Origin of the sequence: Pseudomonas sp. NFACC14 (genome assembly GCF_900106885.1) — a bacterium.
Taxonomy (GTDB): domain Bacteria; phylum Pseudomonadota; class Gammaproteobacteria; order Pseudomonadales; family Pseudomonadaceae; genus Aquipseudomonas; species Aquipseudomonas fluorescens_AA.
Map to the genome: position 1 here is coordinate 1 of NZ_FNOA01000032.1, position 55593 is coordinate 55593.

Below are 55593 nucleotides of genomic sequence, written 5' to 3' on the forward strand. Positions count from 1 at the left end.
ACATGGGTTTTGGGTCGTTTACAAGATCAGCGTCCACCGCCAATTCCTGTGGGAGCCGAGCTTGCTCGCGATGGCGGTGGGTTTGCTTGCATCAATACTGAATGTGCCGCCGCCTTCGCGAGCAGGCTCGCTCCCACAGATCTCCCACAGATCTGATGGGTGTACGACCGGGAGAATCAGGTCGGCTATAAGGCCGCCTCGCCCTGGCTTTTGATCTGGGGGCCCCGTTAACCACGCTGGCCGAACGCAGGCATTGTGGAGTGGGCATCCCGGCATGGATGCCGGGATAGCCGCGCTGGGCCATGGATGGCCCTTCGCGGCGGCCCACGGAGCAATGCCTGCGTTCGGGCACACCGAGCCTAGGCGAGGTGCCGAGTGGTGGGGCTAAGACCTTTTGGTTACTTTTGGGGCGTTTGCCAAAAGTGACCCGCCGTAAGGGCGGAACCCTAAGTGGCCGTTACCGCAGCAATGGATATGTACTCGGTCAAAAGGCTATAGACCGCTTCGCCAGCAAGCCTCACCCCCACCGCCGAGGCTCCCCAACCAACTGCCCCTGCACCCCAAACAACCCCATCTCCCGAATCACCATCAATTCCCCCTCGGTCTCCACCCGCTCGGCAATCAACGGCAAATCGATACTGTGGGCCGCGCGCTGGATCGCCTCGATGAACAAACGCTTGTCACTTTCCTGATCAATGGCACGAATGTAACTGCCGTCGATTTTCAAGTAAGCCAACCCCAGTCGCGACAGGTTGCCGATCATGCTGAACCGCCCACCAAAACGCTGCAGGCTCAGGGAAAAGCCCAGCTCGCGCAGTTGCCGGGTCAACTGCTCCAGCACGACCTGCTCCGGCAATTGCTCTTCACCAATCTCCAGGGTCAAGCGCGGCCCGAGGTTGGAATGGGCCCGCAGGATCTCAAAGATCTTGTTCAGCGCCTGAGGATCGGCCAAGGTCGCCGAAGACAGGTTCAACGCCAGGGACTGTTCATGCCCGGCCATTTGCCTGAGCACTTGTTCGAGCATCAAACGGTCCAGGCGCGCAGTCCAGCCGAAACGCTCCAACCAGGGCAGGAAACGCCCGGCGGGGATGGTCTGGCCCTGCTCATCCAGCAGTCGCGACAGCACTTTGTAATGCAGCACCACCTGGGTGTCCCGGGCGGCCACCACCGGCTGGAAGTACAGCTCGAAGCGCTGATGACTCAAGGCCTGGTCGAGCAACGTGTGCCAGGCATGGTGATCATCGCCGACACTGGCCGCCAGGCTGTGGTCCAGGCAGGCCCAACCCGGTTCACCCTGGCTTTCGGCCTGGGCCAGGGCCTGGTCGGCAAGCTGGAGCACCGCTTGCGGCGAGTCGCCGTGGACAAACGGCGCCAGCCCGATGGAGGCCACCGAAGCCACGTCCGTCGCGCCAGTGGCATGCAGGCTCGCCAGGGCGGCTTCGAGGTGTTGCGCCAGTTGCAGGGCTTCCTCACGCACCAGCCCGGGAGCCAGCACCGCGAACTCGCCGCCGCGAATACGCGTGACCAGATTGAGGGTTTCCGGGTAGCGGGCGCACTCACGCTGCAATTGCTCACCCACCGCGATCAACAGCTGGTCAGTGCGCTGCCCGCCCAACCGCTGGTTCAAACCGGCCAGGTCCTTGACCCGCAGCAACAGCAGATAACCGGAGCTGGCCTGCTCCGGGTTACTCACCCGGGCATTGAGCTGCATTTCGAAATAGCGCCGGTTGGCCAGGCCCGTGAGGGTGTCCTGGTAGGACTCGACCCGCAGCTTCTCGCTGCGCTCGGCCTGCTCCTGGAACAGCGCCTTGAGTTTCTCGACCATCTGGTTCATCGCCTGCACCACGCGCCGCAGCTCGGGAGTGCGTGGCAGCTCCGGCAGGCTCAGGAACTCGCGACGAGCAATGGCATGGGACTGATGCACCATGTAGTCCAATGGCTTGAGCTGGCGACGCAGCAGCAAGGCCCCCAGCACCGCGCTCACGGCGCCGCACAACAGCAACCAGCCCAGGCTGCCCAGGGCGCTCTGCCAGAGCTTGGCGAGGGCGAACATCGGGTGGCTGATCACTTCGACCCGCGCCGCCTGCTCCCAGCCGCGACTGACGATGGCGTCGCCACCAGCCGGTTCCAGGCCGATCAGCTTGACGAACCATTGCGGCACGCTGCCAGCGTCCGGCGTGCCGGTGCGCTCGACCAGGGTCTTGTCGGTGGCCACGTCGACCACGCGGATGCTGGCGTAGTAGCCGCTGTCGAAGATCGAGCTGACCATCAACTCCACCATCGCCGGGTCGTCGATGTTCGGCGTCAGCGAGAGCGCCAGCGCCGTGGCCGCATCCTGGGCGTGGGAGCGCAACTGGTTGACGTACTGGGCCCGCGAGCTCTCCAGGCTGACCATGAAGCTGCCACTGAAGGCAACCACCAGGAACAGACAGATAGCGATCAACAGCTGTTTGAACAAGGACATCTGAGCGCGCGCTCCTAGTTAGTCGTCTCGACCGGAAAACCTTCGGCCTGCATTTTTTTCAACACATCCTGCCACCGGGACAGGCGCTTGGTGTCACCCACTTTCTTGTTGCCCTTGGCGCCCGGCAGCCACAGCCCTTCGGCATTGAAAGAGTAGACCGGGAGCAAGTCGGTTCGCTGGCTGGCCGGCAGGATCCCGTCGATCAGGCTGTCGAGTACCAGCGGCATCGCCTCGGGCGTGGCGTAATAGGTGAGCACCATGTGGGCACGGTTCTGCCGCAAGGCCTTGACGTAGGTGATGCGCAGCTTGTCACTGGACACCCCGAGATGACGCAGGCTGAAATACTTGGCGATGGCGTAGTCTTCACAATCGCCGGCGCCCTTCCACAGGGCCTGGATCGGCGTTTCCCAATAGTCGACTTCACGCCACAGGTCGATGTCTTCCACGTAGCGCACCTGTTTGTTGAAGAACAGGTTCACCACCTTGAGCTGCTCCAGTTCCGGGATCTGTTTCTGGGTCGCCAGCAATTGCTGCCAGGCGTCGATCCGTTGCTGTCCTTCCCCCAGCGGGCCATATAACGCTTGCGCCCGCCGGCTGATCTGCGCAAAGTCCCAGTCGGCCCGCAGGCCGCCCAGCATCAGGCCGGCCAGCAACAATGCCGAACACAGCCAGCGCAAGGACCTGAAGACAGGGAACGGTGCAGCCAAGGGATATACGTCCGAAAAGGGTCGTTGGAAATTCGTTGGATGGTGACGCCTGGCCCACTAAAAGACAATGGCAAGGTGCAATCACCGCAGGCAGACTAAACTTTAGTCCAGGCACCTCCGGTCGAGAGACTTTGACGGTTCGCCAACCTGTAACTAACGTGAGCCTGGATCCAATTTTTACTACCAATCAGGGTGCGTTGTCGTGACACAGAAGCCCAAACCGCTCAGCACTATCCAGATCAACGGTCCCATTCCCGCTGACCAGGCACGCTCGATCATCGAAGAGTCCCTGCGCGAGGCCATCCTCGATGGCCGCTTGCCTTGCGGTACCGCCCTGCGCCAGCAGGAACTGGCCGACCTGTTCGGCGTGAGCCGCATGCCGGTGCGCGAGGCGTTGCGCCAGCTCGAAGCGCAGTCGCTGCTCAATGTGGTTCAGCACAAGGGCGCCGTCGTGGCGCCGTTGATCACCAACAATGCGGTAGAAACCTACGCCCTGCGTTCGGTCCTGGAGTCTTTCGCCTTGCGCCTGTCCATTCCCTTGCTCGATGACAGCGACCTGGCACTGGCAGCCCGGTACATCGAACAGCTGGAAACGGAAACCGACCACGCCGAGATCGGCAAGCTCAACCGGCTGTTCCACATGTCGCTTTATCACAAGGCACCCAACGGCAAGCTGCTGGACCTGATCGAGCGCGAGCTCAATGAAGAAGAGCGCTTCCTGCGCTTTCATCTGTCGTCCATGGGCCTGGGCAAGTTGAGCCAGGACGATCATCGCGCGCTGCTTGAGGCCGCCCGGGCCAAAGACATCGATAAAGCGATCGTATTGCTGGAACTGCACCTGGAAAAAGCCTCTGTCACCATGCGCCGGTACTTGGAACAGCCGTCGAATCAGTGATCCCACGTCGGCGCTCCGTCCGACGTAAAAAATTCTTACATATCCTTCCGACTCACTTGTCGCCAGCGCGGCGCGGCCTGACCGTGGCCGCGGCTCATCGCCCCATCAGTTCAATGGCACTGCCATCGATTTGGGCTCACTCTTGCGCTTATCGATTCAAAACAGACCTGAAGAAGTCAACGCTTGGCTGAGGCCAGGCGAATCGAAGCCAATACGCAAGGAGCGTCGTCCAACCGGCGGGATGATCGGATGTCCGACCGACGTCCTGCCCATAAAAATAAAACTTCCTTATTCCCCGATCCCTGAAGTGCTCCGAGTGAGGCATTCACTCGAACTATTCGATTCTGATACTCCTAAATCGGAAGGAGCTTCTTCGCCCCAATAAAACTTATATTAAAAGTTTTAAAAGCCCTCTTCGCGCCTAATAAAACAGCCACTTTAAATATTTAAAAAAGTACTTGCCGCTTACTTGTTCCGTGTATTAGTTTTTTATTCGCCGCGTTACTGGCGGCCCTTCCGACTTGCTAAAACCCAAGCAAACAAGGGTGCACAAGCCGGAAACACGATTTAAAGAGAATACTTAAGCCACCTTGGCAATTCATGGATTTCGGTTCAGGCACCCGCTCGCCCCCATTAACTAACGAGCCGCCTTCCGGACAAAAAATCATTGATGAGGACGTTCCAATGCAGCCATCCAAAGAACAACTATCTCTAAAGAAACACGAACTTGGCCAACACCCGGTTTTTTCCGAGATTACATCAATCGATCTGTTACGCCGCTTTATGGAAAGTCATGTCTTTGCCGTCTGGGACTTCATGTCACTGACCAAGCGACTGCAACGCGAGCTCACCTGTGTCCACCTGCCCTGGCTGCCGCCGGCCGACCCCCACGCGGCCCGCTTGATCAATGAGATCGTGCTGGGGGAAGAGTCGGATGACCGCCCTGGCGCCGGCTATTGCAGCCATTTCGAACTGTACCTGGACGCCATGCGGGAAATCGGCGCCGATACCCGTGCCATAGAGCAGTTCATCACCCTGCAGCAGGAAGGCGTCAGCCCCGAGACCGCGCTGGACAGTGTCGAGGTCGAGCCGGCGGCGGCGCGGTTCGTCCGCCAGACCTTGCACACCGCCCTGCATGCCCCGGCCCACAGCGTGGCCGCCGCCTTCGTACATGGTCGCGAGAGTGTCATCCCGCAGATGTTCCAGCGCATGTTGGACGCCTGGGGCATTGGCCTGGATCAGGCACCGACCTTCCGTTACTACCTGCAACGGCACATCGAAGTCGACTCCGAAGACCACGGGCCGGCCGCGGAAAAACTGTTGGCACGGTTGATCGACGGCGACCCGCAGCGCGAAACCGAAGTCCTGGCCGCCGCCCTCGCCGCCGTCCACAGCCGCGCAGCCTTGTGGGATGGCCTGCGCCAGAGCATGACCCAACCGGTTGCGCAGGTGATGCCATGAACGCCATCCCCTACCAATCCTTCGCCGACGCCTGGGAAAGCCGCGCCACGATCCGTACCCGGCCACGGCGCCGGGTCGAAGACGACGACAAGCTGATCTTCCCCATGAGCCGCCAACCGCTGGTGCACAGCCAGACCTTCCTCAGCCACTGTGCGCAACTGCGCGACTTTGTGCTGGTGCAGAGCCTCTACAAGTTCATCAACGACGTGGTGATTTTCGAGACCGAACTGGTGGACCACACCGCCCGGCGCATCGCCAAGAACCGCTTCGGCATCGAATTCCCATTCGCCTGCCGCTACGACGCGATGACCGTGGTGGTGGACGAGGATTACCACGCCCTGGTGGCGATGGACTTCATGCAGCAGACCATCGACATGACCGGCATCGATCCCATCCCGTTGCCGGGGCAGATCGAACTCAGCCGCGCCATACCGGCGACCCTGGCCCGAGCGCCGGAGCATTTGCTCAGCGCCGTGGAGCTGATCTGCATCGCTATCGCCGAGAACACCGTGACCAACGAAGTGGCCGCCTTCGCCCGGGACGACTCGGTCAAGGCCTCGATCAAGGGGTTGATGGCCGATCACTTGCTCGACGAGGGCCGGCACTCCGGTTTCTGGACGCGGCTGGTGCAGATCTACTGGCGCACCGCACCCGAAGAGGATCGCGCGGCGATCGCGCGCTTGATGCCCGGTTTCATCGCCCAGTACCTGGCGAGCGACCTGCAACAAGCCTTCGACTTCGAGCTGATCGCCCACCTGCCCGTCGACGAATCGGTACGCCAGTCGCTGCGTGAAGACGCCAGTGCGCTGGCGTACCCCATCAATCGTTTTCACCCGTTGGTGGGCAACATCACGCGTTTTTTCCGCGGCAGCTCGATGCTCGCGTCCCCCTGCGTACGCGACGCCCTTGCCGATTACCTGACCCCATGAGGACCTTTCGATGAGACGCCTCGACATTGCAGTGCCTGGCACCAGCCAGGCCATGACCGAACTGGCCCGGGAACTGGAACTGCACGGCCACGCAGTGGTTCGGCACTCACCGGCCGGCCACGACGCGGTCGACCTGTTGATCGACGACGGGACGACACCGCGAGCCATTGAAGCCCGTTCATGCCTTCAGATCCGCGTGGCCCTGTGCACGCTGCCCGGTGAGACATTGCCACAACCGGTGCTGGTTTTCCGCTACGGTGCGCAGCGGCTGTTGTGCCAGGAAGTGATCGCGCCGCAACGCGATGGCAATGGCCAGTCGTTGCGCCTGCGTACGCTGGCGACGCTGGTCGACACCGGCGCACGGCTGGTCAGCCAGTTATCCCGGGACGAAACCTGTTTCGATCACTGGCCAACGGTACACGCTGACGCTATCGACCCGCCCCTGCTCGGGCTCGATGCGCTGGAGCCGCTGGCCTTCGAGCACGGTCTCAATCGGCCGACGGTACCCTGGCTGCTGGCCGCCGCCGACGTGCCAGTGATGCACAGCATCGAACAGCGCCTGCTCGATGACGCCACGCAACCAGCCCTGTGGGTCGATGGGCACCTCACTGACTACAAGACCTTGCGCAGCCTGGCGCTGAGGATGCAGCAGGCCATGCTCGCCAGCCTACGCCCGGCGACCGACCGCCCGTTGGTGATCGGCGTATGCCTGCCCAAGTCCATGCAACTGTACGCCGCGATCCTGGCGGTGCTCGGTTGCGGTGCGGTGTACTTGCCGCTGGATCCGCAGCACCCGGCGCAGCGTCGGCGCTTCATCCTGGACAATGCCAAGGCCGACCTGCTGCTGCACGACGGCGACAACGACCTGGATGACGTGGCATTGCCAGCCCTGGATGTCCAGCGGCTGCCTGTGCTCAAATCGAGCATCCCGGCCTCGCTGATCCGGCGCACGGTGAACATCGACGAGCCGGCCGTGGCGATCTACACCTCCGGCACCACCGGCCAGCCCAAAGGCGTGTTGCTCAGCCACCGCAATCTCAGCCATTTCTGTGCCTGGTACGGCGACTACGTCGGGTTGCAGCGCGACAGCCGGGCGTTGCAGTTTTCCACCATCAACTTTGACGCGTCGCTGCTGGATATCCTGCCGACCTTCATCCACGGCGCCCTGCTGGTGGTGCCCAACGAAGACCAGCGCCGCGACCCGCAGCAATTGGTCGCGTTGATTCGCCAGCAGCATGTCAGCCACGCCTTTCTGCCGCCTGCGCTGCTGAGCGTCATGCCCCTGGATACGCCGTTGGGCCTGGCACACCTGATCACCGGGGGCGATGTCTGCGAGCCGTTCGTGATCGAACGGCTGGCGCCACAATGCCGGTTCCACAACATCTACGGCCCGACCGAAACCACGGTGCTGGCGACCACACGCCAGTTCGGTGTCGGCGACAACAACCGCAACCTCGGCGTGCCCATCGCCAATGGCCGGGTCCTGATCCTGGACGAACAGTTGCAACCGGTTCCCCAAGGTGTCCCCGGCGAGTTGTACATCGCCGGCCCGGGCGTCGGCCTCGGCTATCTGAACGACCCGGCGCTGACCGCGACGCGTTACCTCGACCTGGCGCTGCCCACCGGGCAAGCGCTGCGGGTCTATCGCACCGGCGATATCGGCCAGTGGACCGACAACGGCATCGAACTGTGCGGCCGCCGCGATAACCAGGTGAAGATCCGCGGTTTTCGGGTCGAGCCCGAGGAAATCGAGCACTGCCTGCGCGACAGCCAGCTGTTTCGCCAGGTGGCGGTGGGGGTCGATGAAAAGCGGCGGATCCTGGCGTTTCTGGTTCACCCCGAACAGACGCCCCCCGGCGCGGCCCTCCAGGCACTGCGCGAGCATGTGCAGAACAGCTTGCCCAGCTACATGCATCCGGCGGCCTACGTCGAATTGCCCAGCCTGCCCTACACCAGCAACGGCAAGGTCGATCGCCGGGCATTGCTCGCCATGGCGGTGCAGGTGCACGTCGACGGCCAACGGCGCCAGCCGCAGAACGCCCTGGAAACACAACTGCAGCAACTGTGGGCCGAGTTGCTTGAATTGCCGGTCGACGACATCGCCACCGACGAGAGCTTCTTCAACCTTGGCGGGCACTCGATCCTGCTGTCGCGACTGCTGCTGAGCATCCGCCAGGTGTTCGGCCGCAGCCTGTCGATCAACCGCTTCATCGAGGCGCCGACGCTGATGACCTTGGCGAAGCTGCTGGACGACCCGGAACACAGCAACGCATCGGTCCTCAACCCCCAGGCCTTCATCGATGCCGAGGCCGAGCTCAACCTCGATCCGCTGCCCATCAGCCAATGCGGCGATGTGCACAAGGTGGTGGTGACCGGCGCCAACAGCTTTCTCGGCGTGCACATCGTCGAAGCGCTGCTGGCCTGGGGCGCCACGGAGGTCGCGTGCCTGGTGCGCGCGAGCGCCGAGCACAGCGCGGCCGAACGTTTCTCCCAGGCCCTGCGGGACAATCACCTGACCCACCTGGACCTGGACCGCGTCAGCGTGTACGCCGCCGACATCACCCAACCGCAATTGGGTTTGCCGGACGACGTCTACGCCCGCATCGATCGCACGTTCGGCGCGCTGGTGCACAACGCCGCCCACGTCAACCATGTACTCGACTACGGGTCGTTGGCGCGGGACAACGTGGAACCGATTTTCGAGTGCCTGCGCCTGTGTGAAGGGCGCAGCAAGAAAATCTTCAATTTCGTATCCACGCTGTCCGCCTCCAGTGCCCTGGACGCCGATGGCCAGGTGCTGGAACAGCCTGCCGCCGAGACGCCGCCGATCTACATCAAGAACGGCTACAACCTGTCCAAATGGGTCGGCGAGCGGATCTTGCAACGGGCCCGCGATCGCGGGGTCTGGGTCAATCTGTTCCGCCCCGGCAACATCAGCTTCAACAGCCTGACCGGGGTCTGCCAGCCCCACAAGAATCGCTTGATGCTGATGCTCAAGGGCTCGATCCAGCTCGGCCAGGTGCCAGACCTGTCACTCAATTTCGACCTGATGCCGGTGGATTTCCTGGCCCGTTTCATCGCCTTCCACGCCAGCCGCTACCAGCCCACCCAAGCGGTGTTCAACCTGCACAACCCGCAGCCTTTGAGCTGGGACGCTTACGTCGCGTCGTTCCGCGACAGCGGCCGGGAATTTTCGCTGGTGAGCGTCGCCGAGTGGCAACGGCAACTGGCGCGGGTCGATGCCGACAATGCGTTGTTTGGCGTGCTGGGGTTCTACCTCAACGGCTTCGAGGAGGACATCGGCGACATCTCGCTGATCAGCCACGACAACGCCCGCGCCGGTGTGCGGCAGATGGGCGCCAGCTACCCGGAAAAGTCCCCGGCCCTGCTACGTCGCGGCGCCGACTACCTCAAGGCCATCGACTTCATTTGAAACACCCTCAACCCAAAGCAAGGAGCAAGACCATGAGTGCATTGCAACCCGACACCCTGATCAAAAACCCTCACGCCTGCCAGGTCGAAACCTCGGTGGAGGTCACGGCCGACGCGGCGCGCGTCTGGGACGTGGTGGGTGATTTTGGCGGATTCAACCGCTTCATCCCGGCCCTGGAGCACATCGAAATGACCGGCGAAGGCGTGAGGTCCCTGCGCAAGAAATTCTTCCGCGATGGGCAGAACCTGGTGGTGGAACAGCTCAACAGCCGTGACGACCAGGCCATGCACATGACCTGGACGCTGATCTACAACACTCTGGGCATCGACAACCTGTGGGCGGCCATGCGCGTCGAACCCCTGGCGGACAACCGCTGCCGCGCCACCTGGACCATCATCGCCGACCACACCGACGCCCACACCCCGTCGGGCTTCAGGGATTTCCTCCAGGGCTTCGCCGATGAGGCGATGGGGAACGTGCAGGAGATGTTCAAATAAGCACCAGTCCCTTGTGGGAGCGGGCTTGCTCGCGAAGGCGCTGGACCTGTGCCGGTGACGGTGGCTGGGCTGCCGTCATCGCGAGCAAGCTCGCTCCCACATTGAGCTGGCGTGAATCCAAGATCCGGGCTCACCGCCAATCCCCTGTGGGAGCGAGCTTGCTCGCGATGGCGGTGGCTCGGCTTGCGACTGGGGTCAGATCTTGAAGCTGTCCACCAGTTGCTTCAGTCGATTGGCCTGTTGGGACAAGGCATCGCAATCCTTCAGGGTTTCATTGAGGTTGGCCACGCTTTGCTGGTTCAGCAGGTTGATGTGGCTGACGTCCATGTTGAGGGTTTCGACCACGGCGGTCTGTTCTTCGGTCGCGGCGGCCACCGACTGGTTCATGCCATCGATCTCACCAATGCGCTGCGTCACGCTGACCAACCGCAAGCCGGCCTGGTTGGCGACTTCCACGCTTTCTTCGCTGGAGGTCTGGCTGGCGTTCATCGTGGTGACCGCTTCACGGGAACCGACTTGCAGCGAGGTGATCATCTTGTGGATTTCTTCCGCCGACTCCTGGGTGCGGTGCGCCAGGTTGCGCACTTCATCGGCCACCACCGCAAAACCGCGTCCGGCTTCACCGGCACGGGCCGCTTCGATGGCAGCGTTCAAGGCCAGCAGGTTGGTTTGCTGGGAGATGCCCTTGATCACGTCCAGGATGTGCCCGATGTTGTCGGTGCTGGCGTTCAGGGTTTCGATCTGGGTGCACGAGAGGCTGATCTTCTGCGACAGCTCGGTCATGGCCTGGATGGTTTTTTCCACCACCTGGCGACCGTCATCGGCCTGTTCGCTGGCACCGCTGGCATGCTGCGAGGCATCGGCGGCATTGCGCGCGATTTCCTGGGTCGCGGCGCCCAACTGGTTGATGGCCGCGGCCACGCTGTTGGTGCGGGCACTTTGCTCATCCGAGCCGACGAGCGAAGCGTTGGACGAAGTCATCACCCGCTGCGACAGGTCATGCACCTGGCGGGTAGCGGAAGACACTTCCGAGATCGACGCGTGAATCCGCTCCACGAACTGGTTGAACGAACCACCCAGCACCGCGAACTCATCCTTGCCCTGCACCACCAGGCGTCGGGTCAGATCGCCTTCGCCCTGGGCGATGTCCTGCATGGCGCGACCCATGGTGGTCAACGGGCGCATCAATACCTGGATCAGCATGCTCAGCAGCAACGCAATGGCCGCCACCGCGACGAACATCGCGATCAACGCCGACGTACGGAACTGGCTCAACGGCGCGTAGGCCTTGGCCTTGTCGATCGACAGGCCGATGTACCACTCGGCATTCGGCAGGCCCGCCACCTGGGTGAACGAAAGAATGCGGTCCTTCCCATTCAACTCGACCTCCTGGATACCCTTGCCAATGCGCACCGGGGTGCCGGGGTAGATATCCTTGAGGTTCTTCATCACTTGGTCTTTATCCGGGCTGACGATCACCTGACCGTCGCCGCTCACCAGGAACGCATGGCCGATACCACCGAAGTCCACGGAGTTGATGATTTTCACCAGGGTTTCCAGGCTCAAGTCGCCGCCCACCACGCCGAGCAGTTCGCCGTTGTGCTTCACCGGCAGGGCAACGGTCACCACCAGGCCACCCACCGCCGCCAGATAAGGCGGGGTCAACATGGTTTTATCAGCGGTCACCGCCTGTTTGTACCAAGGGCGCTGACGCGGGTCGTAGCCGTCAGGCATTTTCGCGTCAGGCCGCTGGGTGAAGACACCGTTGGCCTGGCCCACATAAGTGAACTGGAAATTCGACGTCAGCGCCGGCTGGTCGACCAGCCCGGGCAAATCGGCAGTCGCACCCTGGTGCGCGATGTTTTGCGCCAGGTTTTCCAATACCAGTATCCGGCCACTCATCCAGTTCTGGATGCTGCTGGCCGTCAGGTCGCCGGATTGCTCGATGGACGACTCAAGGCTGCTGCCAATGGTGTTGCGCTGCAAATAATCGTTGTAGAGCGTGAACAGGGCAAAAGCCAGAACCACCACACCAGAGGCGGCGAGAAGGATTTTGTGGCTGAACTTTAGATTCATCGATGGGGCTTCTTATGCAAGGAGTGGGGGTGCATTCCAGATTGCAACGTTCCATATAACAGCGCGGGCGGTTGTCACTTCGCTCCACTTTGGTGCACGCATATCACTCTGTCGGCAAGCCTGTACAAATAATTAGGGATTCGAAGAAATAGACGACGGGAGGACAAGGCGGGCGAATGGTGGTTGCAAATTCGCCGGGCGATGATGACAATGCGACCTATTATCATTTGTAACATCCAGGCCGTCGCGTCCATGTCATCTCCCGAGTTTGCAGTACAGGCGCTCTACAGCCGGCATCACGGCTGGCTCAATACGTGGCTGCGCACCCGGTTGGGCAATGCCGCCGACGCGGCGGACCTGGCCCAGGACACCTTCGTGCGCCTGTTGCAGCGTAGCGAACGCCTGGAGCTTAGGACGCCACGTGCCTTTTTGCGAACCATCGCCCAAGGCCTGGTGATCGACCATTGGCGGCGAGCGGAAATCGAACGCGCCTACCTGGAAACCATCGCTCACCTGCCGCAAGCCCAAACCCCTGGCGCTGAAGCCCAGGCCTTGATCCTGGAACTGCTCGAAGCCATTGCCAGGATGCTCGAAGGCCTCAAGCCGAAAGTACGCAGGGCCTTTCTGTTGGCCCAGTGCGAAGGCCTGACGTACAAGCAGATCGCCGAACAGATGGGCATCTCGTTGCGCTCGGTGGAGCGCTACGTCGCCGATGCGTTGTACCACTGCTATGTGTTGCGCTATGAAAGCTGAGCCGGCGGATCACTTGCAGAGCCGCCGCAACGGCCCGTCGCAACAGGTGGTCAGGCAGGCGATCAACTGGCTGTTGCGCCTGCGCAATCACACCGCTCACCCGACCCTGCGCCAACAGTGCGACACCTGGCGCGCCGCCCACCCTGAACACGAACTGGCCTGGCAACGGGTGCAATCGCTGCATAGCGAATTGACCTCGAACCTGCGGGCGGTGCCCGGTGCTCATGTCGCCCTGGACACCCTGGAAAACAGTGCCCAGCGCCTCAGTCGTCGCCAGGCCCTGAAGTTGCTGTCGGGTATCGCCGTGGTGAGCGGTGCGGCATGGCTGGGCAAGGACCTGGGCTGGCAAGCGTGGAATGCCGATTTCGCCACCGCCACCGGTGAACGCCGAGGTTTCCAGTTGCCGGACGGCACGCGGCTCGAGCTCAATACCCACAGCGCCGCCGACCTGGACTTCAGCGCCCGGCAGCGCCTGATTACCCTGGCCCGCGGCGAAATCATGGTCACCTGTGGCCGCGACCCGGGGCGGCCTCTACTGGTGAAAAGCCGGCATGGCCTGTTCGAAGGGCTGGAGGGGCGCTTCGTCGTGCGCCAGGACAGCGACTGCACGCGCTTGAGCGTCACCAGCGGACACGTCGTCATCCGTTCACACCCCAGCAGCGATGGCACGCCCATCCAGGTCGAGGCCGGGCAAAGCTATCTGGTCACTGCATCGACAGCGGCCCTGGCACCACCGCTGGACATGGACGCAGGCGCCTGGGCCGACGGCTTGATCGTCACGCGCAACATGCGCCTGGAGGACTTCCTCAATGAAGTAGGACGCTACCGCCCGGGCTATCTGCGCTGCGCGGCGTCAATCGCCGACCTGCGCCTGTCGGGGGTGTTCCGCTTGGAAGACACCGACAAATTGCTGGCCGTCCTGCCCCGCACGCTCCCGGTACAGCTGCGCTATCGAACCCGTTGGTGGATCACGGTGGAACGCCTGGCTTGATTTTTTTTGGCGGGTTTCAGGCCGGCGTCCGGCTAGGACAGTAAGCAACCCTTATCTGCCTTCAGCGACTCCTACGGAACCTACAATGACTGAGCGCTTACCTCTCAAGAACCCCTTCGGCTTCTCTTCGCAACCGCGCCTGTTGCGCCAGGCGATTCATGCCGCGCTGTTCTCCACGGCACTGGGCGTCAGCGTCGTGCCAATGCTCGCGCTGGCCGCACAAAACGGCGTGACCGCCAGCCGTCAGAGCTACAACATTGCCCCCGGCCCATTGAGCGATGTGCTGAACCAGTTCGCCCGCCAGGCCGGGATCACCCTGGCAAGCACCCCGGCGCAAACCGGCGGCGTTCACTCCCCGGGGCTCAAGGGCGAGTATTCGCCCGACCAGGCCCTGAGCCAGTTGCTCAGCGGCTCAGGACTGGTTGCCGTCAGCCAGGATGGCAGCAGCTACGTGCTGCAAACCGAGACCGCTGGCAGCACACTGGAATTGCCGACCACCGACATCAAGGGCTTCGCCCTGGGTAACGCGTTGGGCAGCATGGAAGGCTACAACGCCACCCACAGCCAGGTCGCCACCAAGACCAGCACCGCCCTGCGGGAAACCTCCCAGAGCGTGTCGGTGGTGACCCGCGAACAAATGGACGACCAGGGCGCGCAAACCGTGTCCCAGGCCATGCGCTACACCCCCGGCGTACTGACCAATCCCTACGGCGCCACCCACCGCTACGACTATGTGGCGATGCGCGGCTTCAACGACGGCTCGGTGGATAACATCTACCTCGACGGCCTCAAGTCCGTGGGCGACAGCGGCACCTACAGCTCCATGCAGGTCGATCCGTACTTCCTCGAGCGGGTCGACATTCTCAAGGGTCCGTCCTCGGTGCTCTACGGCCGCAGTTCGCCGGGCGGCCTGGTGGCGCTGACCAGCAAGAAGCCGCTGTACGAGGCCTATCACCAGATCCAGGCCACGGTCGGTACCCAGGGCCAGCGCGGCATGGGCTTCGACTTCAGCGGCCCGGTGGATGACGAAAAACGCATCACCTATCGCCTGATCGGCCTGGCGGACAGCTCCGACACCCAGTTCGACCACAACAAGGAAAAACGCTTCGCCCTCGCCCCCACGGTGAACATCGACTTCAGCGAGGACACCTCCCTGACCCTGCAGGCCTACCTGCAGCATGACCCCGACGGCGGCTACCACGGTGGCATGCCGGCCGACGGCACCTTGCATCAGCGCAACGGCCGACGGATTTCCGAGCATTTCTTCGAAGGCGAACCCGGTATCGACCGCTATGAGCGTGACCAGCAGTCGTTCGGCTACCAATTCGAACACCGTTTCAACGATGTCTTCACCGCCCGGCAGAACTTCCGTTACCTGGATTCCGAGGTCAAGAATGATCAGGTCTATGCCTACGACTGGACCACGCCCACCAGCAACGAGCTGAACCGCTACTACACCGGCGCCGAAGAAAAGCTCCATTCGTTCATCGTCGACAACATGCTGCAAGCCGAATTCTTCACTGGCGCCACCCAGCACACCGTACTGATGGGCGCCGACTACCAGCGCCGCAAAACCGTGGTCGACTGGACCAGCGGCAGCCTCGCACCGATCAACGCCTTCGACCCGGTCTACGGCAACTCGGCCATCACCTACTTCAGCCCCACCAGCTACCTGCGGCGCCTGGAGCAGACCGGCGTCTACCTGCAAGACCTGATCGAAATGGACAAGTGGCGCTTCTCCCTCGGCCTGCGCCAGGACTGGGTGCAAACCTCGGATGAGAACCGCATCGCTGAGTTCGGCCGTCCAGAAGGCACCGAGATCAACGACAAACGCACCAAGCTCACAGGCCGTGCCGGGGCGCTGTACCTGTTCGACAACGGCCTGGCGCCATACATCAGCTACTCCGAGTCGTTCAACCCGAACTCCTATGCCGACAGCGCCGGCAACCCGCTGCCGCCGACCGATGGCAAGCAGTGGGAACTGGGGTTGAAGTACCAGCCGCCGGGCACCGATGACCTGTACACGGCCTCGCTGTTCCGCATCGACCAGGAAAACCTGGCGACCAAACTGCCCCAGGACAATTTCTACCGCGCCATCGGGGCCGTGCGTTCCCAGGGCCTGGAGCTGGAAGCGCACCTGCAGTTGACCGAACAATTCAAAGTGCTGGGCAGCTACACCTTCACCGATATCGAATACTCGAAATCGATGGTCAGCACCCTCAGCACGCCCACCGACATCATCGAAAACAAAGGCAACTCACCGACCCAGGCGCCGCGCCACATGGCCTCGGCCTGGGCGGACTACACGTTCGACAGCGGCACCCTCGATGGCCTGCGCCTGGGCGGCGGCGTGCGCTATGTCGGCTATAGCTGGGCCGACGCGGAGAACACCATGAAGGTGCCGTCCTACACGTTGCTCGATGCCTCGGTGGGGTATGACCTGGGCAAGGTCGGCTTGAAGGGCGTGGACGTGCGCCTGAACGCGAACAACCTGACGAACGAAAGCTACGTCGCCTCGTGCGCGAGCCTGAGCTATTGCTACCTGGGCGAAGAGCGCAATGTGGCGGCGACGGTGAGTTACCAGTTCTGACTGTAACCCGTTCCTGTGGCGAGGGAGCTTGCTCCCGCTGGACTCTGTAGGAGCTGGCGAAGCCTGCGATCTTTTGATCTTTCGCTTGGGATTCAAGTGTCTGGGGAAAGATCGCAGCCTCGTTGCACTCGTCAGCTTCTACAGAGTTCCTACATAGCGCCTGCTGGCCCGGCGGGAGCTTGCTCCCGCACCACACCTTCCTGGCGCACAAACCGATTCGCCCGCCCGAACGTGCCGAAGTCATTGAACCGCACGCCCATCTCCCGCATCACCTTGTGAGCCACCGGCACCGTCAATTGGCGAATGTAGAACGGTTCCTTCACCACGAAATGATGAATGCCATGACTGCTGCCGAAGTTGAAGCAGAACGCCTGCAACGGCCACAACCACCAGGGATTGAGCACCTGGGTTTGCTGGACGACGTTGCCCGGCTCGATGTCGCCGTAGTAGTGCATGTTCGAACTGATGAAATGCAGGCAAAAGGTGCGCAACACGTTCGGCCCGATGATCACCACCGCCGCGATGTCGATCACCCGCATCGTCGCCAGCGTGGTGGCCGACCAGTCAATTGAAGTCCCCAGCAGACTGGCGACACCGTTGGCCCCGTGGAAACCGAGGAACACATACCAGGCGCCCCAGTGCAGCAACGCCAGCGGGAAATAAACCTTCAGCGTACGCTTGAGGATGCTGCGCTTGTGCACCCAGGTCTTGGCCCGCAGCAGGCGGATGAAGGCCGACATCACGTTGTCGCCCACCATCAGCAACCGCGCCAGCCCCCAGGGTTCGCCGTTGGTGATCGCCCGTTCCTCCATGTCGGCCTCGCTGCCGGACACCTTGTGATGGTTGAGGTGCAGGTGGCGGCGGATCCACGGGTTGATCGTGCTCGGCCGCGCCAGCCACACCAGCCCCATCATCAGGTTGTGGGGCAGGCGCTGTTTGCGGAAATACATGCTGTGGATCAGGTCGTGTTCCAGTTCGTGGGTCAGGGACGCGAAGAACGCGTTGAGCAACAGGCACGCCCACCCGGCCAGGTAACCGTCGATGTAGAGCAGCGCCGAACCGATCATCCCAGCCAGGGCCAGCGCCAGGATGCCCGCGCCCAGCGCATCCTGGTGGCGCAGGATCGGATAGCGCTGGCGCAGTTCATCGCCCCGGGCCAGGACCACCTGGCGAATATGGGCGGCTCGCTGTTGTGCATTCAATCGCTCGGGGCTTGCGCAAGTGCCGTGCATGGCTTACATCCTCTGTTAGAGATGTGCTCATCCTGCCGGGCGTTGTCCCATGGGGTGGTAGCCGTAAACGCCAACCTGTTGACCGCAAGCGCCAATCGTCATGACGGAACCGACCTCCCTCGCCAGTTGGACCCGCGCCCTGCGCAAGCAGCTCGATGCATTGGGCCTGGACAGCCATGCCCTGTGCGTCGAGGCGGGTCTCGACCCGCAATGGATGGACGACCCGAACGCCCGTTATCCGCTCTCGGCCACCACGCGCCTGTGGGCATTGGCCGTGCAGGCCAGCGGCGACCCGGCCATCGGCCTGCGGGTGTCGCGCTTCGTCAGCCCCACCACATTTCACGCACTGGGTTATGCCCTGGTGGCCAGCGGCAGCCTGCGGGAAGTGTTCGAGCGGATCGTGCGCTATCACCCGGTGGTCAGCGATGCACTGACCCTGCAACTGAGCCGCGGCGAAGACCGCTACCGCTTCAATCTCGATGTGCCCCAGGGCAGCCCGTCACCGGCCTTTGAAGCCATCGATGCGTTCGCGGCGATTTACGTGCGCACCTGTCGCAACCGCCTCGGCCGTGACTACGCGCCACTGGCGGTGTACCTGCGCCGCCCGGAACCGGCGGACCCCAGCCCATGGCACAAGGTGTTTCGCTCGCCGGTGCATTTCGGCGCCGCCCAGGATTGCCTGGAGTTCAACCTCAGCGATTTTGACAGCCATCTGGACGACGCCAACCCCGAACTGGCCGAGCACAATGAAACGGTGCTCGAACGCACCCTCGCACAGCTCAAGCCTCTGACCTGGGAACGCAAGGTGCGCGCGGCCATCGAGGCCCAACTGCCCGAAGGCGAGCCCAGCGCCGAACGCATCGCCCAGGCCATGCACCTGAGCCTGCGCAGCCTGCAACGGCACCTGGCCGACGAAGGTTGCCGCTTCGACGCACTGCTCAACGAATGTCGGGAAAACCTGGCGCTACTGCACCTGCGCGATCCCCAATGCTCGCTGAGCGAAGTCAGCTACCTGCTGGGCTTCGCCGATACCAGCAGCTTCAGCCGCGCTTTCAAGCGCTGGACCGGGATGACGCCGGGGCAGTTTCGGGACGGGTTGCGCTAGGGACTTGTTACGCCTGGGCTTGCTCGCGATGGCGGTGTATCAGTCAATATTGATGTCGACTGACCTGTCGCCTTCGCGAGCAAGCTCGCTCCCACAGGGCTCAGTCGGTTTCAGATAGTGGTCAACCCGCGCAACCGTTCGATGTCGACGATTTCGATCTCGCCATACCCCAAGTGGAGAATGCCCTGGGCTTGCAGGTCCTTGAGAATCTGGTTGGTGGTCTGGCGGGACAGCGAGAGCATCAGCGCCAGTTGCTCCTGGGGCAGTTGCAAGACCCGGCGCGGCGGTTCGATTTCGCCGTAGCCTTCGGCGATCATCAGCAGGCGGTGGGCCACGCGGGCCGGGGCGGGCATCAGGCTCAGGTGTTCGAGGTTGATGAAGGTCAGGCGCAGTTTGTGACTCATCAACAATGCCAGATGCCGCCAGTAGATCGGTTGCGCTTGCAGGAAGGTCAGCAACGGCGCCTGGGGCACATGCAGCAGCGTACCTTGACCCACCACGACCGCATCATGGGTCCGTGGCTGGCCATCGAACAGGGAGATTTCACCGAACCAGTGAGGTGCCTCCACCACGCTCAGCAACGCTTCCTTGCCCTGTTCGTTCACCGCACCGACGCGCACCGCGCCTTCCAGCACGGCATACAGCCCACAGGGTGGATCGCCGCGCTGGAACAGCCGATGCCCCGCTGGCAGGCGGCGCACCCGCGCCATGTCCAGCAGACTATTCTGTAACTCATCAGGCAGATGGCTGTACCAGTGGCCGGCCATCAGGTGTGAGTGCCAGGGATGCGAATTCATGGAAACTCCGGGACAAGTGTCGGCTAACTGACAGAACGCCTCGTGGTACCCGGGCATCATGCAGTCATCACCTCAGGAGGAACAACAATGAAAAGCCTCGTCGATCATCTCAGTCAATACGCTGCTTATCACCGAGACCCGCGCAATATCGCCAGTCATTTCATCGGGATTCCGCTGATCTTCGTCGCCGTCGCCGTGCTGCTGTCACGTCCCGGCTGGCCAGTGGGCACAGTGCTGGTGTCGCCAGCGCTGCTGGCGGCGGTGGCCAGTGCCTGGTTCTACCTGCGCCTGGAGTTGCGCCTGGGGGTGCTGATGACGGTGCTGCTGGGCCTGGCGGTATGGCTGGGCCAGGTGCTCGCCGCGCAAAGCACCTGGGTATGGCTGGGCAGTGGCCTGGGAATGTTCGTGGTGGGCTGGGTGATCCAGTTCGTCGGCCACTATTACGAAGGCCGCAAGCCGGCGTTCGTCGACGACCTCACCGGGCTGATTGTCGGGCCGTTGTTCGTGGTGGTGGAAGCGGGCTTCCTGCTGGGGCTTCGCGGCGAACTGAAGCGGGCCATCGAAGAGCGTGTCGGGCCGGTGGTGTTGCGCAACCAGCGTTCGGCGGCGTGAAAAAACCATGCCCCTCTGTGGGAGCGAGCTTGCTCGCGATTGCGCTCGGCCAGACACATCCGTGTCGACTGGTCCACCGCTATCGCGAGCAAGCTCGCTCCCACAGGAGTCAGGCCTTACCGTTCAAGCGTTACAGGGCACCGAACTCGACCCGGATGGTCAGCGCGCCGGTGTTATCTTTCAAGCCAGACCCGTACTGCCCGGTCAGGTCATCGTTGATGCACAGTTGCAGCTCCCCTTGCTGATTGCCCGGAACCTGCGCCAGATCCCCCACCAGGAAGGGCTTGCCACCGTTGCCCACGCGACCGATCAAGGCGCCTTCGGCGGCACCGGGCAAGGCATAGCTGCTGTAGTCGATGTGCCTCGAACCGCCATTTCCATCGACATTGCCACCCTGCGGACTGGCACACCATAGCCCACTGACGTAGCGGACCAGGCGCGGTACCAAGCCGTTGACCTGCACGCCAGTGCCCTGCCAGGCGACGTTGGATTGGACCTGCATCGTCACCGCCTTCAGGTCGTTGGCCACAGTGTCCCCGGCCTGGAACGACAGCGCCGCGATCGTCAGGCTCGGGTTCGAGGTGCCGGTGCTGGGGAACACGCCATCGCCCACCAGGAACAGGTTCTTGTGGTCCCAACTGCGCTGGTCCTTGTCCACCACCGACTTGGCCGGATCATCGCCCATGCGATAGGTGCCCATCAGGTGCCCGGCGCCCTGGAAGGTGTAATCCTCTTTTAGGTGCGTGAATTTCCCTTGGCCAATGGGTGCCGTCAGCTCCTCCGCGCCGAGCAGGTCCTTGATGATGTGGCTCGCCAATCTCTTCGCCTGCCTGAAACCTTCCTTGGTGTAATCGGACAGGTCGTAGTGGATTTCCGGCCGTAGAATGCCGAGCCCGTCCGTGAGCTTGTCCGTCGAGGGCACGATGTAGCTCTTGGCCTTGTCGGGATCCTTCTCCACCTGCTCCACCAAAAAGCCGATCCGGAACTGGCGGATGAACAGGTCGTTGAGCCGTTGAATCAGGGCCGTGCCGTAAAGCACTTCAGTGGACTGCGTGTTCTTTTTCGATGGCAACGGGTTGGTGCGACTTATGTTCTTGCCGTCGATGAAATCGACCACGGTGACGTAAGGGTCGCCCACCGGCCAGTTCCAGCCCTCGTTGCCGATTTCGATGCGCCACGCCGCCCGCTGGCTGCGAAAGTCGCCGTCACGCAGGCTCTCGATGCCTGCCGTGGACACCGGACCACGATATGGAAACACCGTCTTGCCTTCCGGCATCAGCCCCCAAGCCAGGTAAATCGGATGGTCGGACAGGCTGCGTCCGACCTGGCCGCTGCTATTGGCCACGCCATCGGGCCAGGCCGGGGTCTTGGAGTTGAGCAGCAATTTAGGGGTCTCGATGGCATGGGCCGCGATCACGTAACGTTGCCCGATGGCCACGCCGGTGCCCGTCTTCGGTCCCTCGCCAAGCTGGTATTGAATGAATTCGACGCCATTGATGTGCTTGTCCGGGCCCACCGTCACTTTGCTGGCCACGGTCCGGTACATGACCCGGACCTTGCCGGTGGCCAGGGCCTTGTTCAGGGTCACGGTGGCGTCGTACTTGGCCTGGATCGGGCAGATCGGCGTGCAGTTGGTATTGCCGGCACACACCCGGCGCCCGGCGTAGGGCTGGGAGTTGCGCCCGGCCGGGGTCGGACTGACCACCAGCGGCAACCCGTCGAAGCTCTTGCCGGTCACGGCCGCGACAAAACTGCCATCGACCAGCGACAACGGAATGCTGTGCATCGGGAATGAATAGCCCTCGGGAAAGGTCATGCCCAGGTAGGCCTGGTCGGCGACATTGGCCGACACCCCGATTTCCGCCTCCGCCCGGCAATAGGCGCTTTGCAAGTCGTCGTAGCCGATCGGCCAATCCACCCCGACGCCGTACTTGCTCTTCAGGCGGAAATCGTTCGGCACCATGCGCAGGCACGTCCCGACCCAGTGCCAGGTCGTGCCACCACCCACCCGTTCATAAGTGCTGTTGAAAGGCAGCGGGCCCTTCTGCACCAGGTAGCTGGTTTTCGGCTTGTTCCAGCCAAGAATCAGGTCGGCGATGGTCGCTCGAGGCGCATTTTCCTTGCTCGGGTCACGCGACGAGTCCAGGGTCGACACTGGCGGATAGGGCGACTCCGGGGTCTTCAGGGTGGCGGTGTAGAAACGCTCCAGGTATTGCGCACGGTTGGCCGGGATCTCCGGACCCGATTCGAGCACCAGCACATCCACGCCAGCCATGCCCAACTGATAAGCGATGATGCTGCCGGCCAGCCCCGCGCCAACGATGATCACCTCGGCTTGTTCGGTACTCATGACGAGGCTCCTTGCGTGTTGGCAGGCACGCCGGTGTAGTCCTCAAGGCTCGGTGGCGTGGTGTTCCAATAGCCGAAAAACATCTCGCTGTAGCCCATGGGATGGGCCTGGGCGATTTTCCAGGCCCAGCTCTGGATGTAGGCCTGGTCGGACACCACCGTCGAATCGGTCGATGCGTAGTCACCGGCGGTATAAGGCTGATACCAGACGCCCAACAACCACAGCTTCATGATCGAACGCGCGGCTTGGGCCGCTTGGGTGACAGCCGGGCGCGATCCGTCCATCAGCACCGCTTGGGCGATCTGGTCAGGGGGCACATTGTCCGCCGCCAGCGTGGCGTACTGAGTCAGCAAGGCGTTGAGTACAGCAGGGGTGATACGCGGGGTGATGAACGCGAGAAAAGTTGGCGGCAGACCCACCTGATCGATCGTCGGCGCCAGCCGATCCGTGGGAATGCCAGTCAGGGCCGAAGACAGGCCTACGAAATTGTCCAGATCACTGCTCATGGTTGACTCCTTGTCCGCCAGTGGACTGTGCACGTTCAAGCAAATAGGTGAAATCCGCGAAGCTGGTGCGCGCAGACTCGGTGACATGGGTGGCCGCGTTGCCGTGACAGGCCATGCAACTGGAGGACGCCTGGGGCACGGTGCCCTGGATGTAGGTTTCCAGCGTGGCGTTGGCCAGGAACAACGGCGCAGGGCTGCCCAGCGGGTTGGCGGCCGATACCTGGCAGTTCTTGGGCGGGTCTGACGGCCACTGGGTACTGATCAGTTGATAGTTCGCCCAGACACTCTGCTTGTTCACCGTACGCAACAGCGTTTGATAGGTGGTATTGAGGGTTTTGGTGGCTTCGGTCAGCGGCACTTCCCGCACGATCTGCGAGGGTGTCGCCTTGACTGCCGGGTTCCACGGCCGTGGCGGCGGCTGGTTGATGTCACTTTTGCTGGCCGCGTTGTAGAACAGATAAGGCCCCGTGCGCTGGGCCACAGGCGTGGTTTTTTCCGGCACGTTTTTCACATGTTCAAAGGTTGACCAGACCCATTGCGCCGCACTGGCGGTCTTATGGACCATATGCAACCCCACCAACCCGACCGGCTCGGACACGCATGACTCCGCGACGATCGGCCCATGGCTCGGGTCGTTGTTGCCCGGGGTGTAGACCAGTGCATCGACGGTATGGAAATCCTGGCGGTTGTCGTTGGGGCCCAGCACTTTCCACGATGCCTTCACCATCACCGCGCCGACCTGTTTGGTCTGGGTGGAACCACAGCTGAACGCCACGGTGTTGTTCGGGTTGGCGGCGAAGAATTTCTGCTGGCCTTCAATGCTGTACAGACCGTTGTCGACGATGCCGTCGAACATCGATTGGTTGACCACGATTTCGTTGCGCGTGTAGGTACCGTTCTGGTCCACCAGCGGGCCGCTCTCGAAGGGTTGGATAAACTCATCCAGCACATCGGGAACCTTGCCCATCTGCTGGAGCAGGCGACCTGGCTTGAGCGACTTGCACGCTTCAGGAAGAGTCGCCGATGCGTTCCAGGGCAGCGGCGCCTGGCCCTTGGCCCGGAAGATCTGGTAACTCTCCTTCCAGCTTTCCCACACCGTGGCGCCATCCTGCTTGCCAATGGAGGTGCCGGTATCCGGATGACCGTTGTCCAGCGCCGGCCAGTTCAGGGCGATGAAGGTCTGCCATGACAGGTCATCGAAATCGGCTTGCAGGCTGGGCAGTGAAACCGGTTGGGTCACCGTGACATCGAAGGGTATCTGCGGCGATAACGAAGGGGCGGCGCTGGCGGCCGGGACCAGCAAAACGCCTAACAATGCATAGCCAAACGGGCCATGCCGACTGACTTCCATTCTCATACTTCATCTCCTTGGCATCAGGGCGCCAGGAGATAACACCGGTCCGTCGTTGGACTCTCACTTGCCTCCTGGCATGTCAGAGTCTAGGTAGGGTTTTGGCGGGAAAAAGGCGTTAGCGTAGAACCAATCGAAGCAAGGCTGGGTAGAGTTATTCAGATTTTGATCGGGGGCAGTGAGGACGCCATCGCGAGCAAGCTCGCTCCCACAATGGATCTCCATAGGTACACAAATAGTGTGTTCACTGAAGTTCTACTGTGGGAGCGAGCTTGCTCGCGATGCTTTTAGAGGTTGGAAACCTTCTGCCAGACCTTCGGCTTGAAGAACAGCGTCTCGCCCTTCGCCAGGCCCACCAGGCTGTCATGGTCCTTCACCACTTCCGCCTCGATCAGTTCGCTCTGGCCCTCCACCTTCAACGTCACCCGAGTGGTCGCGCCAAGCGGGCGAATGTCGCGCACTTCGGCGGCGTGGTGGTCTTCCAGCTCCGAGCGCGACAGCGAGACTTCGTGAGGGCGGAACAGCACGTGCCGGTCCTCCCCCAAGTGCAGGCGGTTCGAGTCGCCGAGGAAGTGGTACACAAAATCACTGGCCGGGTTTTCATAGACATCGCCCGGCGAGCCGATCTGCTCGATCACGCCCTTGTTCATCACCACGATCCGGTCGGCGACTTCCATGGCTTCTTCCTGGTCGTGGGTCACGAACACCGAGGTCAGGTTGATGTCCTCGTGCAGGCGCGCCAGCCAGCGACGCAGTTCCTTGCGGACCTTGGCGTCGAGGGCGCCGAACGGTTCGTCCAGCAACAGTACCTTGGGTTCCACAGCCAGGGCGCGGGCCAGGGCGATCCGCTGACGCTGGCCGCCGGACAGCTGCTCCGGGTAGCGGTCGGCGAGCCAGTCCAGTTGCACCATGTTCAGCAGTTCGTGGACCTTGGTCGCGATCTGGCTTTCGTTCGGGCGCTGGTTCTTGGGCTTCATGCGCAGGCCGAAGGCGACGTTGTCGAACACCGTCATGTGGCGGAACAAGGCGTAGTGCTGGAACACGAAACCGACGTTGCGATCTCGTACGTCGTGGCCGGACACGTCCTCGCCGTGGAACACGATGCTGCCTTGGTCCGGCGTTTCAAGACCCGCGATGATTCGCAGCAAGGTGGTCTTGCCACAGCCCGACGGGCCGAGCAGCGCCACCAGCTCACCGCTCTGGATGTCCAGGCTGATCTCGTCCAGGGCCCTGAAGGCGTTGAAATTCTTGCTGACGTTACGGACTTCGATCGACATGACTTATTCCTCCGCGGCGCTGGCGCGCAGGCGGTTGATTCGGTTTTCGCTCCACTGCTTGAGCAGCAGGATGAAGAGCGCCAGGATCAGCAACAGGCTCGCCACAGCGAACGCGGCCACGTGGTTGTATTCGTTGTAGAGGATCTCGACGTGCAGCGGCAGGGTGTTGGTCACCCCGCGAATATGCCCGGACACCACCGACACCGCGCCGAACTCGCCCATGGCCCGGGCGGTACACAGCACCACGCCATAGATCAGGCCCCACTTGATGTTCGGCACGGTGACATGCCAGAACATCTGCCAGCCATTGGCGCCCAGCAGGCGCGCGGCCTCTTCTTCCTGGGTGCCTTGTTCCTGCATCAGCGGGATCAGCTCACGGGCCACGAACGGCACCGTGACGAAGATGGTCGCCAGGACGATGCCCGGCAGCGCGAACACGATCTGGATGTCGTGATCCGACAGCCACGGCCCGAACAGGCCCTGGGCGCCGAACATCAACACGTAGACCAGGCCCGCGATCACCGGCGACACCGAGAACGGCAGGTCGATCAGCGTCACCAGCATGCTCTTGCCACGGAACGAATACTTGCTCACGCACCACGCGGCACTGACGCCGAACACCAGGTTCAGCGGCACCGAGATCAGCACGGCGATCACCGTGAGCTTCAACGCCGACAGCGCGTCGGGTTCGAAGATCGCGGTGAAGAACGCCCCCAACCCGAGCTTCAGGCCCTGGGACACCACGATGAACAGCGGCAACAACAAAAACAGCGCGAAAATCAGCCAGCCGAGGCCGATCAGCACGCGCCGCGACGTCGCACTGCCGCGACGGGCGGCATTGGTGGAGGCTGCGGAAATAGACGATTGGGACATGTTCGCGCCTCCTTATGGGGTTTCGATGCGCCGCTGCAGCAGGTTGATCAGCAGCAATAGGACGAAGGAAACCACCAGCATCAGCACGCCGATGGAGGTGGCGCCGGTGTAGTCGTATTGGTCGAGCTTGACCATGATCAACAGCGGCAGGATCTCGGTTTTCATCGGCATGTTGCCGGCGATGAAAATCACCGAACCGTACTCGCCCACGCCACGGGCAAAGGCCAGGGCGAAGCCGGTCAACCAGGCCGGCAACAACGCCGGCACCAGGATGTGGCGGAACACCTGCCACGGCTTGGCACCCAGGCAGGCGGCGGCTTCTTCCACTTCACGGGGAATATCGGCCAGCACCGGCTGCACCGTGCGCACCACGAACGGCAACGTCACGAAGGTCAGCGCCAGGGTGATGCCCAACGGGGTGTAGGCGATCTTGAAGCCCAGGTCGGTGGCGAACTGGCCCACCAGGCCGGTCGGCGCGTACAACGCCGTCAAGGCAATACCGGCCACGGCGGTGGGCAGGGCGAACGGCAAGTCGATCATCGCGTCGATGATCTTGCGGCCGGGGAAGGTGTAGCGCACCAGCACCCAGGCCAGCAGCGTGCCGATCACGCCGTTGATGACCGCGGCGTACAGCGCGGTACCGAAACTGAGTTTCAAGGCCGCCAGCACCCGCGGCGCCGAGATGATCGCCCAGAACTGTTCCCAGGTGAGTTGGGCGGCATGCACGAACATCGCCGCCAGGGGTATGAGCACAATCAGACTGAGGTACACCAGGGTGTAGCCCAGCGTCAGCCCGAAGCCGGGTATGACGGGGGATATGCGACGCGACATAGAAGTCCTTGGTTTACTGTGGGAGCGAGCTTGCTCGCGATAGCGGTGCATCAGTCAACATCAATGCAAACTGAACCGACGCCATCGCGAGCAAGCTCGCTCCCACAGGTTTGTGGCTTAACTGGCAGACACTAAGACAAGCCGCAGCTTACTGCGCCTGATAGATCTGGTCGAACACGCCGCCATCGTTGAAGAATTTCGGTTGGGCAGTTTTCCAGCCGCCGAAGTCCTTGTCGATGGTCACCAGCTCCACCTTTGGAAATTGCCGGGCGTACTTGGCGGCCACGTCCTTGTCACGCGGGCGATAGTAGTTTTTCGCGGCGATTTCCTGGCCGGCCGGGCTGTATAGGTGCTTGAGGTACGCCTCGGCGATCTCGGCATTGCCCTTTTTCTCGGCGTTCTTGTCCACCACCGCCACCGGCGGCTCGGCGAGGATCGACAGCGACGGCACGACGATGTCGAACTTGTCGGCGCCACCGTCTTCCTTGAGCGCCAGGAAGGCCTCGTTTTCCCAGGCCAGCAACACGTCGCCCTGACCGTTGTTGACGAAGGTAATGGTCGAGCCACGGGCACCGGTATCAAGGATCGGCACGTGCTTGAACAATGCCTGCACGTATTCCTTGGCCTTGGCTTCGTCACCCCCATTGGCCTTCAGGCCGTAGGCCCAGGCGGCGAGGAAGTTCCAGCGCGCACCGCCGGAGGTCTTCGGGTTCGGGGTGATGACCGACACGTCGTTCTTGATCAGGTCGCCCCAATCCTTGATGCCCTTGGGGTTGCCCTTGCGCACCAGAAACACGATGGTGGACGTGTAAGGCGTGCTGGCATCCGGCAGGCGTGTCTGCCAGTCCGCTGGCAGGGACTTGCCCAGCTTGGCGATTTCATCGATGTCGCCGGCCAGGGCCAGGGTCACCACGTCGGCCCGCAGACCGTCGATCACCGCCCGGCCTTGCTTGCCCGAACCACCGTGGGACTGCTGGATCTTCACGCTGTCGTCCGGATGCGCTTTCTTCCAGAAATTGACGAATTCGGCGTTGTAATCCTGGTAAAGCTCGCGCGTCGGGTCGTAGGACACGTTGAGCAGCTCGTAATCCTTGGCGACGGCGGAACCTGCAAAAACAGCACTGGCCAGCGCGGCCAGGGCATAACGACGAATGGACGACATGGTGAAAGCTCCTGGAATTCTGGTTTTCTTATGGCTTCTGGAAATTCGTTAGGCTTGTGGAAAAAGATCGCAGTCTTCGGCAGCGCCTACACCTAGCCCCCCGTAGGAGCTGCCGAAGGCTGCGATCTTTTGGTTTTCAAGACGGTTTATGGCTCGGTTGCTGCAGCCGGAACTTTTCCTTGCGTTCGATCTGGACCACCTGGGCGTTGTGCACGGTGATTTCCACTGCCCCAAAGCGTAGATCGCGCAACGCGCTCTGGATCTCGCGCAAGATGGTTGCTTCGTCCTGGCCGTCAACGCTACGTAGAGATGCGCTCATGCTGCTGCTCCTTTGAATGAATGCCTGGCAGTGGGCGGCACTGCTTGCGGCGTGGGAGCAATACTAGATAAGTGCGGATATTCTTAAAAAGACTATTTAAGAATTTTTATATAACTAAAATGTTATTGGGCTTTCACTGCCCTGCGGCGCGGGTTAGCGCGCCTATCAAAGGCAACACAAAACAACTGTGGGAGCGAGCTCGCTCGCGATAGCGGCGTATCAGTCAACATCAATGCCACCGATGATCAAACAATGACCGGCGCGCAATCCCAATCCAACTGCGCCGCCGCCACCGGCCGGCCAAACCAGTAGCCCTGCCCCAGCTCACACGCCTGTCCAAGCAAAAAGGCCGCCTGTTCGCGCTGTTCAATGCCCTCGACATGCACTTGCATGCCCATGCTGTGGGCCAGGGCGATGATCACCCGGACGATCGCCGCGTCATCCTCATCCCATGGCAACCCCGCGACAAAGCCCTGGTCGATCTTGAGCTTCTGCACCGGCAAGCGTTTGAGCCGCAGCAGCGACGAGTAGCCCGTACCGAAATCGTCGATGGCCAGGCGCACGCCCAACTCCCGCAGGCGGTGCATCTGCTCCAGCGCCACCTCCGGGTCTTCCATCACCGCGCTTTCCGTCACTTCCAGTTCCAGGCAGGCCGGATCCAGGCCCGTGTCGTGCAACACCTGGGCAACCTGCTCGTACAACTCGCGATGGGCAAACAACCGACTCGAGACGTTGACAGCGACGAACGACAACGCCACGCCGGCCTGCTGCCACCGGCACATCTGCCGACAGGCCTGGTCCATGACCCAGGCATCGACCTGAGCAATCAGGCCGGTACGCTCGGCGATGGGAATGAACTCGGCCGGCGACACCAGCCCCCGCGTGGGATGCTCCCAGCGCACCAGCGCCTCGACACCGATCAGACGGCTGCTCGCCAGGTCGTGTACTGGCTGGTAATGAACTCGCAACTCCTGCTGCTGCAGCGCGCGACGCAGTTCGAAGGCAATTTCGACCCGTTGCTGCGCATGGGCGGTGAGTTCTTCGGTATACAGGGCGTAGCCGTCGCGTCCGGCGCTCTTGGCCTTGAACAACGCCGAATCGGCATTGCGCAACAACTGCCCGGCGTTCAGGGCATCGCCGGGAAACAGGCTGATGCCGATGCTGGCGTTGATGAACAACGCGTGCTCATCGAACCGCAGCGGTTCTTTCAAGGCGTCGAGGATGCGCCGGGCCAACGCCGCGGCCTGGCCAGGCTGGGAACAGTTTTCCACCAGCACCGCAAACTCGTCGCCCCCCAGCCGGGCCAGGGTCACGCCCGGGGCAAACAGCCCGCGAAATCGCTCGGCCACGCCCTTGAGCAACTCGTCGCCGACATTGTGGCCGAGGCTGTCATTGATGTTCTTGAAGTGATCCAGGTCCACCAGCAACAGGGCACAGCCACGCTTGTGCAACTGCGCCGACGCCAGGGCCTGCTCGGTGCGATCGGAAAACAGCAGGCGGTTGGGCAAGCCTGTCAGCGGGTCGTGATGGGCCAGATAGGCCAGTTCGTGCTCGGAATCCTTGATGGCGCTGATGTCCGAAAACACCGCGACATAATGGCTGACTTGGCCGTTGTCATCGTGAATGACGCGGATCGTCTGCCATTGCGGGTAGATTTCACCACTTTTACGCCGATTCCAGATCTCGCCGCTCCACTCGCCCAGGCTGACCAGGGCGCCAAACATGTCGCGGTAGAAATCCGGCCCATGGCGACCGGACTTGAACAGATTGGGTCGCTGGCCCAGCACTTCGTCCCGGGCATAACCGGTGATCGCCATGAAAGCCCGGTTCACATGCACGATCAGGCCGTTGCGGTCGGTCACCAACACCCCTTCGCGGGTGCAATCGAAGACGGCGGCGGCCTGGCGCAGGCGCTCGCGATCGGCACCGTGCTCGCCCTTGGCGAAAAACCGCGAGATCCGCGCCCGGGCCAGGAAGATCAGCCCGGCGCTGAACAGGATCCAGGCATACCCGTTGATCAGGAGCCAGCGCTGCCTGTCAGCGAATTGATCGAAGAAACTGCTCAATAAATAACCAATCAGCTGCAGCCAGACGACTGACAGTACGAGGTAAAGCAGCGCTACGCGCATGGCACTGAGTTGATAGGCAGGCATTCGGCCATCCATGTCCTTACAAAGAGGTGGATTATAGAGGAAGAAACATTCAGCCACTCTTATCTGAAAGGCCGACTGGTTTTATCCGTGGGGCTGGTGATAATGCAACGGCGGTTTCTATCTTTATCGAGGGCCCTACAGCCTATGTGGTACGAAGGTTTTCTTGGCTTGTCGGCCTGGTCACTGGTGGCAGTCACCCTGCTGATGACCCACGTCACGATCATTGCCGTCACGGTCTATCTGCACCGTTATTCGGCACATCGCTCTCTGGAGCTCAACGCAGGTCTCAAACATTTCTTCCGTTTCTGGCTGTGGCTGACCACGGCGCAGAACACCCGCGAGTGGACCGCCATCCACCGCAAGCATCACGCCAAGTGCGAAACCGAGGATGACCCTCACAGTCCGGTCATCAAGGGCTTGTCCACCGTGCTGCGCAAAGGCGCCGAGCTGTATCGCGCCGAAGCGGAAAACCCGGAAACCCTGCGCATCTACGGCAAGAACTGCCCCGACGACTGGATCGAGCGCAACCTCTACAGCCGCTTCCCGCTGCTGGGCGTGGCGATCATGGGCGTCATCGACCTGCTGCTGTTCGGCACCATCGGCATCACCATCTGGGCCATCCAGATGATGTGGATTCCCGTCTGGGCCGCTGGCGTGGTCAACGGCCTGGGCCATGCCGTGGGCTACCGCAACTTCGAATGCCGCGACGCGGCGACCAACCTGGTGCCCTGGGGCATCCTGATCGGCGGCGAAGAACTGCACAACAACCACCACACCTACCCCAACTCGGCCAAGCTGTCGGTACGCAAATGGGAGTTCGACCTGGGCTGGGCCTGGATCCGGGTGTTCAGTTTCCTGCGCCTGGCCAAGGTCCAGCGCGTTGCGCCGATCGCCCACCGGGTCGAAGGCAAGGGCCACCTGGACATGGACACGGCCATGGCGATCCTCAACAACCGCTTCCAGATCATGGCGCAGTACCGCCGGCTGGTCATCGCGCCGCTGGTCAAGCAGGAACTGGAAAAGGTCGATCACTCGGTGCGTCACCAGTTCCACCGGGCCAAACGGCTGCTGTCGCGGGAAACCAGCCTGCTGGATGACCGTCACCACGTGCGAATCCAGAACATGCTCGAACACAGCCAGGCACTGAAGGTCATCTACGAGAAACGCCTGGCCTTGCAGCAGATCTGGGTCAAGACCAGCAGCAACGGCCATGACATGCTCGCGGCCATCAAGGAATGGGTCCACGAAGCCGAGGCCAGCGGCATCCAGTCCCTGCGGGACTTCGCCGATCAGCTCAAGACCTACTCGCTACGGCCTGCCACGGCCTGACACCGACCAGCCCTGCCATCAGGTGGGGCTTTTCTTTCCAACGCGCCCCTGTGATGAGAAATTATCCCGCCGGGCCGGGCCGTAGGAGCTGACGAGTGCAACGAGGCTGCGATCTTTCCCCTGCCCATTGAGTCCAAAGCAAAAGCTCAAGATCAAAAGATCGCAGCCTGCGGCAGCTCCTACTTGTATCACCGCCCCGCCCTTCGTCGCCTGAAAAGGAACTTCGTCCCGAATCCCCTATCTCAAAGAGCACTTCGCCATCCAGGCGGGATTTGGAGAAAAGTGCGTGCAAAACAACAGCAGTGCACGTTCTTTGAGATTTGTGCCGATGGTCGACAAGAACCTACAGGATTACGCCCTACCTCATTGGCCCGAGGCGGCCCAGACGCTCATGGCGCTGATGCACGCCCAAGGCGAAGTGGCGCGCCTGAGCGAACGTGAGCAACTGTTCAGCTCGCTGCTGGTCAGCGTCAATGCCGTGTTGTGGGCGTTCAACTGGGAAACCCGGCAAGTGCTGTATGTCAGCCCCGCTTACGAACGGATCTTCGGCCGCCCCGCCGGCCTGGTCCTGGCTGACTACAACGAATGGCGCGACGCAATTTATCCCGACGACCTGGAGTACGCCGAACGCAGCCTGGCCGAAGTCCTGGTCAAGGGGGCCGTCGAAGACCGTGAATACCGCATCATCGCCGGCGATGGCCAGGTTCGCTGGCTGAGCGACAAATGCTTCATCAACCGCCAGGCCGAGCCAGGGCAACCGGTGATCGTGGTCGGCATCGCCGAGGACATCACCGAAAAGAAGCTCTTGGAAAGTGAGCTGCAGCGATTGGCAACCACCGATGTGCTGACCCAGAGCAGCAATCGCCGGCACTTTTTCGAATGCGCCCACCGAGAGTTCGAGCAGGCGCGGCTACAAGGGACGCCCATGGCGTTCCTGTTGCTGGACATCGATGACTTCAAGGTGATCAACGACACCTACGGTCATCAGGAAGGCGATACCGTGTTGCAGAAGATCGCCGAAAGCGGCCGGTCCGTGCTCCGACGCGGCGACCTGTTCGGGCGGATCGGTGGCGAAGAGTTCGCTGCGGTGTTCCCTGGCTGCCCCCCCGACATGGCATTGCAAGTGGCCGAGCGGTTGCAGCGGGAAATCCAGCGCCTGATGTTCCGCTGCGGCGAACAGACCTTCGGCATTACTGTCAGCCAGGGCCTGACCGCCATTACCCCCGAAGACCCGTCCCTCGACAGCCTGTTCTCCCGCGCCGACGCGGCCATGTACGAAGCCAAGCGCAGGGGGAAGAACCGCATCATCGCGGCTTGACGCCAATCGCAGTACAGTTGAACCCAGTCATGCAGTGGATCCTGTGGGAGCGAGCTTGCTCGCGATGAGGGCCTGACATTCACTGATGGAGTGACCGTCATGCCGCCATCGCGAGCAAGCTCGCTCCCACAGGGTCAGGTGGCGGTGCTACTTGCGGCGCAACCGCATCAGTTCCGGCAACCCGATCTTCAGCAACCGCGCCGTGCGCCCCCGGGCCAGTTCCTCAAGCCCTTCATGCTCGGTCAGATGGGCCATCTGCGCCGCCATGTTCATCACCAGCGCCTCGCGGGAATAGACCCCGCCACCCAGGCTATAGGCCGCCGCGATCAACTCACGCAACTCCAGCGGCAGGCGCCAGCGAGTGCGCAGCGCCGAGCCGAAGCCGGCGCCGTATTGATCGAGGGCGTTCCCGACTTCCTCCAACTCATCCAGTTCGCCCCCCGCCTGCGTCCATTCCTCCAGGCAACGCAGCAGCGCCAGATCGCCCAGGCGATGCAACAGCCCCGCGCAGTAACAACGCTCCTGTTCCAGATCCAGCAACCGTGCCAGGATCCGGGCGTACTCGGCGGTGTGTAGCGACAATTCCCAGTAGCGCTTGGCATAGTCCGCCAGACAGGGAACGGTGAGCCGGGCGCAGCGCTTGAGGGTCAGGCCGAGGATCAGGTTCATGCTCTGCCCGGTGCCGAGCTGGTGCAGCGCCTGGGCCACCGTCTGCACCGGACCGCCACCCTGATGCTGGGCAGCGCTATTGGCCGCCGCAATCAGCACCCCAGTGATTTGCGGGTCGGTGCGGATCTCTTCTTCCAGCAGTTTCAGATCCAGGCCCGTGGGGTTGAGGCAGCGCTTGACCGCCACCTGCACATCGGTCATCAGCGGTGCGCCTTCGGACAGATCACGCCGTCGTTCCAGAAAGGCTACCAGGGTCAGCCCCGGGCCGGGGACTGGCACATCGCCGACGGTTTCTTCAGTGCCACTCAACAGCAACCCTTGCAAACGCAGGGTCAGGCTTTCCCGGTTCAACGGCTTGGTCAAATACGCCGTCGGCGCCAGTGGAACGACCTCACGCACACTGGCGCTGTCGTTACGCCGACTCATCAGAATGAACGGTAACGGCGTAGCTCGATGCTGTTGACGAAGACCACGCAGGATCGTCAGGCCATCGACACCCGGCAGCTCCCAATCGGCGATGACCAGGTCGTACGCGTTATGCGCCAGCAAATCCAGGGCCTGTTGCCCCTCGCCGCAGGTGTCCACTCGGGCATCGCAGCGCACGCCCGACAGCACTTGCTCAAGCATCTCCCGGGACGCCGGGTCGGCCTCGGCGATCAACACACGGGGTACAGCGGGTAAAACCACAGCAGTCATGCAACATCGCTCCCTTGCCATACATGCACCTTAGACAATGAAGGCCGTTCCAGACAGCTCAAACCTGCGGGATATGCCCGCGGATATGAAAAAACCCGCCGAAGCGGGTTTTTTTGTGGATCAGTGCACAGTCGGCGTTCGCCGGATCAGAGCTCGGAGAAGCACTCTTCGATGATCGCCAGGCCTTTGTCCAGTTGCTCGTCCGGCGAGGTCAGCGGCACCAGCACCCGCAGAACGTTGCCGTAGGTGCCGCAGGACAGCAGGATCAGGCCCTTGTCACGTGCCTTGGCCACCACCTGGGCCACTGCCGCTGCGTTCGGCTTGTGGGTGTCGCCGTTTTCGAACAGTTCCACGGCGATCATCGCGCCCAGGGCACGTACCTCACCGATGACCGGATACTTTTTCTGGATGGCCTTGAGGCCCGTGACCAGACGCTCGCCCACAGCCTTGCAGCGATCCAGCAGGTGTTCTTCTTCAAACACGTCCATCACCGCCAGCGCCGCCGCGCAAGCGATCGGGCTACCGGCGTAGGTGCCGCCCAGGCCACCTGGGGCGATGGCATCCATGTACTCGGCCTTGCCGCACACACCGGCCAACGGGAAGCCGCCAGCGATGGATTTGGCGAAGGTGGTCAGGTCGGCGGCAACGCCCATCTGTTCCATGGCGAAGAAGGTGCCGGTACGGCCGGCACCGGTCTGCACTTCGTCAGCGATCAGCAGGATGCCGTGCTGGTCGCACAGGGCGCGCAGGCGCTGCATGAATGCCTTGGGCGCAACGTAGAAACCACCCTCGCCCTGCACCGGCTCGATGATGATGGCGGCGATGTCACGGGGCTCGGCGTCGTTCTTGAAGATGCGCTCGATGCTGGCGATGGAATCGTCGATGCTCACGCCGTGCAGCTCGTTCGGGTACAGCGCACGGAAGATACCGCCGGGCATCAGGCCCATGCCAGCCGAGTACGGTACGACTTTACCGGTCAGGCCCAGGGTCATCATGGTGCGACCGTGGTACGCGCCGGTGAAAGCGATCACACCGGCACGACCCGTGGCGGCACGGGCGATTTTCACGGCGTTTTCCACCGCTTCGGAACCGGTGGTGACCAGCAGGGTTTTCTTGGCGAAATCACCCGGGACCTTGGCGTTGATTTTTTCGCACAGTTCCACGTACGGCTCGTAGGCCAGGACCTGGAAGCAGGTGTGGGTCAACTTGTTCAACTGCGCGGTCACGGCGGCGATGATTTTCGGGTGCACGTGACCGGTGTTCAGCACGGCGATACCGCCAGCGAAGTCGATGAATTCACGACCTTCAACGTCGGTCACCGTGGCGTTCTTCGCCGACTCGGCAAAGATCGGGTGAATCTGGCCGACGCCGCGTGGAACAGCGGCGGTGCGGCGGGCCATCAGGTCTGCGTTGGTCTTGCTCATTAAAATGTCCTCATTCGCCGCTCATCGGTCGGCGTAGTTCAAGGAATACATGGCGGGGAGACAACGGCGACAGCATGCGATGATCGACTGCCGCAGCGTTCCGGCCACAGGAAACAGAACGGGTGAAACGCGCAAAGGGACAGCGCTCTCGTGCCCTTTGCGCTTGAAGCGGATCAGATACCCAGGCAGAGGTATTTGATTTCCAGGTAGTCCTCGATGCCGTACTTGGAGCCTTCACGGCCCAGGCCCGAGGCCTTGATGCCGCCGAACGGCGCGACTTCGTTGGAAATCAACCCGGTGTTGACGCCGACCATGCCGTATTCCAGGGCTTCAGCCACACGGAACACACGGCCCAGGTCGCGGGCATAGAAGTACGAAGCCAGGCCGAACTCGGTGTCGTTGGACATCGCGATCACTTCGGCTTCGTCTTTGAAGCGGAACAGCGGTGCCAGCGGGCCGAAGGTTTCTTCCTTCGCCACAGCGGCGTTCTTCGGCACGTTGGTCAGGATGGTCGGCTCGAAGAAGTTGCCTTCCATCGCCTTGCCGCCCGACAGCACGGTCGCGCCTTTGCTGACCGCATCGGCAATGTGCTCTTGCACCTTGGCGACCGCTTTCTCATCGATCAAGGGACCTGTGGTGGTGCCCTCGTCCAGACCGTTGCCGATCTTGAGCTTGGCCACCGCCACTTTCAGTTTCTCGGCGAACGCGTCGTACACCGAATCCTGGATGTACAGGCGGTTGGCGCAGACGCAGGTCTGGCCGTTGTTGCGGTATTTGGAAATGATCGCGCCTTCGACGGCCTTATCCAGGTCCGCGTCGTCGAACACGATGAACGGCGCGTTGCCGCCCAGTTCCAGGGAAACTTTCTTGATGTCCTTGGCACATTCGGCCATCAGCTGGCGACCGATCTCGGTCGAGCCGGTGAAGGACAGCTTGCGCACGATCGGGTTGCTGGTCAGCTCGCCGCCGATGTCGCCGGCGCTGCCGGTGACCACGCTCAACACGCCTTGCGGAATGCCGGCACGGTGCGCCAGTTCCACCAGGGCCAGGGCCGAGAACGGGGTTTGCGAAGCCGGCTTGATGACCATGGTGCAGCCGGCGGCCAGGGCCGGACCGGCCTTGCGGGTGATCATCGCGGCGGGGAAGTTCCACGGGGTAATGGCCGCGGTCACGCCGATCGGCTGCTTGATCACGATCAGACGCTTGTCGGGCTGGTGGCCGGGAATCACGTCACCGTAGATGCGCTTGGCTTCCTCGGCGAACCATTCGATGAACGAGGCGGCATAGACGATCTCGCCCTTGGCCTCGGCCAGCGGTTTGCCTTGTTCCAGGGTCATCAGGCGACCGAGGTCGTCCTGGTTTTCGATCAGCAATTCGTACCAGCGGCGCAGCTTGTTGGCGCGCTCCTTGGCGGTCAGTGCACGCCAGGCCGGCAGTGCCTTGTCGGCGGCTTCAATCGCCCGGCGGGTTTCGGCCGCGCCCATCTTCGGCACGGTGCCCAACACTTCGCCCGTGGCCGGGTTGGTGACCTTGATCGTCTGACCATTGTCCGCATCGACCCAAGCGCCATCGATAAAGGCTTGCTGGCGGAACAACTGGGTGTCTTTAAGCTGCATGTCGGCTTTCCTTAACAGCACCGCGCGCACGCGGAGCGAATTTGATTTGTAGAAAGGCGCCTCGGGGGCTGCCGTCAGGGAAATCATTCACCGGGCTGAAGCACAGAAATAACGCACATAAGCACAGACGTGCGGTTCAGCACCCAGACAAGAGCGTTTGAAATCTCAAACGAATCCTAGGGCCGATGGGGGTGAAGGACAATAGCCTGTTCGAAAAAAAGAACGAAAAAACCGAATTTGCCCGCTTTTTCTGATCAGCGTAGCCAACACCCGGCGAGCTGCCCAAAAACGCAGGCGATTCAGCAGCATGGACGCCCGCCATGCATATGAGTATCATGGCGCCCGCGTCGCACCAGTAGCTCAGCTGGATAGAGTACTGCCCTCCGAAGGCAGGGGTCGTGGGTTCGAATCCCGCCTGGTGCACCATCTTCAGAATCAAAAGCCCCAGGTCGCAAGACCTGGGGCTTTTTTGTGGGCGCCGATCTCACTCAACGCTTGCGCAACGCCTCCAACCGCGCCGGCAGGTCTTCCTCGGGAAAGCGTTTTTGCAACGCCAGCAGTTTCTCATCAGCGGCCTTGCTCTCACCCGCCTCGCGCAAGCGCAGGATCTCCATCAGGCCTTGCTCCAGCGATGGCAATGCTGCCGGCGCGGGTTTGCTCATTTTCGCCGCGGGCTTTTCCGCCAAGGATTGCACCGGGCTTGCCGGGGCCCGGGCCAGTTCGCCCTGGGGCGCCATGGGGGTGGCCGGGGCGGGCATGGCCGGTGGTGGTGCGGCGGCAACGGCAGGCGCTTGCCGATCGGCGGAAAACTCCATCGAGGCGGGTGAGGCCAGCTCCTCGTGGGGCACGGGTGAGCGCACTACCAGGCCGATCAACAGCGCCACACCGGCGACCGTGGCGAATGCCATTTGCCAGCGTGGCCGTTGGCAGGCTTGCAGCCAGCGTTGCCACAGGCTTGGCGTGGGCGTCGGTGCTTCGCGACGGGCGGTGGCCAGGATGAAGGTGTCCAGGGAAGCCGGCGGCTCGCCGCTGGTGTGTTGGCGGAAATGCTCGATCAGCACTTCGTCGTTGGGATCCGGGGTGTGCTTGGGGTCGATCATGCGGGTACCTCCTCGGCCAGCAGTCGCTGCAATTTCTGCTGGGCGTAACGCAAGCGGCTTTTGACCGTTTCCAGCGGGGCGCCGGTCAGGGCGGCAATCTGTGGCAGCTCCAGGTCGCCATGCAGGCGCAGCAGGAAGACCTCTCGCTGATCCTCGGGCAAGGCCTGCAACGCGGCGTCGAGACGCGCCTGGTCGCGGCTCAGGCTCAGCTGTCGCTCGGGGCTGCCGGTGTCGTCGGGCTGGACGTGCAGTTGCTCGTCATAACTGTCGTGCAACGGGTTGTGGACACCGTGTTTGCGCCACTGGTCGATCAAGCGGTTGCGGGCGATCTGGAACAACCAGGTACGAAAACTCGCCCGGCCTTGTGGCTGGGTGGTGCTGCGAATCAGGCTGAGCCAGGTGTCCTGGAAAACCTCCTCGGCCAGCTCGGCTTTGTTGCTCAAGGACAGCAGGAAACGGTAAAGCCCTTGCCGATGACGGGCGTACAGGACTTCGAAAGAAGCCCCGTCGCCATTGCGGTAGCGGGCCAGCAGCGATTCGTCGCTGGGAGAATCAAGCGCAGCGGGCATGTGGGGGGCGAACTCCTTTCCGGTCATTGCAACACAATCCTGGCAGACAACAAGGGAGCCCTGTGGGAGCGAGCTTGCTCGCGATGGCGTCGGATCAGTCAATGATGAACATGATCGGGCTACTGCTATCGCGAGCAAGCTCGGTCCCACATTTGATCCTCGTTGCAGTCAGGCTCAGCGCTTGGCCGCAGGCTCAAGGCTCTGGGCCAGTTCCACCAACTGCACAAACTCCGAGCGCAGCCCAAACGGATCATCACCACGGGCCGAGCGCGCCAATTGCGCAGTGTCCTTCAAGGTCATCGTCCCAGTGTAGCGTCCATCGCCCTTGAGCTGTTGGGCGAAGGCGGCAACAGCGGCCGAGAAGCGCAGGTCATCGCTGGGCTTGCGGTCGTTCTGCACGCTGGCAATGGGATGTTCGATCAGTCGACTGCTTCCGCCCTCGGCCGGCTTGTAGCGTACGCGCAACATCGCCAATTCGCCTGAGGTGCTCTGCGACTTGGGCGTGCTTGCATAGCGCAGCGGTTCCAACCAGCCCGGCTCGCCCTTCGGCACGATTTCATACAATGCCGTCACCGTATGGCCGGCGCCGATCTCGCCTGCGTCGACCTTGTCGTTGTTGAAATCCTCACGCTTCAACGCGCGGTTCTCATAGCCCAGCAGTCGATACTCACTGACCTGGGCGGGGTTGAACTCCACCTGCAACTTCACGTCCCGGGCGACCACCGCCAGGGTGGAACTGAGCTGGTCCACCAGGACCTTGCGCGCTTCGAGCAGGTTGTCGATGTAGGCGTAGTTACCATCACCGGCGTCGGCCAATTGCTCCATCAGGTGTTCGTTGTAGTTATCCACACCGAAGCCCAGTGTCGTCAGGGAGACGCCGCTTTTACGCTGGTCCACCGCCATCTGCTTGAGGCTGTCGAAATCACTGACGCCAACGTTGAAGTCGCCATCCGTGGCCAGCAGGATGCGGTTGATGCCTTTGTCGATGAAGCTCTCGCGCGCCATCTGATAGGCCAATTCGATGCCCGAGGCCCCAGCGGTGGAACCACCGGCATCGAGTTGGTCGATGGCGTTGCGGATTGCCGCCTTGTCGCGACCCGAGGTGGGCTTGAGCACCACCCGGGATTCACCGGCATAGACCACCAGGGACACCCGGTCCTGATCGCGCAATTGGTCTACCAGCAGTTTCAGCGTGCTCTTGACCAGCGGCAGGCCTTCGCGACGGTCCATGGAGCCGGAAACGTCCACCAGGAAGACCAGGTTGGCCGGCGCCAGGTCCGCCACAGCGCGGTCGCTGGCCTTGATGCCGATGCGCAGCAGGCGGGTGTGGGGATTCCACGGAGAGGGGGCGACCTCGGTGGTCACGCCAAAAGGTGAACCATCGCTGGGCAGGGCGTAGGCGTAAGGGAAGTAGTTGACCATTTCCTCCAATCGCACAGCCCCTTCGGGCGGCAGGCTACCTTGGTTGAGGAACCGTCGCACATTGGCATAGCTGCCGGTATCGACATCCACGCTGAAGGTCGAGACCGGCGTTTCGGCGACGCTGTGGATCGGGTTGTCCGGCAGTTTTTCGTACTGCTCCCGTGGCTCGGTGCGGTAATCGCCGGCGAGGGTGTCGTTCGCCACCGTGGGGGCGGGCATCGATGCCGGAACGGCCATGCGCTTGGCCATGGGCTCGCGAACATAGGCGACCTCGCCTTGCGGTGCAACGCTGGGCGCCACAGGCACGGGTTCGGCCGGCTTGGCGACCTCCCGGGACGAAGACAACCCACAACCGGCCAACGCCACCAGCAAGGTCACGGCGAAGCCCTGGGCAGCAGGACGCATAAAGGGAGATGGACGGGACATGGGCTGAACCTCGTGAATGAATGATCCGTTCACAGAGTCAGACGCAGGGCGCACGGGGTTCGGGTTAACGACCAAAAAATTCTTTTGAAGCGCCGCAAGACAGGCCTGGCCTCCCCGAAGTGGCCAGGCCGTTACCGCGATTGGAGCCATCGCCCGCACGCTGCAGCAGGCATGGCTAGCGGGACGGAATGCCCCGCAGATCATCGGCGATGAAGCGGCTCAACTGGCCGGTGTAATAGTCTTCGACATCGGAGTTGCCTCTGTTCGTCAGGGCACCTGCCATGCCTAGGCGGACGATCAAGTCAGTGTGCAACCGGTCGCGGACTTTTTCGTCGGGCAGAAAGCGTTCGTTTTTACCTTCGACTTCAACGTTGAACGTGTCGATCCAATAGGTGGCGGTCTCGGAGATCGCCACCGGCACTTGAGGTTAAGCCAGCCGGGCTAGGATTCACAGACCAATGACGGCTGCGCAGCTCTGCCATGGCGCCCCGGGAAATACGCCGCCGCAGCCACGCCCACCGCCCCCATCACCACGCAATACCCCACGCACACCCACGGGCTCCACGGCACCAGGGCGATCAGCATCAACGGTGTCATGCTGGCCCATAGCGCATAGGCGATGTTGTAGGTGAGCGAGATGCCCGACACGCGGATCTTCGGCGGGAACAGGCTGACCATCACCGATGGCACCGCGCCGACCACGCCGCAACCCAGGCCGGCCACGGCGTAGGCCAGGCCCAGCCAGGCGCTGCCGCTGATCAGGCTGGCGTAGAGCACGGCAATGCCCAGGGGCAGCAGCAGACTGTAGAGCATGACGGTGCGCCAGGCGCCGATGCGGTCGACGATGAGGCCGGCCAGGACGCAGCCGATATTCAGGAAGACGATGCCCAGGCTGCTCAGGGCGAAGGTGTGGCTGGGCGTCATGCCGAAGCTTTTCTGCATCACGGTCGGGGTGATGACCACGAACACCACCACGGCAGAGGTCAGCACGCAGGTCAGGATGGCGGCGGGCAGCAAGGCCTGGCGGTGGTCGCGCAGGACCGTGCGCAACGGCAGTTCCGCAGCGCCTTCGCGATCGGCTTGCAGGGCCATGAAGATCGGCGTTTCGCTCAGCCAGCGGCGCAGCCAGACGCCGATCACACCGAAGACGCCCCCCAGCAGGAACGGCAGGCGCCAGGCGTAATCGAGTATTTCCGCCGGCGTGTAGATCCGCGCCAGCGCCGTGGCGGTCAGGGCGCCCAGCAGGTAGCCGAAGGTCAGGCCGGCCTGGAGGAAACCCAGGGCATAGCCGCGATGATGCAGCGGCGCGTGTTCGGCCACGAAGACCCAGGCGCTTGGCACCTCGCCGCCCACGGCCGCGCCCTGCAGGATACGCAGCGCCAGCAGCAGCAACGGGGCGAAATAGCCGATTTGCGCGTAGGTGGGCATCACCCCGATGAGCAGGCATGGCAAGGCCATCATCAGGATGCTCAGGCTGAACACTCGCTTGCGCCCCAGGCGATCGGCAAAGTGCGCCATGAGAATGCCGCCCAAGGGGCGAGCCAGATAGCCGGTGGCGAAAATCCCGAAGCTTTGCAGCAGGCGCAGCCAATCGGGCATTTCCGGCGGGAAGAACAACTGGCTGAGGGTCAGGGCGAAGAACACGAAGATGATGAAATCGTAGATCTCCAGCGCGCCTCCCAAGGCGGCCAGGCCCAGGGTCTTGTAATCGGATCGGCTGAATCGGTCACCGGGTAGAACGGGGGTGGCAGTCATAGGCGGATTTGAACGATAAGTTGAAAGAGGGCGACGGCTCAGTCGTCGCGATCAGTGTCCACCGGTTGAACCGGTGGTTGGCCTGGCTCGGCGTCTTCGGCCTCGTCGACAGGCAGGAAATCCTTGCGGCTCCGGGCGATGGCCCGGCGTATTTCGTCGCCCTTGGTGGGGCAGTTCAGGAGGCGGGCGATGCCGTCGGGTTTCTGCGTCATCGCCATCCTCCGGCATGAGTGAACAGGGGCTCGATAGTGCTCGCTTTTGGCGCTTGACGCCAATTTTGTGTCTGGACGGCGCCATTGTGGCAGGGGGCTGCTTCGCAGCCCAGCGGGAGCAAGCTCCCTCGCCACAGGGGGTTTGCGTTGTTCGGGTCAGCGGTGGTAGCGGCGTACGACGCTGCTGTTGCGCAGGACGTGACCTTTGATTTTGTCCATCAATTGGGCCCTGGTGAGGCCAGCGGGGAAGGCTTCCGGCGGCAGGTCCAGGGCGAAGAGCTGGATCAGGTAATGGTGAGCGCTGTCGCCGATGGGCGGGCAAGGGCCGATGTAGCCGTGGGTGTTCTTGCTGTTGATGCCGCTCATGCCTTCCAACGAGGACTTGGTACCGGCGCCCGCTGGAATCTGCCGGGTGGTGGCCTTGATGCCGTAGTGGACCCAGTGATCGACACCCTGCCCCCTCTGACCGTCCGGGTCCAACATGACGATGGCATAGCTGAGGGTGCCCGGTGGGCCGGCATTCCAGCTCAAGGCCGGGGAAATGTTCTTGCCACCACAGGCGTTGGCGTCACTGGCCGCCGCCGCGGTGAAGAGGCGGTCGTCCGACACGCCGGGGATACTGAGGGTAAAACGCTCCTCGGCCTGGGCTGCTCCTTGTGCGCACAGCACCAGGGCGAAGGCCGCCAGCCAAGGGGTGAGAATGTTCAATCGAGTCATACCGGGGCACCTTGTGCGTGTCTGGCCATGGACGGCTTGCGAACTATAGCCGCAGCGTCGCCAAGGGTGCAGTGACAATTATGCTGAACCTCGTTCCGGCCCTCGACTCCAAAGGGAAACGCCTGACGGAGAACGCCCATGTCTCTGCATCAAATCGCCCGTTTCGCCGATGTTCGCGAAGACCGCGGCCTCGAAGTCAAAATCAACGACACGTCCATCCTGTTGCTGCGCTCAGGCGATCAGGTGCGCGCCTTCCAAGGCAAGTGCCCCCATGCAGGCGCACCACTGGCCAAGGGTGCGGTGTGCCATGGACGACTGATTTGCCCGTGGCACAAGGCGGCCTTCCGCGCTGAAGACGGCGCCCTGTGCGAGCCGCCGGCCCTCGACAGCCTGGCGCGCTATCACGTCGAAGTGCGCGGTGATGACGTCTGGGTCGATGACCAACCGTTGCCAGCCGATAAAATCCCGCCGGCCGATGACGCACGCACCTTTGTCATCATCGGTGCTGGCGCGGCCGGCACGGCTTGCGCGGCGGCGTTGCGGGAGAAGGGGTTTGGCGGCCGGATCCTGTTGATCGACCGCGAAGCCGAAGCCGGCTACGACCGTACGGTGCTGAGCAAGTATGTATTGGCCGGCGACATGCCGGTCAACGAGACGGCACCGCTGCGCGATGAAACTTATTTCACCCAGCAACGCATCGAAAGGCTCCACGGCGAGGTCACCCATTTGGACCCCAGTGCCCGGCAAATCCAGCTCGCCGATGGCCGGCGCCTGGACTATGACGCCGCGCTGATTGCCACAGGCGGGGAGCCGAAGACGCCAGCGCTGCCCGGCATCGATTTGCCGCAAGTCTTCGTGCTGCGTTCGATCGCTCATGCCCGGCAGATTCTCGACACTGTCCGGCCAGGGCTACGGGCGGTGATCATTGGCGACAGTTTCATCGCCATGGAGGTGGCCTCGTCCCTGCGCAAGCGCGAGCTGAGCGTCACCGTCTTGGCCCGGCACCCGGTGCCGTTCGCCGCGCAATTGGGCGAGAGCGTCGGTCAGGCCATCCTGGCCCGGCACCGGGCCAACGGCGTGGTGTACCACACCGACGGCGAAGCGGCACGGATCGAGGGAACGCACAAGGTCGAAGCCGTGGTGCTGGATAACGGCCAGCGTTTGGCTGCGGACCTGGTGATCGTCGGCATCGGCGTGCACCCGGCCACCGAGCCGTTTGCCCGGTTGCCACGGGAACAGGACCAGTCGCTGTCCGTTGACGCGGGCATGCGTGTGGCTGATGGCTTATGGGCCGTGGGGGATATCGCGACATTTCCCCTGAACGGCAAGCCTGTACGCATCGAGCATTGGCGCCTGGCCCAGCAACAGGCACGCATCGCCGCCGCGAACATGCTCGGCGGCGACGAGCACTATCTGGACGTGCCGTTTTTCTGGACCTATCACTTTGGCAAACGCTACGACTACCTCGGGCACGCTGAACATTGGGACGAGGTGGAATTCAAGGGCACGCCCGAGCACCCGCCCTTTATCGCCCTGCTAGGCAAGGACGGCCTCGTGGCCGCCGCCGTGGCCTGCGATGAAGGCCGGGCCATGGCAGCGCTGGCCCAGCGCATGAAGCAACCGTTGCCGGTGGACGAGGCGTGGCGGCTGGTTCGGGATTTCTCTTCGTAGACCTGTCCCACACCCCAAATCCCCTGTGGGAGCGAGCTTGCTCGCGATAGCGGTGGATCAGTCACCTCAATGTGGTTGAGGCGACGCCATCGCGAGCAAGCTCGCTCCCACAGTGTTGTCTTGTGTTGACCGAAATATCCGCCACGCCCCCAATCCCCCTGCCTGCATCAATGCACAGACTGATCGGCCGGCAAGTGGATAACCCGTGGTCGCTCCAATGGCGCCAGGGGCGGTGGCTGCAAGTCCGGGCTGAGCAAATGGAAATGCGGCACGACATGGCTGATGTCGCCGTCCTGGTTGTTGTGGATGATCTTCGAGCCGGGCTGGCGCAGCGTGTCCAGGCGCTCGCCGGTCAGCTTGAAACTGGCGCTCAAGCCCTGGTCATCCACCACCGGCGCCGGCAGCCGGCGCTGGGCGAAGCTGCGACTTTTACGCTGTTGATAACGCGCCCAAGTAATCAGCAGTACCGCGTTGACCAACGCGATCCAACCATAGACCTGCAAAGTCTCCAGGGTGTCGAACAGCGACCCTCCCAGGCGCGGGCCGGCCTGGCCGTCGAGCAGCGGCCACAGCCCTTTGACCAGCAAATACAGCAACCCCATCCACGCCAGCACGGTGAAAAGCGCATCGATGACCACCAGAAAAGGCCGTTGCCGGGTCCTGACAATTTTCATCGGATCACTTCCTCTTCCTGATCATCGAACGGTTTGATACCGCGATCCGGACTGATCCAGCGCGCACGCTTCTGATGCTGCCCGAACAGCACTTTGGGAAAGCTCACCAGGGTGGTGAAGAGGCTGATCAGCCAGAATACCAACGGGTACCAGACCACCCAGAACATGATGTGCCACAGGCCTTTTTCGTAGCGCCGATCAATCAGGATGCTCACCGCGAACTGCAGCAGGCACACCACGGCCAGCAACAGGCCGGTGAAGGCTGGCGGCATCAGGTGATCCACGGCGATGGCCGCTGGCATTTCGACGAATTTGCCGGCGCCCCAGAAGATCACCGACAGCAGGAAGGTAAACGCCCAGCCGGTGGACAGGCAGTATTCGAACAGCAGCGGCCACAGGTAGCGATGGCGGTATTGCCAGATGCCACGGATGTTCTTGAACAGCACCTCGGCGCCCCCTTGGGCCCAGCGCAGGCGTTGCCGCCACAGGCCACGCAAGGTTTCGGGCATGAGGATCCAGCAGAGCGCGCGCGGCTCGTAGAAAATGCTCCAGTGATCCAGCTGCAGCTTCCAACTGATGTCGATGTCTTCGGTGATCATGTCCGGGCTCCAGTAGCCGACCCGGTGCAGGGCGGTGCGACGGAACGCGACGATCACGCCGGATACAGTGAAGATCCGCCCGAAGACCCGCTGGGTACGCTTGATCAGGCCGATGATCGAGGAAAACTCGCCGACCTGGACCCGGCCGATCAAGGTCGAGCGGGTACGAATGCGTGGGTTGCCGGTCACCGCACCGAGGCGGGCGTTGTCCAGCATCGGCGCCACCAGGTAAGCACAGGTGTTCGGCGCCAGCAGCGCGTCACCGTCGATGCACACCAGGTATTCGCTGCGCGCCGCGATGGCGCCCATGCGCAGGGCCACGGCCTTGCCCTGGTTTTCCGCCAGGTGCAGCACGCGCAGGCGCGGGTCCTCGGCTGCCAGTTGGTCGAGCATCTGGGCGGTGTTGTCCTTGGAGCCGTCGTTGATGGCGATGACTTCGATGTTCGGATAATGCTGGCCCAGCGCCGCGTGAATGGTGTCGGCGACGTTGTCGCCTTCGTTGAAGCACGGGATCAGGATGCTGATCAGCGGCTCACCCGCCAGGGACGGTGGCAAGGTGTCGTCCTTCCATGGCCAGTGGCGTTCCCAGTGCAGCCAGAAATACAGGCCGCCGGCGATCCACAGCCCGGACATGAACAGCGGGTAAAAGAACACGAAGTCCATCAGGAATTGCCCGGTGACCAGGAAAATCAGGCCCAGGGGCACCCCAAGGACGATCGCCAGCACCAGCAGGGCGAGCAGTCTGTCGAGCATGTCAAGGATTCCACTTGTTGGAGAGCGCCGGCCGCACGGTTTTCACGGCGGGCTGGTCTTCGATGAAGTTGTCCGGGTAGTAGCCGAAACTGGTCACGCCCTGGCGCTTGAGGCGCCCCATCCAGTCGGCCAGCAGTTCGCCGTCGATGTCGGTCACCGGTTGGCTGTCCCAATCTCGCGCCTGCAACTCGAACACCGTGCGCTTGAGTGCGCCGGGCCGGCTTTTGACGGTCTGGACCAGACGTTCCAACCACGGGCCGGACTGTGCGCGGGTCTGCTTTTCCATCAGCGGCATGGCCATCGGTGCCGTCCAGTCGTAGGCGCCGAGGAAGTCGTCGAGGTTCTGGGCGAACCAGGCTTCGCTTTGCGGGTTGAGCATCGGTTCGGCAAAGATATTGCGCGCCGTCAGGACTTGCGGACCACGAATCGCCCGGACCTTGGCGGTCAGCTCATGGGTGAAGTCGATCAGGTAGCGGCTCTTGAAGCGGGTCCAGCGCTGCATCGCCGCAGGGTCGTCCCGCAGGGCGGCGATGGACGTCGGTAAACCGTGGGCGGCATAGACTTTCAGGGCCGCGGGACTGGCGTCCTCGAAATCGGAGAGCACCGCGTCGTCATGGTACAGAACGCCATCCACCGAACTCATCCGCGCCAGGTCTTCATAAATTTCACCGATGACCTTGCGCACATTCGGGTCGAACGGCGACAACCGCACATATTGGTCCGGGGCGACGCCGGTCTTGCCGGTTTCCGGATCCCAGCGTTGTACCCGTGGCAGCTTCGCGTCCAAGGCGAAACTGAGCACCGGCATCCAGGCATAGACCTTGGCGTTGGCCCGGGTGCGCAGCTGCCAGGCGACCCGGTCGAACAGATCGGCCCGTACCGGCAGGTGGCGGTTGGGGAAGTACAACGAGTGCACCAGGCCATCGCCTTTCGGATCGGCGAATGCCTGCAAGAATACGGTGTTGGCACCCAGGTCGTAGATGCGCTGGACCAGCTTGCCAACGTTGGCCTCTTGCTGCACCGGGTCCGGGTCGTAGACATAGTCCAGATCGACATGCACCACGCGCATCGGGTCAATCGTCTGTACGGACACGATGCTTTCGGCGAAATGGGCGCCATCCGGATCGGACGACACCAAAAAGCGCGGGCCGCTCATCAGGTTATCGAGGCTGTCGAGGCCATCCTCCAGGGTCAGGGCCATCTGATAGCCCTCGCTGCCGATCACCTGGAGCGCGACGCCGTCTGCTTCCCCGTACGGCCAGACCCAGACGCGTGGGCTGTAACCGGCCACCTTGCGGATTTTCTCGGAAATGGCCGCCACATCCTTGCGCAGGCGCGCCTGGAAATCGGCCTCGCTCTCATAGCGACCGGTGGCCGGATCGTAGCGCCGGGTCGTCGCCGCAGGTTGCTGGTTGCCTTGCGGGTTGGCGAGCACGCCTTTGTGATTGGCATCGGTGTGGGCGGCGATTTCCACCAGGCCCGATTTCGACACCTCACGAATCTGCTCCCAGGTCAGGAACTCGGACCGCTTGCGTGGCACCCCGGCGAAATCCACCGTCTGGTTCAGCGGCGTATCGACCCAGCTACCGACCGGAGCCAGGATGGCCGGCCAGTTATAGGCACGCAGGATAGGCATGACGCGGGTATAGAAGCTCGAGTAGCCGTCGTCGAAACTCAGCAGCACCGCACGGGGTGGCAGCTCCGGGCCGCCGTTGCGGGCCGTGATGATCTGGTCCACCGTGACCGGCTGGTAGTTGTTTTCCCGCAGCCACGCCAGTTGCTCGATCAGCCGCTCGGTGCGCACGGCCACCAGCGCCTGGTCCGGGTCTCGGTCGTCGACATCGTGGTAGGCGATGCCGAGCACATGGTTCTTCGGCCACGGGGCGTCGTTGGCCGCCAGCGGACGCTGCGAAGGCGGCGTGAACGCCGGGGCTTGCTGGGCACAAGCGCTGATCAGCAAGACCCCCAGCAGAAGGATGAATCGCGAAATGACAGGCATCTTCAAACTCTTCTAGAAGCGATAGGTGAGGTCGACAAGCAGGCGCAAATCGCTTTCGCGATCGCCGTCGTAGGGGCGGTTGAGCCAACTCAGCGCAGCACCTGCCTCTAGCACGTCGTTCCAGATGAAACGCTGGCCGTAGCCAAGCAGTCCCATGGCCCCGGTGTTGTAGTCACGCTGGCTGTAGGTACCGGCACCGACCTGGAATTGCTGGCTCCACGTGGTTTCGTAGCGGCGATACAACACGTGGTTCGCGCTCACGGTCGGCATGACGCTGAAATCCGCTTTCGGATTGAAATAGGGCACTTCGTTGGAGCCGCTGTTGCGGCTGGCGCCGACTTCCAGACCCAGCTCCACTTGCAGGCGCGGCGTGCTGTAGATGCCCTCGCGGCCGGTCAGTTGGGTTTCGAGGCGGTTGTTGCCGTCACTGAAATGGGAAGGGCTCACCGCCAGTCGCCACTCACGGCTTTCATTGGCCCGCCAGCGGACGAAACCACTCCCGCCGTTGGCGCGGATGCCGCTGTTGAGCGCCCGCAGCGGGGTATTGGCCGAGAGGTAATCCAGGCTGCCGCCGTATTGCCAGTGGTCGTCGATGTCTCGGGCCACGGCCACGCGCGCGCCTTGCTTGTCGCCAGAACCATACGAGTGATTGGAAACCTCGGCCTCCAGGGTCATGTCCCGGGTGCGACGCTCCACGCCCAGGCGCTGCCAACGGTGGTGGCCGGTGCCTTCCTCGAAATCGCCGGTGGCGTAGCCGGCACCGCCGAACAACCGCCAGTCTTCATCGATAGGCGGGCTGTAGAGCAGCGTTTCGATACCAAAGTCCCGGCTGCCAGTGACTGCACCGGCATCACCGTTGCCACCGCCATAGCTCTTGCCGGTGTAGGCCTCGATGCGCAGCTCGGCCATGTCGTGTATCTCACGCTGGCGCTGCAGACGTTTGACATGGGCGTTTTCCGGGTAGCGGGCGACCACGTCATCGGTCAATGCATCCATCTGCCGCCACTCCTGCAAATCCATGGCAGCGCGGGCCTGGGCGATTTCCAGGTCACGGTTGCGCGGAATCGTCGCCTCGACTTCTTTGAGCAGGTTTTCCGAACGGCGCGGCCAGTCGCGGGCCTGGTACAGATCGGCCTGGGCCAGACGCATGCCAGTATTGCCGGGGCCCTGGCTGACCAAGGTTTCCAGGCGCGCCTCGGCAGAGGGCAAGTCCGCGCCGTAAGTACCGGCCTGGGCGGCGAGTTGCTGGGCGTCCATCCATTCATCGTTGGGGTTGCCGATCGGCAGGCCCTTGAGCTCGATGCGCGGAGGCTGGGCTTTCGCCATGTCTTCGGCCAGTGCACGGGCCTCTTCGGATTTTTCACTTTCCAGCAACGCATAGTAGAGCGCGGTGCTGTCTTCAAAACGCTCCGCGGGGTCGGCATCCGGCGCGGTCAGGACCCGGCGGTACAGATCGACGGCAATCTCCGGCTCACGCTGTTCCAGATAGGAAGAGGCCACCCAGCGCAGGGCATAAGTGGGAATGCTCACGCCCTCGGCGATCAGCTTCTGGTATTCGGCAATCACTTCTGCTCGACGGGCGCGGGCATTGAGCGCGCCCATGCGATCGATGCGCCAACGGAGTACGTCGTCATGGGCCTCGGCCACCGGGGTCCAGGTGACGAGCAACTTGTCGTAGTCGGCCAAGGCGCGGTCGGCAATGACGAAGCGCTCCTCTTCGCTGCGGCTGGCCATGTCCGCCAGGCGCACCCGTTCGGCGGCGACGTCACCCTCCAGGCGTCGTTGCACGCCACGGTCGATCAGCCCCGGCTGCAAGCGTGCCAGGCGCAGCGCCGGCTCCGGCAGCCGTGCGCGTTGCAGGGCGTAGATGTATTCGCGCGCAACCTCTGGATTGTTGCCGGCACGCGTGAAGGCCTGGTCGTATTCGAACAGCGCTTCGTGGGGGCTGTTGGCGCGGGTCAACGCATAACCCAGTGCCAGTCGACGCATCGGATCTGTCGGCTTGGCAGCGACCAGGGCCTTGACGCGTGTGACGGCTTCGTCGGGCTGGCCTGCATCGGCCTGGGTCAAGGCCAGGCCGAGCTGCAAGTCGGGGTTCTGGGGATCGATCACCAAGGCCTGGCGGTACAACTCGGCCGCCGAATCCCAGCGCTTGAGGTTGCGATAGGCTCGAGCCGTCGCAGTCAGCGCCTGGACGGGCAGCGCTCGATTACGGCCCTGGGCCTCATAGACCGTTACCACCTCGGTATCGAGGCCGGCCCAACTGGCGATCTGCAAGTGGTCACTGATCTGCGCGGTATTGGCCTGGCCGGCCGGCACCTGGCGCAACGCAGTCAGCGCAGGCGTGTAATGGCCTGCACGGGCGTCGAGCACCATTTGGTCATAGGCGGTATCGGCAAACGCCAGCACCGGCCAGCACAGTTGGCCGCACAGCGCGACGCGAAACAACGGGCGCAAACCACGTTGAATAAAAGGACCCACAGTACGCGGCATTCGTCAGCATCCTTACATGGCCAGCCGGGTCGCAGTGCCCCCTTGCCCATCAAACAGGAAGCCGGATCAAAGGAATCCAGCCAAGCTCTAATGGGCCTAGTCTTGCACTCTCGGGCGGGTCATCTTCAGGAACGCCACAATTCTTCAGAATCGATACAGATTTCGGCCCAGGGTTGATCCGTGGGCATAAAAAAACCCGGCCGTGCGTCATGCACGGGCCGGGTCTTGGGTGTGGCTTGAACGGGCTTACTGGATGGCGACGCCACCACCCAGCTTGCTCATCACAAATGCCGAGAATTGTTCAACGGTCATTTTCTGGCCATTGAAATCGACCTGGTTGTTGGCGTAGTGCAACTTGGTGACAACGTCGTTGCCTTCAAGGGTCGCCAATTGAGTACCGACGGCCATGGCGCTGAACATATCGCTGGTGGCTGTGGCTTGATCGGCGATCAGCTTGGCATCCGTCTGGCCTTCCATCTGTGCCTGCACGGTCATCAGGTCGACCAGCATCGGCTTGGAAACCTTGAGATTGAAATCCAGCAGGGCGAGCAACTGACGTCCCAATTCATCCGGCGGCAGGTCCATGGACTGTGGCTTGGTCAGATCAACGATCAGGCTGGCACGGCTTTCACCGTTGGCAGTGTTGAACGACAGATTTTCCAAGGCCACCTGCGGAGCACCGGCCAAGAGTTTTTCCAGGTCGGCTTTGACCTGTGCTTCTTCAGCTTCGGTCAGGCTCAACTCTGGCGTCGGTTCACCGGCTGCCGCGGCTTCGGCGGCCGCTTTCTCGTAGGGCTGCAGCTTGGTCTGGTAGATCTGCATCAGGGACATGGTGGCCGGGATGTCCAGGTTCTTCAGACTGACCGCCATCTGTGCCGACCCGATGGTCTTGTCGTTGAACGACAATTCACCGATCTTGTAATCGGCACGCCCCGAAGCACTGGTGCCGTTCTCGCTGCTGCTGTTCTTCATTTCGAAGTTCTTCAGGCCCAGCACCGACTTCGGCTCACCAAACGTGGCCTTGGTGCTGCTCATCAGCAGGGTGTTGTCACCCATATAGTAACCGTACGAGCTTTTGCTCAGGTTACTGGCCAATGTCAGGCCATTCAGCTCGATCTGCACTGGCGTCTGATCTTCGGCAACGGTGGTCAACTTAAAGCTGTCCATGTAGCCATCGGCCTTGATCTTCTGGCCTTGGGCGCTGGCGGCCAAGTCGATTTTAAGACCGGAGAAAGTGAGCTGGGACTGCTCATCCAACTTGGTATCCAACGGCAGCAGCTCGTAAGTGCCGTTGATGGATTCGTCGTAACCCAGGTTGACCACACCTTTGAGCGGCGACTGGTCCTTGGTCGCAGCGAACCACTTGTCAGTCAGTGGATTGCGCTCAAGAGCAGTGTGACTGGTGGCCATGACCGGCAGCCACTTGAGCGTAATCAAGCGCGAGAATGGCAGTGGGCCGTGCTCGATCCGGTCGACGAAGAGCAACTCGACCGACTCACCACCGAACATCTCACCTTCGCCTTTGAGACGGTAGTGAGCGGTGCTGCTGAATGTGCCACGGTCCATGGAAACCAGCTCCAGGGCAGCAGTGCTGTTGGACCCGGCCAAGGCTGTCTGCATCTGCTTATTGCTATCGGCAATAGCATTTTTCAACACGCCTTCGAGTTTGGTCCCGGTGTACCAGGCGCCGCCCGCGCTGATAGCACCGACAGCCACAACAATTCCCAGAAGTACGCTTGCTGATTTATTCATGAGTGACCCGATCGATGTCCATGGTTGAAGAAAGCCGTCGTCTTCCCTGACCCGCCAAGGGGGGTGGCTCGACGCCGCAAAGAGGAGCGGAGATTACCATCAGGCACCCCTGCGGGCCCAATGTTTATGGGGGTAAAAACGTTTTCTTGCGAGGTGGTCTACGAATATTGGACTTCGATCTCATCGAGCTGATGGTCGAAAGTCTTGAGGCGGGCCGTCCAGGTGTACACCAGCACTTCGAAATCGCGATTGATCACCGCAGCCCCCGATGACTCTGCGCGCGAATCGCAAAAGTCCAGTTGATAGCGCTCCCGGGCCATGGCGTTAGCCACGTCGCACAATTCACGGGCGTTGTTGAGCCAGTGCCAGCCGTCCTGGGTGACCTGCTTGTCCAAGGCCGCGCATTGGACTTTCAGGGCTTCCAGGCTTTTTTCCAACGGAGTACCGGTGAGCTCGCCCATGACTTCCTGGAATGTGCGGCCAGGTTGCCAATAACTGCCCCAGAAATAACGGTCAAACACCGTTTCGACGCGTCGCAATGCCACCTTGGTGTCCCAAATCAGCACCAGGGTCTTGCCTTGCTCGAGGTGTTTTTTCTTGATGCGTTGGCCCTGAAGCGAAGCCCAGGCCACGATTGCGATGGATATCACGCCAATCAACGCTGCCGCGCTATCGAGGAACAGCAGCGCCTTGTCGATTTGATGAGTGAGCATGACGCCATAGAAATAAGTGGCCGAAAGCAGCAGCAATGCCGCAGTGGCGCACCAAAAGCCGGGAGCATAAGGGTTTTTCATTATTGGAATCCCCATGACCAGTGACGTCGTGGCCCTCTTGGTCGCCAGAGCCCGACTCTCACAGCATAGCAACGGCGTTGGGGGTTTGCCGGGGCATCAGGGGTTCGATCCGATTACCGGCCCAAAACGACAAAACCCCTGTCTGCGGGGGCAGACAGGGGTTCTGGGAATTCAATCTTGACGATGACCTACTCTCACATGGGGAAACCCCACACTACCATCGGCGATGCATCGTTTCACT

Annotated in this window: 43 protein-coding genes, 1 tRNA gene and 1 pseudogene; 14 read left to right on the forward strand and 31 right to left on the reverse strand. The window is 62.2% G+C overall.

The window, feature by feature from the left end; all coding sequences use genetic code 11:
• Positions 1-517: 517 nt before the first annotated feature.
• Positions 518-2464, reverse strand: coding sequence for a cyclic di-GMP receptor LapD (gene lapD, locus BLU85_RS28120; protein WP_092204949.1), 1947 nt, complete (start codon positions 2462-2464; stop codon positions 518-520).
• 14 nt (positions 2465-2478) lie between these two features.
• Positions 2479-3171 carry a cysteine protease LapG gene (gene lapG, locus BLU85_RS28125; RefSeq protein WP_092204950.1) on the reverse strand — a complete coding sequence of 231 codons (693 nt, stop codon included), beginning with the start codon at positions 3169-3171 and terminating at the stop codon, positions 2479-2481.
• A 202-nt stretch (positions 3172-3373) separates the two neighbouring features.
• Here lapG and BLU85_RS28130 point away from each other — a divergent pair, with 202 nt between their 5' ends.
• The 5 genes from BLU85_RS28130 to BLU85_RS28150 all read left to right on the forward strand — a co-directional run bounded on the left by BLU85_RS28130 (position 3374) and on the right by BLU85_RS28150 (position 10386).
• The gene (locus BLU85_RS28130; protein ID WP_092204951.1) at positions 3374-4066 is read left to right on the forward strand and encodes a GntR family transcriptional regulator; all 693 of its coding nucleotides are present in this window, start codon (positions 3374-3376) and stop codon (positions 4064-4066) included.
• A gap of 684 nt (positions 4067-4750) precedes the next feature.
• Positions 4751-5527, forward strand: coding sequence for a DUF3050 domain-containing protein (locus BLU85_RS28135; RefSeq protein WP_092204952.1), 777 nt, complete (start codon positions 4751-4753; stop codon positions 5525-5527).
• Complete coding sequence (locus BLU85_RS28140; protein ID WP_092204953.1) at positions 5524-6456, forward strand: diiron oxygenase; 933 nt, start codon at positions 5524-5526, stop codon at positions 6454-6456. Before BLU85_RS28135 ends, BLU85_RS28140 begins: the two co-directional genes overlap by 4 nt.
• A gap of 10 nt (positions 6457-6466) precedes the next feature.
• Positions 6467-9889, forward strand: coding sequence for a non-ribosomal peptide synthetase (locus BLU85_RS28145; protein ID WP_092204954.1), 3423 nt, complete (start codon positions 6467-6469; stop codon positions 9887-9889).
• Between the two features lie 32 nt (positions 9890-9921).
• A complete protein-coding gene (locus BLU85_RS28150; RefSeq protein ID WP_092176922.1) occupies positions 9922-10386 on the forward strand; it encodes an SRPBCC family protein in 465 nt (154 codons plus the stop codon).
• A 195-nt stretch (positions 10387-10581) separates the two neighbouring features.
• On the opposite strand, the gene BLU85_RS28155 is transcribed toward BLU85_RS28150, so the two are convergent.
• Positions 10582-12462: a methyl-accepting chemotaxis protein gene (locus BLU85_RS28155; RefSeq protein WP_092204955.1), complete on the reverse strand. Its 1881-nt coding sequence runs from the start codon at positions 12460-12462 to the stop codon at positions 10582-10584.
• Between the two features lie 252 nt (positions 12463-12714).
• Between BLU85_RS28155 and BLU85_RS28160 the strand changes: the two genes are divergently transcribed.
• From BLU85_RS28160 to BLU85_RS28170, 3 genes are all read left to right on the forward strand, one after another.
• Positions 12715-13215, forward strand: coding sequence for a sigma-70 family RNA polymerase sigma factor (locus tag BLU85_RS28160; protein WP_092204956.1), 501 nt, complete (start codon positions 12715-12717; stop codon positions 13213-13215).
• Positions 13205-14206, forward strand: coding sequence for a FecR domain-containing protein (locus BLU85_RS28165; RefSeq protein WP_092204957.1), 1002 nt, complete (start codon positions 13205-13207; stop codon positions 14204-14206). Before BLU85_RS28160 ends, BLU85_RS28165 begins: the two co-directional genes overlap by 11 nt.
• Positions 14207-14291: 85 nt before the next feature.
• Positions 14292-16796 (forward strand): TonB-dependent siderophore receptor, encoded by a 2505-nt coding sequence (locus BLU85_RS28170; protein ID WP_092204958.1) that lies wholly within the window; start codon positions 14292-14294, stop codon positions 16794-16796.
• A 149-nt stretch (positions 16797-16945) separates the two neighbouring features.
• Here BLU85_RS28170 and BLU85_RS28175 read toward each other — a convergent pair whose 3' ends face one another.
• The gene (locus BLU85_RS28175; protein ID WP_092204959.1) at positions 16946-18028 is read right to left on the reverse strand and encodes a fatty acid desaturase; all 1083 of its coding nucleotides are present in this window, start codon (positions 18026-18028) and stop codon (positions 16946-16948) included.
• Between the two features lie 100 nt (positions 18029-18128).
• On the opposite strand from BLU85_RS28175, the gene BLU85_RS28180 reads away from it, so the two are divergent.
• Positions 18129-19133: an AraC family transcriptional regulator gene (locus BLU85_RS28180; RefSeq protein ID WP_092204960.1), complete on the forward strand. Its 1005-nt coding sequence runs from the start codon at positions 18129-18131 to the stop codon at positions 19131-19133.
• A 14-nt stretch (positions 19134-19147) separates the two neighbouring features.
• Here the strand turns inward: BLU85_RS28180 and BLU85_RS31510 are convergent.
• Both BLU85_RS31510 and BLU85_RS28185 read right to left on the reverse strand, forming a co-directional pair.
• Positions 19148-19237 (reverse strand): annotated as a pseudogene (locus BLU85_RS31510) (metal ABC transporter ATP-binding protein); the annotation flags it as partial.
• A 6-nt stretch (positions 19238-19243) separates the two neighbouring features.
• Positions 19244-19930, reverse strand: a complete 687-nt coding sequence (locus tag BLU85_RS28185; RefSeq protein WP_092204961.1) for a Crp/Fnr family transcriptional regulator — start codon at positions 19928-19930, stop codon at positions 19244-19246.
• 87 nt (positions 19931-20017) lie between these two features.
• Between BLU85_RS28185 and BLU85_RS28190 the strand changes: the two genes are divergently transcribed.
• Positions 20018-20542: an Mpo1 family 2-hydroxy fatty acid dioxygenase gene (locus BLU85_RS28190; protein WP_092204962.1), complete on the forward strand. Its 525-nt coding sequence runs from the start codon at positions 20018-20020 to the stop codon at positions 20540-20542.
• Between the two features lie 130 nt (positions 20543-20672).
• On the opposite strand, the gene BLU85_RS28195 is transcribed toward BLU85_RS28190, so the two are convergent.
• The 9 genes from BLU85_RS28195 to dibA all read right to left on the reverse strand — a co-directional run bounded on the left by BLU85_RS28195 (position 20673) and on the right by dibA (position 31364).
• Positions 20673-22892, reverse strand: a complete 2220-nt coding sequence (locus BLU85_RS28195) for a GMC oxidoreductase (RefSeq protein ID WP_092204963.1) — start codon at positions 22890-22892, stop codon at positions 20673-20675.
• Positions 22889-23398 carry a sorbitol dehydrogenase gene (locus BLU85_RS28200; protein WP_092204964.1) on the reverse strand — a complete coding sequence of 170 codons (510 nt, stop codon included), beginning with the start codon at positions 23396-23398 and terminating at the stop codon, positions 22889-22891. Before BLU85_RS28200 ends, BLU85_RS28195 begins: the two co-directional genes overlap by 4 nt.
• Complete coding sequence (locus BLU85_RS28205; RefSeq protein WP_092204965.1) at positions 23388-24755, reverse strand: cytochrome C; 1368 nt, start codon at positions 24753-24755, stop codon at positions 23388-23390. Before BLU85_RS28205 ends, BLU85_RS28200 begins: the two co-directional genes overlap by 11 nt.
• A 281-nt stretch (positions 24756-25036) precedes the next feature.
• On the reverse strand, positions 25037-26026 hold the full coding sequence (locus BLU85_RS28210; RefSeq protein WP_092204966.1) for a sulfate/molybdate ABC transporter ATP-binding protein: 990 nt from the start codon (positions 26024-26026) through the stop codon (positions 25037-25039).
• A 3-nt stretch (positions 26027-26029) separates the two neighbouring features.
• A complete protein-coding gene (gene cysW, locus BLU85_RS28215; RefSeq protein ID WP_024618577.1) occupies positions 26030-26899 on the reverse strand; it encodes a sulfate ABC transporter permease subunit CysW in 870 nt (289 codons plus the stop codon).
• Between the two features lie 12 nt (positions 26900-26911).
• A complete protein-coding gene (gene cysT / locus BLU85_RS28220) occupies positions 26912-27730 on the reverse strand; it encodes a sulfate ABC transporter permease subunit CysT (protein WP_003186964.1) in 819 nt (272 codons plus the stop codon).
• 148 nt (positions 27731-27878) lie between these two features.
• The gene (locus BLU85_RS28225) at positions 27879-28892 is read right to left on the reverse strand and encodes a sulfate ABC transporter substrate-binding protein (protein WP_060739763.1); all 1014 of its coding nucleotides are present in this window, start codon (positions 28890-28892) and stop codon (positions 27879-27881) included.
• Positions 28893-29028: 136 nt separating this feature from the next.
• Positions 29029-29211: a sulfur starvation response protein OscA gene (gene oscA, locus BLU85_RS28230; protein WP_003186967.1), complete on the reverse strand. Its 183-nt coding sequence runs from the start codon at positions 29209-29211 to the stop codon at positions 29029-29031.
• Between the two features lie 245 nt (positions 29212-29456).
• A complete protein-coding gene (gene dibA / locus BLU85_RS28235; protein WP_092204967.1) occupies positions 29457-31364 on the reverse strand; it encodes a phosphodiesterase DibA in 1908 nt (635 codons plus the stop codon).
• Positions 31365-31508: 144 nt separating this feature from the next.
• Between dibA and desA the strand changes: the two genes are divergently transcribed.
• The gene (desA, locus tag BLU85_RS28240) at positions 31509-32693 is read left to right on the forward strand and encodes a delta-9 fatty acid desaturase DesA (protein ID WP_092176300.1); all 1185 of its coding nucleotides are present in this window, start codon (positions 31509-31511) and stop codon (positions 32691-32693) included.
• Positions 32694-33021: 328 nt separating this feature from the next.
• The gene (locus BLU85_RS28245) at positions 33022-34011 is read left to right on the forward strand and encodes a GGDEF domain-containing protein (protein WP_092204968.1); all 990 of its coding nucleotides are present in this window, start codon (positions 33022-33024) and stop codon (positions 34009-34011) included.
• Between the two features lie 147 nt (positions 34012-34158).
• Here BLU85_RS28245 and BLU85_RS28250 read toward each other — a convergent pair whose 3' ends face one another.
• From BLU85_RS28250 to gabD, 3 genes are all read right to left on the reverse strand, one after another.
• Positions 34159-35376 (reverse strand): HDOD domain-containing protein, encoded by a 1218-nt coding sequence (locus tag BLU85_RS28250; RefSeq protein WP_092204969.1) that lies wholly within the window; start codon positions 35374-35376, stop codon positions 34159-34161.
• Between the two features lie 146 nt (positions 35377-35522).
• Positions 35523-36800 (reverse strand): 4-aminobutyrate--2-oxoglutarate transaminase, encoded by a 1278-nt coding sequence (gene gabT, locus BLU85_RS28255; protein ID WP_092204970.1) that lies wholly within the window; start codon positions 36798-36800, stop codon positions 35523-35525.
• A 173-nt stretch (positions 36801-36973) separates the two neighbouring features.
• A complete protein-coding gene (gene gabD / locus BLU85_RS28260; RefSeq protein WP_092204971.1) occupies positions 36974-38416 on the reverse strand; it encodes an NADP-dependent succinate-semialdehyde dehydrogenase in 1443 nt (480 codons plus the stop codon).
• 349 nt (positions 38417-38765) lie between these two features.
• On the opposite strand from gabD, the gene BLU85_RS28265 reads away from it, so the two are divergent.
• A tRNA-Arg gene (locus tag BLU85_RS28265) sits at positions 38766-38842 on the forward strand.
• Positions 38843-38904: 62 nt separating this feature from the next.
• Here BLU85_RS28265 and BLU85_RS28270 read toward each other — a convergent pair.
• The 7 genes from BLU85_RS28270 to BLU85_RS28295 form a co-directional block, all read right to left on the reverse strand.
• On the reverse strand, positions 38905-39516 hold the full coding sequence (locus tag BLU85_RS28270; protein ID WP_092204972.1) for a hypothetical protein: 612 nt from the start codon (positions 39514-39516) through the stop codon (positions 38905-38907).
• The gene (locus BLU85_RS28275) at positions 39513-40085 is read right to left on the reverse strand and encodes an RNA polymerase sigma factor (protein WP_092204983.1); all 573 of its coding nucleotides are present in this window, start codon (positions 40083-40085) and stop codon (positions 39513-39515) included. The genes BLU85_RS28270 and BLU85_RS28275 overlap by 4 nt, the downstream gene beginning before the upstream one ends.
• 174 nt (positions 40086-40259) lie before the next feature.
• Positions 40260-41933 carry a vWA domain-containing protein gene (locus BLU85_RS28280; RefSeq protein ID WP_092204973.1) on the reverse strand — a complete coding sequence of 558 codons (1674 nt, stop codon included), beginning with the start codon at positions 41931-41933 and terminating at the stop codon, positions 40260-40262.
• Positions 41934-42108: 175 nt separating this feature from the next.
• Complete coding sequence (locus BLU85_RS28285) at positions 42109-42354, reverse strand: hypothetical protein (RefSeq protein WP_092204974.1); 246 nt, start codon at positions 42352-42354, stop codon at positions 42109-42111.
• Between the two features lie 20 nt (positions 42355-42374).
• A complete protein-coding gene (locus BLU85_RS28290; RefSeq protein WP_092204975.1) occupies positions 42375-43688 on the reverse strand; it encodes an MFS transporter in 1314 nt (437 codons plus the stop codon).
• Positions 43689-43726: 38 nt separating this feature from the next.
• Positions 43727-43900, reverse strand: coding sequence for a hypothetical protein (locus BLU85_RS31205; RefSeq protein ID WP_170847662.1), 174 nt, complete (start codon positions 43898-43900; stop codon positions 43727-43729).
• A 156-nt stretch (positions 43901-44056) separates the two neighbouring features.
• Positions 44057-44617: a YbhB/YbcL family Raf kinase inhibitor-like protein gene (locus BLU85_RS28295; RefSeq protein WP_092204976.1), complete on the reverse strand. Its 561-nt coding sequence runs from the start codon at positions 44615-44617 to the stop codon at positions 44057-44059.
• Between the two features lie 138 nt (positions 44618-44755).
• On the opposite strand from BLU85_RS28295, the gene BLU85_RS28300 reads away from it, so the two are divergent.
• Positions 44756-46288: an FAD-dependent oxidoreductase gene (locus tag BLU85_RS28300; protein ID WP_092204977.1), complete on the forward strand. Its 1533-nt coding sequence runs from the start codon at positions 44756-44758 to the stop codon at positions 46286-46288.
• A 167-nt stretch (positions 46289-46455) separates the two neighbouring features.
• Here BLU85_RS28300 and pgaD read toward each other — a convergent pair whose 3' ends face one another.
• The 6 genes from pgaD to BLU85_RS28330 form a co-directional block, all read right to left on the reverse strand.
• Complete coding sequence (pgaD, locus tag BLU85_RS28305; protein ID WP_092204978.1) at positions 46456-46962, reverse strand: poly-beta-1,6-N-acetyl-D-glucosamine biosynthesis protein PgaD; 507 nt, start codon at positions 46960-46962, stop codon at positions 46456-46458.
• Positions 46959-48314, reverse strand: coding sequence for a poly-beta-1,6-N-acetyl-D-glucosamine synthase (gene pgaC / locus BLU85_RS28310; RefSeq protein ID WP_092204979.1), 1356 nt, complete (start codon positions 48312-48314; stop codon positions 46959-46961). The genes pgaD and pgaC overlap by 4 nt, the downstream gene beginning before the upstream one ends.
• A 1-nt stretch (position 48315) precedes the next feature.
• Entirely contained in the window at positions 48316-50313 is a 1998-nt protein-coding gene (pgaB, locus tag BLU85_RS28315) for a poly-beta-1,6-N-acetyl-D-glucosamine N-deacetylase PgaB (protein ID WP_092204980.1), read from the reverse strand.
• 12 nt (positions 50314-50325) lie between these two features.
• Complete coding sequence (gene pgaA / locus BLU85_RS28320; RefSeq protein WP_092204981.1) at positions 50326-52806, reverse strand: poly-beta-1,6 N-acetyl-D-glucosamine export porin PgaA; 2481 nt, start codon at positions 52804-52806, stop codon at positions 50326-50328.
• Between the two features lie 246 nt (positions 52807-53052).
• The gene (locus BLU85_RS28325; protein WP_092204982.1) at positions 53053-54558 is read right to left on the reverse strand and encodes a YdgA family protein; all 1506 of its coding nucleotides are present in this window, start codon (positions 54556-54558) and stop codon (positions 53053-53055) included.
• A gap of 158 nt (positions 54559-54716) precedes the next feature.
• Positions 54717-55352 carry a hypothetical protein gene (locus BLU85_RS28330; RefSeq protein ID WP_060739785.1) on the reverse strand — a complete coding sequence of 212 codons (636 nt, stop codon included), beginning with the start codon at positions 55350-55352 and terminating at the stop codon, positions 54717-54719.
• Between the last annotated feature and the right edge of the window lie 241 nt (positions 55353-55593).

Excerpts from the sequence above, each read along its gene's own strand:
- BLU85_RS28205 (WP_092204965.1), bottom strand. The coding sequence starts at position 24,755 with ATGAGAATGGAAGTCAGTCGGCATGGCCCGTTTGGCTATGCATTGTTA.
- cysT (WP_003186964.1), bottom strand. The coding sequence starts at position 27,730 with ATGTCGCGTCGCATATCCCCCGTCATACCCGGCTTCGGGCTGACGCTG.
- BLU85_RS28140 (WP_092204953.1), top strand. The coding sequence starts at position 5,524 with ATGAACGCCATCCCCTACCAATCCTTCGCCGACGCCTGGGAAAGCCGC.
- pgaC (WP_092204979.1), bottom strand. The coding sequence starts at position 48,314 with ATGCTCGACAGACTGCTCGCCCTGCTGGTGCTGGCGATCGTCCTTGGG.
- BLU85_RS28295 (WP_092204976.1), bottom strand. The coding sequence starts at position 44,617 with ATGACTCGATTGAACATTCTCACCCCTTGGCTGGCGGCCTTCGCCCTG.
- BLU85_RS28175 (WP_092204959.1), bottom strand. The coding sequence starts at position 18,028 with ATGCACGGCACTTGCGCAAGCCCCGAGCGATTGAATGCACAACAGCGA.
- gabT (WP_092204970.1), bottom strand. The coding sequence starts at position 36,800 with ATGAGCAAGACCAACGCAGACCTGATGGCCCGCCGCACCGCCGCTGTT.
- lapD (WP_092204949.1), bottom strand. The coding sequence starts at position 2,464 with ATGTCCTTGTTCAAACAGCTGTTGATCGCTATCTGTCTGTTCCTGGTG.
- BLU85_RS31205 (WP_170847662.1), bottom strand. The coding sequence starts at position 43,900 with ATGACGCAGAAACCCGACGGCATCGCCCGCCTCCTGAACTGCCCCACC.
- BLU85_RS28250 (WP_092204969.1), bottom strand. The coding sequence starts at position 35,376 with ATGACTGCTGTGGTTTTACCCGCTGTACCCCGTGTGTTGATCGCCGAG.
- BLU85_RS28155 (WP_092204955.1), bottom strand. The coding sequence starts at position 12,462 with ATGAATCTAAAGTTCAGCCACAAAATCCTTCTCGCCGCCTCTGGTGTG.
- BLU85_RS28325 (WP_092204982.1), bottom strand. The coding sequence starts at position 54,558 with ATGAATAAATCAGCAAGCGTACTTCTGGGAATTGTTGTGGCTGTCGGT.
- cysW (WP_024618577.1), bottom strand. The coding sequence starts at position 26,899 with ATGTCCCAATCGTCTATTTCCGCAGCCTCCACCAATGCCGCCCGTCGC.
- BLU85_RS28170 (WP_092204958.1), top strand. The coding sequence starts at position 14,292 with ATGACTGAGCGCTTACCTCTCAAGAACCCCTTCGGCTTCTCTTCGCAA.
- pgaB (WP_092204980.1), bottom strand. The coding sequence starts at position 50,313 with ATGCCTGTCATTTCGCGATTCATCCTTCTGCTGGGGGTCTTGCTGATC.
- BLU85_RS28225 (WP_060739763.1), bottom strand. The coding sequence starts at position 28,892 with ATGTCGTCCATTCGTCGTTATGCCCTGGCCGCGCTGGCCAGTGCTGTT.
- BLU85_RS28275 (WP_092204983.1), bottom strand. The coding sequence starts at position 40,085 with ATGCCCGCTGCGCTTGATTCTCCCAGCGACGAATCGCTGCTGGCCCGC.
- BLU85_RS28280 (WP_092204973.1), bottom strand. The coding sequence starts at position 41,933 with ATGTCCCGTCCATCTCCCTTTATGCGTCCTGCTGCCCAGGGCTTCGCC.
- BLU85_RS28300 (WP_092204977.1), top strand. The coding sequence starts at position 44,756 with ATGTCTCTGCATCAAATCGCCCGTTTCGCCGATGTTCGCGAAGACCGC.
- pgaD (WP_092204978.1), bottom strand. The coding sequence starts at position 46,962 with ATGAAAATTGTCAGGACCCGGCAACGGCCTTTTCTGGTGGTCATCGAT.
- BLU85_RS28270 (WP_092204972.1), bottom strand. The coding sequence starts at position 39,516 with ATGATCGACCCCAAGCACACCCCGGATCCCAACGACGAAGTGCTGATC.
- BLU85_RS28290 (WP_092204975.1), bottom strand. The coding sequence starts at position 43,688 with ATGACTGCCACCCCCGTTCTACCCGGTGACCGATTCAGCCGATCCGAT.
- dibA (WP_092204967.1), bottom strand. The coding sequence starts at position 31,364 with ATGCCTGCCTATCAACTCAGTGCCATGCGCGTAGCGCTGCTTTACCTC.
- BLU85_RS28150 (WP_092176922.1), top strand. The coding sequence starts at position 9,922 with ATGAGTGCATTGCAACCCGACACCCTGATCAAAAACCCTCACGCCTGC.
- desA (WP_092176300.1), top strand. The coding sequence starts at position 31,509 with ATGTGGTACGAAGGTTTTCTTGGCTTGTCGGCCTGGTCACTGGTGGCA.
- BLU85_RS28160 (WP_092204956.1), top strand. The coding sequence starts at position 12,715 with ATGTCATCTCCCGAGTTTGCAGTACAGGCGCTCTACAGCCGGCATCAC.
- BLU85_RS28190 (WP_092204962.1), top strand. The coding sequence starts at position 20,018 with ATGAAAAGCCTCGTCGATCATCTCAGTCAATACGCTGCTTATCACCGA.
- oscA (WP_003186967.1), bottom strand. The coding sequence starts at position 29,211 with ATGAGCGCATCTCTACGTAGCGTTGACGGCCAGGACGAAGCAACCATC.
- BLU85_RS28135 (WP_092204952.1), top strand. The coding sequence starts at position 4,751 with ATGCAGCCATCCAAAGAACAACTATCTCTAAAGAAACACGAACTTGGC.
- BLU85_RS28145 (WP_092204954.1), top strand. The coding sequence starts at position 6,467 with ATGAGACGCCTCGACATTGCAGTGCCTGGCACCAGCCAGGCCATGACC.
- pgaA (WP_092204981.1), bottom strand. The coding sequence starts at position 52,806 with ATGCCGCGTACTGTGGGTCCTTTTATTCAACGTGGTTTGCGCCCGTTG.
- BLU85_RS28330 (WP_060739785.1), bottom strand. The coding sequence starts at position 55,352 with ATGAAAAACCCTTATGCTCCCGGCTTTTGGTGCGCCACTGCGGCATTG.
- BLU85_RS28245 (WP_092204968.1), top strand. The coding sequence starts at position 33,022 with ATGGTCGACAAGAACCTACAGGATTACGCCCTACCTCATTGGCCCGAG.
- gabD (WP_092204971.1), bottom strand. The coding sequence starts at position 38,416 with ATGCAGCTTAAAGACACCCAGTTGTTCCGCCAGCAAGCCTTTATCGAT.
- BLU85_RS28165 (WP_092204957.1), top strand. The coding sequence starts at position 13,205 with ATGAAAGCTGAGCCGGCGGATCACTTGCAGAGCCGCCGCAACGGCCCG.
- BLU85_RS28200 (WP_092204964.1), bottom strand. The coding sequence starts at position 23,398 with ATGAGCAGTGATCTGGACAATTTCGTAGGCCTGTCTTCGGCCCTGACT.
- BLU85_RS28195 (WP_092204963.1), bottom strand. The coding sequence starts at position 22,892 with ATGAGTACCGAACAAGCCGAGGTGATCATCGTTGGCGCGGGGCTGGCC.
- BLU85_RS28185 (WP_092204961.1), bottom strand. The coding sequence starts at position 19,930 with ATGAATTCGCATCCCTGGCACTCACACCTGATGGCCGGCCACTGGTAC.
- BLU85_RS28210 (WP_092204966.1), bottom strand. The coding sequence starts at position 26,026 with ATGTCGATCGAAGTCCGTAACGTCAGCAAGAATTTCAACGCCTTCAGG.
- BLU85_RS28180 (WP_092204960.1), top strand. The coding sequence starts at position 18,129 with ATGACGGAACCGACCTCCCTCGCCAGTTGGACCCGCGCCCTGCGCAAG.